46 protein-coding genes (1 of these 46 running past the window's edge) are annotated in these 57,671 nt (G+C 48.4%); 19 read left to right on the top strand and 27 right to left on the bottom strand.

Annotated features, from left to right (window positions below; genetic code table 11):
- The 4 genes from gntK to A6049_RS25515 all read right to left on the bottom strand — a co-directional run.
- Nucleotides 1–590 carry the start of a gluconokinase gene (gene gntK, locus A6049_RS25530; protein ID WP_063567343.1) on the bottom strand. The gene continues 961 nt to the left of window position 1, outside the view, so only the first 590 of its 1,551 coding nucleotides appear in the window; it begins with the start codon at nucleotides 588–590; the stop codon falls past the left edge of the window.
- 129 nt (nucleotides 591–719) lie between these two features.
- Entirely contained in the window at nucleotides 720–1,547 is an 828-nt protein-coding gene (locus A6049_RS25525; RefSeq protein WP_063567342.1) for a carbohydrate ABC transporter permease, read from the bottom strand.
- 19 nt (nucleotides 1,548–1,566) lie between these two features.
- Complete coding sequence (locus A6049_RS25520) at nucleotides 1,567–2,433, bottom strand: carbohydrate ABC transporter permease (RefSeq protein ID WP_063567357.1); 867 nt, start codon at nucleotides 2,431–2,433, stop codon at nucleotides 1,567–1,569.
- A gap of 129 nt (nucleotides 2,434–2,562) precedes the next feature.
- The gene (locus tag A6049_RS25515) at nucleotides 2,563–3,837 is read right to left on the bottom strand and encodes an ABC transporter substrate-binding protein (RefSeq protein WP_063567341.1); all 1,275 of its coding nucleotides are present in this window, start codon (nucleotides 3,835–3,837) and stop codon (nucleotides 2,563–2,565) included.
- Between the two features lie 322 nt (nucleotides 3,838–4,159).
- Between A6049_RS25515 and A6049_RS25510 the strand changes: the two genes are divergently transcribed.
- From A6049_RS25510 to A6049_RS25490, 5 genes are all read left to right on the top strand, one after another.
- Nucleotides 4,160–4,927, top strand: a complete 768-nt coding sequence (locus A6049_RS25510) for a GTP cyclohydrolase II (protein ID WP_063567340.1) — start codon at nucleotides 4,160–4,162, stop codon at nucleotides 4,925–4,927.
- Between the two features lie 260 nt (nucleotides 4,928–5,187).
- On the top strand, nucleotides 5,188–5,766 hold the full coding sequence (locus tag A6049_RS25505) for a glycerol-3-phosphate responsive antiterminator (protein ID WP_063567339.1): 579 nt from the start codon (nucleotides 5,188–5,190) through the stop codon (nucleotides 5,764–5,766).
- 23 nt (nucleotides 5,767–5,789) lie between these two features.
- The gene (gene glpK, locus A6049_RS25500; protein WP_063567338.1) at nucleotides 5,790–7,277 is read left to right on the top strand and encodes a glycerol kinase GlpK; all 1,488 of its coding nucleotides are present in this window, start codon (nucleotides 5,790–5,792) and stop codon (nucleotides 7,275–7,277) included.
- A 393-nt stretch (nucleotides 7,278–7,670) separates the two neighbouring features.
- Entirely contained in the window at nucleotides 7,671–9,329 is a 1,659-nt protein-coding gene (locus tag A6049_RS25495; RefSeq protein WP_063567337.1) for a glycerol-3-phosphate dehydrogenase/oxidase, read from the top strand.
- Nucleotides 9,330–9,397: 68 nt separating this feature from the next.
- A complete protein-coding gene (locus A6049_RS25490) occupies nucleotides 9,398–10,402 on the top strand; it encodes a Gfo/Idh/MocA family protein (RefSeq protein WP_063567336.1) in 1,005 nt (334 codons plus the stop codon).
- A gap of 120 nt (nucleotides 10,403–10,522) precedes the next feature.
- Here the strand turns inward: A6049_RS25490 and A6049_RS25485 are convergent, their stop codons facing one another.
- Nucleotides 10,523–10,810 (bottom strand): winged helix-turn-helix transcriptional regulator, encoded by a 288-nt coding sequence (locus A6049_RS25485; protein WP_062321783.1) that lies wholly within the window; start codon nucleotides 10,808–10,810, stop codon nucleotides 10,523–10,525.
- 424 nt (nucleotides 10,811–11,234) lie between these two features.
- Between A6049_RS25485 and A6049_RS25480 the strand changes: the two genes are divergently transcribed.
- The gene (locus A6049_RS25480; RefSeq protein WP_063567335.1) at nucleotides 11,235–11,621 is read left to right on the top strand and encodes a DoxX family protein; all 387 of its coding nucleotides are present in this window, start codon (nucleotides 11,235–11,237) and stop codon (nucleotides 11,619–11,621) included.
- A gap of 182 nt (nucleotides 11,622–11,803) precedes the next feature.
- Here the strand turns inward: A6049_RS25480 and A6049_RS25475 are convergent, their stop codons facing one another.
- The 3 genes from A6049_RS25475 to A6049_RS25465 form a co-directional block, all read right to left on the bottom strand.
- Nucleotides 11,804–12,322, bottom strand: coding sequence for an AbrB/MazE/SpoVT family DNA-binding domain-containing protein (locus tag A6049_RS25475; protein ID WP_063567334.1), 519 nt, complete (start codon nucleotides 12,320–12,322; stop codon nucleotides 11,804–11,806).
- Between the two features lie 105 nt (nucleotides 12,323–12,427).
- Complete coding sequence (locus A6049_RS25470) at nucleotides 12,428–13,108, bottom strand: CidB/LrgB family autolysis modulator (RefSeq protein WP_063567333.1); 681 nt, start codon at nucleotides 13,106–13,108, stop codon at nucleotides 12,428–12,430.
- Nucleotides 13,105–13,476 carry a CidA/LrgA family protein gene (locus A6049_RS25465; protein WP_063567332.1) on the bottom strand — a complete coding sequence of 124 codons (372 nt, stop codon included), beginning with the start codon at nucleotides 13,474–13,476 and terminating at the stop codon, nucleotides 13,105–13,107. The genes A6049_RS25470 and A6049_RS25465 overlap by 4 nt, the downstream gene beginning before the upstream one ends.
- Nucleotides 13,477–13,641: 165 nt before the next feature.
- On the opposite strand from A6049_RS25465, the gene cidR reads away from it, so the two are divergent.
- Nucleotides 13,642–14,526: a cidABC operon transcriptional activator CidR gene (cidR, locus tag A6049_RS25460; RefSeq protein ID WP_063567331.1), complete on the top strand. Its 885-nt coding sequence runs from the start codon at nucleotides 13,642–13,644 to the stop codon at nucleotides 14,524–14,526.
- A gap of 193 nt (nucleotides 14,527–14,719) precedes the next feature.
- On the opposite strand, the gene gcvPB is transcribed toward cidR, so the two are convergent.
- From gcvPB to A6049_RS25400, 12 genes are all read right to left on the bottom strand, one after another.
- Entirely contained in the window at nucleotides 14,720–16,288 is a 1,569-nt protein-coding gene (gcvPB, locus tag A6049_RS25455) for an aminomethyl-transferring glycine dehydrogenase subunit GcvPB (protein WP_063567330.1), read from the bottom strand.
- A 27-nt stretch (nucleotides 16,289–16,315) separates the two neighbouring features.
- Nucleotides 16,316–17,716, bottom strand: a complete 1,401-nt coding sequence (gene gcvPA, locus A6049_RS25450) for an aminomethyl-transferring glycine dehydrogenase subunit GcvPA (protein WP_063567329.1) — start codon at nucleotides 17,714–17,716, stop codon at nucleotides 16,316–16,318.
- Between the two features lie 48 nt (nucleotides 17,717–17,764).
- Nucleotides 17,765–18,547 carry an SDR family NAD(P)-dependent oxidoreductase gene (locus A6049_RS25445; protein WP_063567328.1) on the bottom strand — a complete coding sequence of 261 codons (783 nt, stop codon included), beginning with the start codon at nucleotides 18,545–18,547 and terminating at the stop codon, nucleotides 17,765–17,767.
- Nucleotides 18,540–21,671, bottom strand: a complete 3,132-nt coding sequence (gene ebgA, locus A6049_RS25440) for a beta-galactosidase subunit alpha (protein WP_095206220.1) — start codon at nucleotides 21,669–21,671, stop codon at nucleotides 18,540–18,542. Before ebgA ends, A6049_RS25445 begins: the two co-directional genes overlap by 8 nt.
- Nucleotides 21,672–21,702: 31 nt before the next feature.
- Entirely contained in the window at nucleotides 21,703–22,515 is an 813-nt protein-coding gene (locus tag A6049_RS25435; RefSeq protein WP_063567327.1) for a carbohydrate ABC transporter permease, read from the bottom strand.
- Nucleotides 22,515–23,501, bottom strand: coding sequence for a carbohydrate ABC transporter permease (locus A6049_RS25430; RefSeq protein ID WP_063567326.1), 987 nt, complete (start codon nucleotides 23,499–23,501; stop codon nucleotides 22,515–22,517). Before A6049_RS25430 ends, A6049_RS25435 begins: the two co-directional genes overlap by 1 nt.
- A 24-nt stretch (nucleotides 23,502–23,525) precedes the next feature.
- Nucleotides 23,526–24,788 carry an ABC transporter substrate-binding protein gene (locus A6049_RS25425; protein WP_063567325.1) on the bottom strand — a complete coding sequence of 421 codons (1,263 nt, stop codon included), beginning with the start codon at nucleotides 24,786–24,788 and terminating at the stop codon, nucleotides 23,526–23,528.
- A 129-nt stretch (nucleotides 24,789–24,917) separates the two neighbouring features.
- Complete coding sequence (locus tag A6049_RS25420; protein WP_063567324.1) at nucleotides 24,918–26,102, bottom strand: response regulator transcription factor; 1,185 nt, start codon at nucleotides 26,100–26,102, stop codon at nucleotides 24,918–24,920.
- Entirely contained in the window at nucleotides 26,080–27,825 is a 1,746-nt protein-coding gene (locus tag A6049_RS25415; RefSeq protein ID WP_063567323.1) for a sensor histidine kinase, read from the bottom strand. The genes A6049_RS25420 and A6049_RS25415 overlap by 23 nt, the downstream gene beginning before the upstream one ends.
- A 193-nt stretch (nucleotides 27,826–28,018) precedes the next feature.
- The gene (locus A6049_RS25410) at nucleotides 28,019–29,725 is read right to left on the bottom strand and encodes an amylo-alpha-1,6-glucosidase (protein WP_063567322.1); all 1,707 of its coding nucleotides are present in this window, start codon (nucleotides 29,723–29,725) and stop codon (nucleotides 28,019–28,021) included.
- Between the two features lie 284 nt (nucleotides 29,726–30,009).
- Nucleotides 30,010–31,938, bottom strand: coding sequence for an LTA synthase family protein (locus A6049_RS25405; protein WP_063567355.1), 1,929 nt, complete (start codon nucleotides 31,936–31,938; stop codon nucleotides 30,010–30,012).
- Nucleotides 31,939–32,306: 368 nt separating this feature from the next.
- Nucleotides 32,307–32,804, bottom strand: a complete 498-nt coding sequence (locus tag A6049_RS25400; protein ID WP_063567321.1) for an antibiotic biosynthesis monooxygenase family protein — start codon at nucleotides 32,802–32,804, stop codon at nucleotides 32,307–32,309.
- Between the two features lie 328 nt (nucleotides 32,805–33,132).
- Here A6049_RS25400 and A6049_RS25395 point away from each other — a divergent pair, with 328 nt between their 5' ends.
- The 3 genes from A6049_RS25395 to A6049_RS25385 all read left to right on the top strand — a co-directional run bounded on the left by A6049_RS25395 (nucleotide 33,133) and on the right by A6049_RS25385 (nucleotide 38,054).
- Entirely contained in the window at nucleotides 33,133–35,454 is a 2,322-nt protein-coding gene (locus A6049_RS25395) for a helicase C-terminal domain-containing protein (RefSeq protein WP_063567320.1), read from the top strand.
- A gap of 354 nt (nucleotides 35,455–35,808) precedes the next feature.
- Nucleotides 35,809–37,287 carry an alpha-amylase gene (locus A6049_RS25390; RefSeq protein ID WP_063567319.1) on the top strand — a complete coding sequence of 493 codons (1,479 nt, stop codon included), beginning with the start codon at nucleotides 35,809–35,811 and terminating at the stop codon, nucleotides 37,285–37,287.
- Between the two features lie 209 nt (nucleotides 37,288–37,496).
- Nucleotides 37,497–38,054 (top strand): hypothetical protein, encoded by a 558-nt coding sequence (locus A6049_RS25385; protein ID WP_145921955.1) that lies wholly within the window; start codon nucleotides 37,497–37,499, stop codon nucleotides 38,052–38,054.
- A 146-nt stretch (nucleotides 38,055–38,200) separates the two neighbouring features.
- On the opposite strand, the gene A6049_RS25380 is transcribed toward A6049_RS25385, so the two are convergent.
- Entirely contained in the window at nucleotides 38,201–38,947 is a 747-nt protein-coding gene (locus A6049_RS25380; protein ID WP_063567317.1) for an MBL fold metallo-hydrolase, read from the bottom strand.
- A 204-nt stretch (nucleotides 38,948–39,151) separates the two neighbouring features.
- Here A6049_RS25380 and uxaC point away from each other — a divergent pair, with 204 nt between their 5' ends.
- The 4 genes from uxaC to A6049_RS25360 all read left to right on the top strand — a co-directional run bounded on the left by uxaC (nucleotide 39,152) and on the right by A6049_RS25360 (nucleotide 44,938).
- The gene (gene uxaC / locus A6049_RS25375; RefSeq protein WP_063567316.1) at nucleotides 39,152–40,594 is read left to right on the top strand and encodes a glucuronate isomerase; all 1,443 of its coding nucleotides are present in this window, start codon (nucleotides 39,152–39,154) and stop codon (nucleotides 40,592–40,594) included.
- Nucleotides 40,595–40,794: 200 nt separating this feature from the next.
- Entirely contained in the window at nucleotides 40,795–41,337 is a 543-nt protein-coding gene (locus A6049_RS25370) for a MarR family winged helix-turn-helix transcriptional regulator (protein WP_063567315.1), read from the top strand.
- Nucleotides 41,334–43,061 carry an ABC transporter ATP-binding protein gene (locus A6049_RS25365; protein WP_063567314.1) on the top strand — a complete coding sequence of 576 codons (1,728 nt, stop codon included), beginning with the start codon at nucleotides 41,334–41,336 and terminating at the stop codon, nucleotides 43,059–43,061. Before A6049_RS25370 ends, A6049_RS25365 begins: the two co-directional genes overlap by 4 nt.
- On the top strand, nucleotides 43,058–44,938 hold the full coding sequence (locus tag A6049_RS25360; protein ID WP_063567313.1) for an ABC transporter ATP-binding protein: 1,881 nt from the start codon (nucleotides 43,058–43,060) through the stop codon (nucleotides 44,936–44,938). The genes A6049_RS25365 and A6049_RS25360 overlap by 4 nt, the downstream gene beginning before the upstream one ends.
- Before the next feature lie 99 nt (nucleotides 44,939–45,037).
- Here A6049_RS25360 and A6049_RS25355 read toward each other — a convergent pair whose 3' ends face one another.
- Nucleotides 45,038–45,628: a hypothetical protein gene (locus A6049_RS25355; protein ID WP_063567312.1), complete on the bottom strand. Its 591-nt coding sequence runs from the start codon at nucleotides 45,626–45,628 to the stop codon at nucleotides 45,038–45,040.
- 288 nt (nucleotides 45,629–45,916) lie between these two features.
- Here A6049_RS25355 and A6049_RS25350 point away from each other — a divergent pair, with 288 nt between their 5' ends.
- Entirely contained in the window at nucleotides 45,917–47,128 is a 1,212-nt protein-coding gene (locus tag A6049_RS25350; RefSeq protein ID WP_161490636.1) for a serpin family protein, read from the top strand.
- A 13-nt stretch (nucleotides 47,129–47,141) separates the two neighbouring features.
- Here A6049_RS25350 and A6049_RS25345 read toward each other — a convergent pair whose 3' ends face one another.
- Nucleotides 47,142–47,723 carry a GNAT family N-acetyltransferase gene (locus tag A6049_RS25345; protein WP_063567310.1) on the bottom strand — a complete coding sequence of 194 codons (582 nt, stop codon included), beginning with the start codon at nucleotides 47,721–47,723 and terminating at the stop codon, nucleotides 47,142–47,144.
- Nucleotides 47,724–47,807: 84 nt separating this feature from the next.
- Nucleotides 47,808–48,431, bottom strand: coding sequence for a TetR/AcrR family transcriptional regulator (locus A6049_RS25340; protein WP_063567309.1), 624 nt, complete (start codon nucleotides 48,429–48,431; stop codon nucleotides 47,808–47,810).
- Between the two features lie 180 nt (nucleotides 48,432–48,611).
- Between A6049_RS25340 and A6049_RS25335 the strand changes: the two genes are divergently transcribed.
- Both A6049_RS25335 and A6049_RS25330 read left to right on the top strand, forming a co-directional pair.
- Nucleotides 48,612–50,843, top strand: coding sequence for an MMPL family transporter (locus A6049_RS25335; RefSeq protein WP_063567308.1), 2,232 nt, complete (start codon nucleotides 48,612–48,614; stop codon nucleotides 50,841–50,843).
- Nucleotides 50,844–51,121: 278 nt separating this feature from the next.
- A complete protein-coding gene (locus A6049_RS25330; protein ID WP_063567354.1) occupies nucleotides 51,122–52,075 on the top strand; it encodes a nucleoside hydrolase in 954 nt (317 codons plus the stop codon).
- 161 nt (nucleotides 52,076–52,236) lie between these two features.
- Here the strand turns inward: A6049_RS25330 and A6049_RS25325 are convergent, their stop codons facing one another.
- From A6049_RS25325 to A6049_RS25315, 3 genes are all read right to left on the bottom strand, one after another.
- Nucleotides 52,237–53,955, bottom strand: a complete 1,719-nt coding sequence (locus A6049_RS25325; RefSeq protein ID WP_063567307.1) for a methyl-accepting chemotaxis protein — start codon at nucleotides 53,953–53,955, stop codon at nucleotides 52,237–52,239.
- A 274-nt stretch (nucleotides 53,956–54,229) separates the two neighbouring features.
- Entirely contained in the window at nucleotides 54,230–54,967 is a 738-nt protein-coding gene (locus A6049_RS25320; protein WP_161490635.1) for a DUF3105 domain-containing protein, read from the bottom strand.
- A gap of 267 nt (nucleotides 54,968–55,234) precedes the next feature.
- Nucleotides 55,235–56,149, bottom strand: coding sequence for a zinc ribbon domain-containing protein (locus A6049_RS25315; protein ID WP_063567305.1), 915 nt, complete (start codon nucleotides 56,147–56,149; stop codon nucleotides 55,235–55,237).
- A 303-nt stretch (nucleotides 56,150–56,452) separates the two neighbouring features.
- Here A6049_RS25315 and efeO point away from each other — a divergent pair, with 303 nt between their 5' ends.
- Together efeO and A6049_RS25305 are read left to right on the top strand one after the other, a co-directional pair.
- A complete protein-coding gene (gene efeO, locus A6049_RS25310) occupies nucleotides 56,453–57,349 on the top strand; it encodes an iron uptake system protein EfeO (RefSeq protein ID WP_063567304.1) in 897 nt (298 codons plus the stop codon).
- Between the two features lie 4 nt (nucleotides 57,350–57,353).
- A partial coding sequence (locus A6049_RS25305; protein WP_205412044.1) for a Dyp-type peroxidase domain-containing protein occupies nucleotides 57,354–57,671 on the top strand: 318 nt, incomplete at its 3' end.

Below are 57,671 nucleotides of genomic sequence, written 5' to 3'. Positions count from 1 at the left end.
GCTTCCTCGTCCCAGTCGAGCTTTTCGAGATTCATCATCCCCGTGGCAGAGGCCATGGAATGGTCAATCACATACTCGGAGAACAATTTATAAAATACGTATTCTTTCATTGAAATAAATTTGTGCGTCTGTTTGAACAGCTCAGGTTGATCTCTGGTTAGCCACATAATTTTGGTCAGAGGTGACATCGGATGAATCGGCGTACCGGTTCTCAAATAGATTTCGTGACCGTTCATTTCGGTTTTGAGTGCTTCCGTCCACTCGGCACTGCGATTGTCTGCCCAAGTCATCGCCCGCATCAGTGGTCTGCCGTGTTCATCAACAGGCAGAATGCTGTGCATGGCTGAACTGAACGATACAAACAGGATTTCATCCGGTTTGATGCCGGCCTTGGAGGTCGCTTGTTTAACCGATTCTACTACGGCTTTGAAAATATCTTCTGCATCCTGCTCTGCAATCGCAGGAGTAGGGGTATACAGCGGGTAATCGGCACCGCCTTGAGCCACAATGGTTCCGTTCTCTTCAAACAGGACGGCCTTGGTGGAGGTGGTGCCGATATCTACGCCGATCATATAGGGTGAAGAAGCCATTTTGTCATCCCTCTTTCTTGAATATATAAGTGAAATGAATGCTGTCTATTCATCCAACTTATATGGCATCTGGTATTTATCTATAGATAAGAATATCAGACTTGAGGGATGGATCAAAATGCGCGATCCCTAATCCTTTACAGCTCCTGCGGCAATATCGGAGATAAACTGGCGGCTGATGAACAGGAACATCACGATCAGCGGAATAACAGCCAGCAATGTACCCGCAATAACCATCGCGTAATCCGTATTGTACAGTCCGTTTAATTGAGACAACGCAATCTGCAGTGTATACTTTCGAGCATCCGTCAGGACGATCAGGGGCCAGAGATAATCATTCCATACGCCAATAAATGTGAACGCACCGAGGAAAGCAAACGCAGGCCGCAGAATGGGCAACGCTACATTCCAATAGAGCCGGAAAAAATTACAGCCATCGATTCGCCCGGCGTCCAGCAGGTCATTCGGTATGGACTCCGTGGCATATTGGCGAATCCAGAAGATGCCGAAGGCGTTCACCATGCCCGGAATAATGAGGGCTTTGAAGGAACCGACCCATCCGAACGTGGCCATGAGCACGAAGGAAGGGACCAGCGACAGCTGGGAAGGTACCATCATGGTGGCGAGCAGCAGGACGAAGAGCCATTTTTTACCCGGAAATTCAAACTTCGCAAACGCAAACCCTGCCAGTGAGTCAAAAAACAGCACCAGTACCGTCACCAAGCCCGATACAAACAACGTATTCATGAATGCGCCCCAGAAGTCGATCTGCTGTAGTACTCGACTAACATTATTCCATAGCTCGCTCCCAAACCAGAGCTGAGGTGGGAACTTATAAATGTCGGACGTCGTCCGGGTGGACATTACAATCAGCCAATAGAACGGGAACATGGAAATGAGCATGCCCCCGATAAGACCGGTATACAACACCAGCGATTTGAGAGATTTGGACGTCATGAGCGCTCCCCCCTTCACTTCAGGATGACTTGCCTTGAACGAGCTTCCAGTTCACAATTGAGAACAGGGCGATAATGAGGAACATACCCCAACCAACCGCAGCACCGTAGCCGAAGTAGTTATTAATGAACGATTCTCGGTAAAGGTACAATACAATGGTCATTCCGGCTGCGCCTGCGCCGCCATCGTTACCCACGAGAATTTGTGGCTCGGTGAATAGCTGCATGCCGCCGATCGTCGATGTGATCACAGTGAATAGAATGACGGGACGCAGCATCGGAATCGTAATTCGGAAAAAAGACTGTATCCCGGATGCGCCGTCAATCTTGGCTGCCTCGTACAATGTCTGCGGGATGCTCTGAAGTCCGGCCAGATAGATGACTGCGTTGTATCCTGTCCAGCGCCAGACCACCATGGAGGAGATTGCCACTTTGATGCCCCATGGCGCGTTCAGCCACTCCACCACTGGAAGTCCGACGGACTGTAACAGATAGTTGAGAAACCCGTAGTTGTTGGCAAATAGGGCACCGAAGATAATGGCGACGGCCACGATGGACGTCACGTTCGGCAGGAAATATCCCACGCGAAACAGCGTACGGAACTTCACAAACGGTGCATGCAGCAGAAACGCAATGATTAGGGCAAAGAACAACATCGGGATGGTCGCGTATATCCAGATCATGAACGTATTGCCCACCGCTTGCCAGAATTCTGCATCGGTCAGCATATATTTAAAGTTGTTTAGTCCGTTATAGGTCATCACACCAATGCCATCCCATTTGTGGAAGGCCAGATATAAGGAAAAACCGATCGGAAACAGTCCAAACACGGCAAACAGAATGTAAAACGGGGAGATCGCCACATAGAGTGCACGTTGTTCCCACATCCGGGACAAGAGTGATTTCTGCCGATCCAAATCCGGACTTACCTTTCCGGGATCCGGAGTGAGGCGAGGTTCGGTTACAGCCATATGAATTCCTCCTTTGCGGATTGCCATCTCATAAGAGTGTTTGAATTAACGCTGTAACTCCCGCTCAACACGGTGAACCGTATCAGGCCAGACCTGCTCCGGGTTGGCATTTTGCTTCGCAATATCATTCAGCCGCCGAGTAATGATGTTGTGCACCGAAGGGTATCGTTCGCCAAAGAAAGCCTCGGGCACATGCTGTGCCGATTCGGCAAATACAGGCCCTGTTGCCTGTCCGCCGAAGAAGGGTTCTTCTTCTTTCATCGCCGGTGTATCGAACACACCAGGTGCCGAAGGAAACAGGTTCAACGTCTTATATTGTTCAAGCTGATTATCCGGGCTTTGCAGCCACTGGATGACTTCGAACGCTTCTTTAGGGTGTTTGCTTGACTTCAAAATGGACAGGAATGATCCACCGTTATTGCCGTCTCCACCAGGAGCGCGAGTGACTCGCCACTTGCCAGATGTATCCGGCGCGGCTTCCTGCAGTACCTGCTTCATCCAGACGGCTCCCACAAAGGAAGCAATCTCACCATTATTCATCGCTGCGTTCCAGCCCGGGGTCCAGCCGTCGGCATTAGCGAGCAGCCCTTTTTGCTTGAAGGATACGGCGGTATCCCAGCTCTGCTTGACGAGTGGAGAATCCATGCCGATAAACGAGCCGTCAGGACGGAAATACCGTTCGGTTCCTTGCGATAACACCTGATTGTAAACGGTTCCAATATTGTCGGTTAGAAATACCTTGCCTCCGAACTTCTCCTTGATCTTTTCTCCTGCAGCAGAATAGGCATCCCAGTTGTTGATCTGACGAGCCACTTCTTCAGGCTCGGAAGGCAATCCGGCCTCTTTAAATAGATCTGCACGGTAGAAGAGGGCTGTCGGTCCCGTATCCATAGGGAAACCGATCATTTGTCCACCCGGTGTAACGCCTTGCTTCCATTTCCAATCCAGATATTGGTCTTCGACGTCACCTGCGCCGAGATCATACAGATTATAGAAACGGTCCTCGCTGGGAAAGAGCTCCATGATCCAATCGTTCAATGCGACAATGTCGGGCTCACCTGAGCGCGCAGCGAGTGTCGTTTTGAGTTTTGCTTTGAAATCACCACCGATTTTCTGAGCGGTCAGTTCAATATTGGGGAACTTTTCCTTGGCCTTGGCAATCAGCTTATCATCGATGGAACGGTTCCAGTACCATAATGTAAGCGCTACCTTTTTATTGCTCGATGAATCGTTCTGTCCCGGCCATATGGAGCATCCGCTCACCAGCATGACACAGACTAGCAGAATGGCTGTCCAGCATGTTCTTTTCCGGCGGATCATGTGATAACCCCCTCATCATTAAGTTCGAGGCATGAAGTGCGATGGACTACAACATAAGTGTATGAGCAGTTTATAAACTCATACCCAATATTCCTGAAATGAAACACAAATTTGTGTCGGTTGCGTATCATAAATTTATTAGTTACTTTAGAAACAAAAGTTACTTGACACAACATAATTTTTATTTTAAACTTGCTTACATAAAGTAACTAATGATGATGACAATAATATAGATACGTATGATATGCAATCCAGTGATCCATTTTCCATCTGGATGCGAATCAATTCATAACCAAGATGGCTTAACAGGAGGAACTTACTAATGATTAATTCACATATTATTCAACTGCTTGCCCCCAAAATCCAGACTTTTCCGAGTGGAAAAGAATTCATTTACCTCGTTGGGCCGATTAAGCTTCCGGTGAACCTTGATGGAGAGACACATACCTTCCAGTGGTACAACTGGATGAAATCGGAGAAAGCTATGGAAAGCGGCGAGCTGATTGAATCTCTCGCTACTGCCGAACTGGCTGAACGTCAGCAATCCAGCGTATTAGTGTACGGTGATTTTGCCGAAGCACAGGAAGCACTGATTCGGATGCACAGCATCTGTCATACAGGCGACATCTTTGGCAGCAAACGTTGTGACTGCGGCTTCCAACTCGAGCAATCGATGAAGATGATTGCTGCCCATGGAGCAGGCGCACTCTTCTATCTGGCGAACCATGAGGGCCGTGGCATCGGTCTGTTCAGCAAAGCGATGGCATACCTGTTGCAAGAGGAAGGTCTGGATACCGTTGACGCCAACCTGCAACTTGGGTTCACAGACGATGCGCGTAATTATGATGATGCCATTGCCGTATTGCGTGCGCTTCGTTCAGCTCCTGTTACATTGATCACCAACAATCCACGCAAGCTTGCTGCTTTGCAGGAAGCGGGACTGAATGTAGGTGGACGTGTGCCACTGTGGGGAGATCGCTCGTCCTTTAACGAAAAATATTTGCAGACCAAAGTGAGCCGTTCTGGTCACTTGGCAGAAAATGATGGATGGGCTGGCGAAGAGACCTTGCTTCCACACGCCCAAGCCTAAAAGGTCGATCCCGATCCCGATCGATCGTTCAATATGATTTTGGCATAAAGCCTGTTTGCCATCCTGTTCAATAGACAGGACAATTTAAGCTGTTTGTGTATGCTCCTTCTGGGGTAAACATGAACAGCTTTTTTGAGTTTAGGGAATGGAATGGCCCCGTCTCACGCCAAGAATTAATCTGACGGTCCTGACCTTTGCTTGCCGTTCATACCATACGAACTATACAATATAGGCATCTGATTTATGCGGGAGGAACGAAGGTGCCATTTGAGGGACAGTATGTGTTACCGGCTGCCAAGAGCATGAAGCAGTTTGAAGCAATGATTGAAGGCCCTTACACCTATGGGGTTATGCTGGATACGCATATTGCGCAGCTTCATAGTCTGCTGGAAGAAGCACGGCGACGTGGTAAAAAAATAGTACTGCATGCCGATCTGGTGCAGGGGCTGAAGAACGATGAATATGCCGCAGAGTATTTATGCCAGCATATTCGTCCGGCAGGACTGATTTCGACGCGAGCCAGTGTAATTCAGAAGGCGAAACAGAAAGGGATTACAGCCATTCAGCGCGTTTTTCTGCTGGATACAAATGCGCTGGAGAAAAGTTATCTTTTGCTGTCCAAGACCCAACCGGACTATATTGAAGTACTGCCCGGTGTTATCCCGCATATTATTGCAGAAGTATCCATACGGACAGGTATACCCATTATTGCAGGTGGGTTGATCCGCTCAACGGAAGAGGTTGAACTGGCGCTGGAAGCTGGAGCTACCGCAGTAACCACTTCCAACGTGGACCTGATTCGGCACTACAAGAAATCGCATACAGAATATAAGCAGTAATCCCACAACAGGAGGTTGTCTGTATGGAAAAATATATATTGGCCCTAGATCAGGGGACGACAAGTTCCCGGGCGATTCTATTTAACCGGAGCGGGGAGATTGTACATATTGCACAGCAGGAATTTCCACAGTACTTTCCCAAGCCGGGCTGGGTGGAGCAGAACGCCAATGAAATTTGGAGCTCCATTCTGGCAGTGATGGCTTCATGTCTGGCCGAAAGTGGAATCAAGCCCGTCCAGATTGCCGGCATCGGCATTACGAACCAGCGAGAAACGGTTGTGGTATGGGACAAAGAAACGGGCCGGCCCATCTATAATGCAGTAGTCTGGCAGTCCAGACAAACGGCTGATATTTGTGATGAGTTGAAGGCGAAGGGTCTGGGTGACCTATTTCATCGCAAAACGGGTCTACTCATTGACCCTTACTTCTCGGGAACCAAGGTAAAGTGGATTCTGGATCATGTGCCTGGTGTCCGGGAGCGTGCAGAGAAGGGTGAACTCCTGTTTGGTACAATTGATAGCTGGCTAATCTGGAAGCTGAGCGGTGGTACTCATGTCACCGATGTATCTAATGCTTCTCGCACCTTAATGTACAACATTTATGATCTGCAATGGGATGATGAATTGCTGCAAATTTTGGACATTCCCAAAGCGATGCTGCCGGAAGTGCGCGGTTCATCCGAGGTGTACGCACACACGGTTGACTACCATTTCTTTGGTCATCGGATTCCGATTGCCGGAGCAGCAGGAGATCAGCAGTCGGCATTATTCGGTCAGGGCTGTTATACAAAGGGAAGCATGAAAAATACGTACGGCACCGGCTGTTTCATGCTTATGAATACTGGAGAACAACCCGTACAGTCCAACCACGGGCTGATTACAACCATTGCATGGGGCATTAATGGTAAAATCGAGTATGCGCTGGAAGGCAGTATTTTTGTTGCCGGTTCGGCGGTACAGTGGCTGCGTGACGGCTTACGGATGCTACGTTCCTCAAAAGACAGTGAGGACTATGCGGCACGTGTACCCTCTACAGATGGCGTTTATATGGTGCCTGCATTTGTAGGTCTGGGCAGCCCTTACTGGGACAGTGAAGTTAAGGGAGCAGTGTTTGGTTTGACGCGAGGAACCACCAAAGAACATTTTATCCGTGCAACCCTGGAAGCACTGGCGTATCAGACCAAGGATGTACTGGCGGCAATGGAATCCGATTCAGGTATTCCGGTGAATGCCTTGCGCGTGGATGGGGGGGCGGCGGCCAATGATTTTCTGATGCAATTCCAGAGTGATATTCTGAATATCCCTGTGGAGCGTCCCAATGTGAACGAAACGACAGCATTAGGTGCGGCTTATCTGGCAGGACTTGCAGTAGGCTATTGGAATAGCGCGGATGAATTGGCGAATCACGAGAATACGGAGCGTGTCTTCCATCCGGTTATGGCTGAAGATGAGCGTACAGGACTGTATGCAGGGTGGCAACGTGCAGTGAAGGCAGCGATGGTTTTCAAATGAGTGGATTATATTTCGAATGGGCATTTGTACTTTTTCGTTAAAGTTCTACAATAAATGATATTTATTGGTGGAAAATGATGCATAACTTACAGGGGTTATTTTCCTGGAGAAGAGAAAACATATACCCACTATAAGGAAAAATAAATGATTAGTGGATCAGCTTGAAATTCCATCCGCAGGCAGAACAACTTTTTGAAATTTTTTTGAATAATGTGTCATTTCAGGCCTTCACGCCGCCGTAATTGTGTGATAGGATTAAGTCACAAGTTAAAAAAATGATGTCTGGAGATCGGGAGAGACCACGTACCGCTCAGCAATTGCTGAAGCGAATGACGTGGTCTTTTTTTTGTGCTTTTGTGGGTATAACAGAGGTAATCAATGGGAGGAATCAGAATGACAACATCGTTCTCGGCGGAAAAGCGTACGGAATATCTGGATCGGATGGCGAATGCACATTTTGACATATTGATTATTGGTGGGGGAATCACGGGAGCCGGGATTGCGCTGGATGCAGCTTCCCGCGGATTAAAGACAGCACTGGTGGAAATGCAGGATTTTGCAGCAGGCACATCCAGTCGTTCGACCAAACTGGTGCATGGCGGTCTACGGTATCTGAAGCAGTTTGAAGTGAAAATGGTGGCTGAGGTGGGAAGGGAGCGAGCGGTGGTGTACGAGAATGGACCGCATGTGACGACACCCGAACCGATGCTGCTCCCCATCTATACGGCGGGCACCTTTGGCCGCTTCAGCACATCCATGGGCCTGATGGTGTATGACCGGCTTGCCGGAGTGAAGCGTAGTGAACGACGTCAGATGTTAAATGCCGGCGCCGTCTCAGACAGTGAGCCTTTGCTGCGCAAGGAAGGACTGCTGGGTGGTGGACGTTATGTGGAATACCGAACGGACGATGCCCGGCTTACCATTGAAGTGATGAAGGAAGCGGTAGAGCGCGGTGCACTGGCCGTGAACTATGTGAAGGCAGCAGCATTCCTGAAGGAGAATGGAGTTATTACCGGCATTCAGGCTGTGGACCAGCTCAGCGGTCAATCTTATGATTTGCGGGCAACCAAGGTGATTAATGCTTCCGGTCCATGGGTGGATGAGCTGCGCAAGATCGATGGGTCTCGCCAGGGCAAAACGTTGCAGATGACCAAAGGTATTCATCTGGTATTCGACGGTACGCGTTTCCCGTTAAGGCAGGCTGTATATTTTGATACACCGGATGGACGAATGGTCTTTGCTGTCCCGCGGGATGGGAAAACCTATGTGGGAACCACAGATACCGTATTCGAAGATGATCCCGCACACCCGTTAATCTCTGAGGCAGACCGGAATTATGTCATCGATGCCGTCAACGGCATGTTCCCGGACGTTCGAATTTGTGCCGAGGATGTGGAGTCCGGTTGGGCAGGTGTGCGTCCGTTGATTCATGAGGAAGGCAAAGGACCTTCCGAAATTTCCCGCAAGGATGAAGTGTGGGTAGCCCCTTCGGGGTTGATCACGATTGCCGGGGGTAAATTAACCGGGTACCGCAAAATGGCCGAGATGGTTGTTGATCTCGCTGCTCGCCAATTGGAGCAGGAGACGGGAAAATCGATAGGACCATGTATAACGAAAGAGATGCCAATCTCTGGAGGCCACGTTGGCGGTTCCGCCGGATTTGGCGCGTATGCAGAACGCAAGATTAAGGACGGCGTAGCACTTGGGCTCGACAGATCTACTGCGGAACGGTTAGCCCGAGTGTATGGTTCCAATGTGGACGCACTGTACGAGCGGATGCCTGATCCGCGGGCAAAGGCAGAGCTGCATGGTATGTCGCAGGAGCTGCTGCTGATGCTGCGTTATGCCATTGACGAAGAGATGGCTGTGACACCTGCAGACTTTTTTGTGAGACGCACCGGAGACCTGTTTTTCCGCATTGACGAAGTCCGTCAGTATAAGGCAGTAGTGATTCAGTTTATGGCTGAACGCCTGGATTGGCGGGAGGAGCAAGCGATACGGTTTGCGAGTGAACTGGATCAGTTGCTCTTGGAAGCATCGGGCAAAATTTAATGCAGGATTTCGCATCTGGGGGTCGAATGGAACATGTAAGCGTGTAACAAGGAGAGGGGTTTACATCTATGACTTTACAGATCGGAATCATTGGAACAGGTTGGTTCAGCAAGGTACATGCAGATATTCTGGCACGAATGGAAGGCGTTCGTGTAGCAGCTGTCTGTGGAACAACGCTGGAAAAGGCGGAGGCTATGGCTTCCGTTTATGATGCTGTTGGCTACGGTGAACTTGAACATATGCTGGATGGTGAAAAGCTGGATGCAGTCTATATCTGTGTTCCTCCGATGTCTCATGGATCGATTGAAGCTGAATTGATTCGTCGGGGTATCCCGTTCCTGGTGGAAAAACCGCTGAGTACGGGCATGGATATTCCTCGTCAGGTGCTGGATCAGGTACAGAAGTCTGGATTGTTGACATCCGTAGGTTATCATTTCCGTTATCAGGAGGCTGCACAGGTACTGAAAGAAGCGGTGAAAGAGCAGACCGTCGGTATGGCGCTTGGGCGCTGGATGGGCGGAATGCCAGGAGTCGCCTGGTGGCGTCGCCAGGAAGGATCCGGGGGACAGTTTGTGGAACAGACGACCCATATCGTGGATTTGCTGCGGTACTGTGCTGGTGAAGTGACAGAGGTATACGCTGCAGCGGCCCAGCGCAGCATGCATGAGAAGCACGAACATGTCACGGTAGCCGATGTGGCGAATGTAACGCTTAAGCTAGAAAGTGGGGCGATCGCGAGCATTGCCAACACTTGCCTGCTGCCAGATGGTGAAGGCGGCGCAGGGCTCCAGTTCTACACGGACGCCGGAGTCTGGGATTGGACGCCTGAACGTCTTCTTCTGCCAAGTGCTGCCCCTCATGCGATGGCAGGTCTGGAGATTCCAGCAGGGCATAACCCGTATGAGCGGGAAAATGAAGCGTTCATTCACGCCCTTCGTACCGGAGATCGTTCACGGATTTTGTCCGATTATGCGGATGCCTGCCGTACACAGGAAATTACAACGGCGGCATTGGTTTCGGCAGATTCGGGATTACCGGTACAACTTCAGCGCTCCAAACATCTCTCTCATTAATCCTTTTATGACGTAAACAGAAATATAACCCCATTTTAAAAAAAAGACGCCTGAATCTGGACTGATCCGAAGATCAGTTCAATTCAGGCGTCTTTGTGTTGTACGTGAATCACAATCTGGCTACTTAGTAGACTGCTGCTGTTTCAACCAGTCTGAGGACCAGTTGTAAATCTGATTGATGACGGGTTCGATGGCTCTGCCTTTGGGCGTCAATTCATACTCTACGCGGGGCGGAATTTCAGGATACATATGCCGGGTTACGATACCTTCCATTTCCATCTCCTTCAGACGTTCGGATAATAACCGACCGCTAATCGCCATTTCTGCTTCCAGCTCTGTGAATCGTTTCGGTCCGGATAACAGTTGGTACATGATGAGCAGTACCCATTTTTTACCGATGATATCCATGGCCTGAGTAATGAGACAGGGACTTGGTGATTTTACTTTTCTCAGCTTCAACGTGTTCACCTCGATTCAAGTATTATTGATTTCTTCGTATATTCGTATATATATAAAAGTGCGTGGCTTTCTGCCGCTCTGACCAAAGTAAGGGACAATGAAGTCAACATGTTACTACAAAATGTACTGTAACATACCTTTTGTATGTATTATACACTATTCGTCAAAAAATTACTTGAATAAATAATGTTATTATTATATACTAACTTCATAAAAGTAAGTTAATGATTATTAATATGTATAATATCAGCACGTACCTTTTTTTGCAGTCAAACTGCCCATTTTAAAAATAGAGTTACGTAGTAACTTTTACAAAGATTGCTTTTTATACAACAGATGGATATGGACATTCATTTTCAGGAGGATTATACATATGAACAAGGGCTTAAAAATTTTGGGATATATTGCGTTGGTTATGCTTGCAGGTGTGTTTGTAATGGCGGGGTTTAACAAGGTTAGTGGAGCAGAGATGATGGTGCAGACTTTCGAAGGTTTCTCTTATCCTACATGGACGATGTATCTCATTGGTGCAGTAGAGCTGCTCAGTGCGGTGGGTCTGTTGATTCCACGAACTCGTATTCTGGCTTCAGGAGTATTGACGTTTATTCTGATTGGGGCTGTGGGAAGTCATCTGATTTACGGACAATATACGGCTGTTCCTTTCCCGGCGGTACTGTTGGTTGCTAACATTGTTGTTCTTATTATGGGTATGCGTAAACTGGAAGCAGAAGAAATGGATATGGATCTCGTGCAGGTCTAAAGAGTTAGACGCTGGAGTAACGAATATTGAAAAAGATGACCACTGTGATTAAGCGGTAGTCGTCTTTTTTATGTTTATCTCAAAAAAAAAAGAAGAACCCACGGATTTCAAAGGGTTCTCTTGCAACGGGACTTCTTGAAACGGAAGGTCTCCTGATTAATAAATAATCGAATAAATTCCTATTATAGTAGTTTTTTAAGTTGGGAGACGCGTCCTTGGCTAATGCCAAGCTTTTCCGCAATTTGCTGTTGAGCCAAACCAGGATTCTGTTCAACAATTTCCTTCATCTGTTGCAGCATGCGTGCCGTCTTCGGCCGCAGGTCCGGGTACTCATGGTTGGCAGCTGTAGTCCCTTCTTCCCATGCGGGAGATGAGACTGTGGCGGATTCGGTAGCAGGACGCTCCACGGGTGCAGGAGCCTGTTTGTTTGGAGGAACGAACCAATCGGGAGTGTCATCCGGGTGTTTTAATTGAATTGCACAAGTCCGGCAGATGAATTGCTCTTTGAAATACATTTCAGTATTCACATCACCGCAAAAAATACACAATGTTGATTTGTACTTTCTCAAAATCAACTCTTTCCCTTCAATGAAAAACTCGAGCGGATCGCCGATATGGATTTCCATCGTATCCCGCATTTCTTTGGGAAGGACAATTCGTCCAAGGCGGTCCAGAGATCTCTTCATTCCGGTTCTTTTCATCGCATCTCCCCCGCAATATTCACAATTAAAACCTGTCCTTATTGTAAGGAAGAAAGGGCTTTAATACAACAATAATATTTCAAGAAATAGGGTTAATTCCATCTATTATGGGAAAATAAGTTTGGATAGCACGGGTGCAACCGCTAATGTGAACAATGCGGCCAGTACCATGGAGATGCTGGAGATGGTTCCTGTCAGTGAACTGAGCTCAAAAGCCTTGGATGTGCCTGTACCATGGGCACCGGTTCCAAGCAGCGTACCACGTGCAATCTCACCATCAATACGCAGCATTTTCACAATGGATGGCCCCATAATCGCCCCCAGCAGACCGGTCATGATGACAAAAACCGCCGTAACCGCCGGAATGCCTCCAATGGTAGCCGATACATTCATGGCAATAGGGGTCGTGATCGATCTTGGAATCAGACTATGAATGAGTCCGGAGTCCAGGCGCAGCCATTTGGCGAGCAGGGCAGAAGAGAGGACCGCCACAACGGAGCCCGTCATAACGCTGAAGACGATCTCGGAAATATGTTTTTTGAGTACATGGAAGAATGTATAGAGCGGAATAGCGAAGGCTACCGTTGCCGGTTGAAGCAGCAAACTTAGCCATTTACCACCACTGCTGTAGGCTGCGTAATCCGTGCCTGTTGCGAGCAGCACACCGACGACAAGAAGCGGCGTAATCAGCAGCGGAGACAGATACACTTTGGGCAGGTTGCGGTACATGCGTTTGGCGACCAAGTATATACCGACGGTTAACAAAAGACAGAGGAATCCAATCATCCGGTGTGACGCTCCTTTCGTTTGGCGATTCGGGTGGCAACAAGGCCTGTGCAGGCCATGACCAGAAATGTACTAAGCAGAACAATAAACAAAATTTGCAGTCCATCTTGCTCCAGCATGGGCATGTAGTTCATAATGCCAACGGCTGACGGGATGAAAAACAGCAGCAGCTCACCGAGCAGCCAGGCAGCTCCAATTTCGATCCAGCGCAGCTTCACGACCCGGGTCTGAAGCAGAATGAATAGCACGATCATACCGAGTATTGAACCTGGTACAGGTAGATGGAGAGCACGGGCCAACTGGTCCATGAGCAGTGAAAAGGCCATCAAGAGCGCAACTTGCAAAATGCCAAGGCCCCATTTCTTCACTTCAATCCCTCCTTGTATAATGAACGTGATGATTTTGAGTTGTTTATGAAAATGAATGGAAGCGTTGTTTGATATAACAAATTTTACATCGCATTCTTTCATGAGTAAAATGCATATTAAGAATGTTTACCATTCCATTTATCTATGAGAGATGGGGATCAGACGATGGATATCCGCCATTTGCAATATTTTCTGGAAGTTGCGCGGCAGCAAAGCTTCACCAAAGCGGCCGAAGTGCTGTTCATTACACAACCGACGATTAGCAAAACCGTCAAAAGCTTGGAAGACGAATTGGGCGTAACTTTGTTGGATCGTTATGGCAAGAAGGTAGCGTTAACGGATGCAGGGCATGTCTTTTTTCGGCAGGCGCTGGAGATTGAAAAGTCATTTCGCAGCTTATCGTCCGAATTGGATGACTTGATGAATCTGAAGAAAGGACACCTGCGGATCGGCTTGCCGCCGATGATAGGTTCGAGCTTTTTTCCGATGATTATCGGTGAATTTCATAAAGCTTACCCACAGGTAACCATTCAGCTCTTCGAAGACGGTGCCAAAAAAGTAGAGGCCGATGTGATTAGTGGTGCACTGGATATTGGTGTCTCCGTTCTGCCTACCGTGGATGAACTCGTGGACCACTTTGTTTTTGTGGAAGAGAAACTGAATCTGATCGTACACCCTTCACACCCACTTGCGGGCAAAGAGTCCATCGCGCTGCGCGAGCTGGAGCATGATGCATTTGTGCTGTTTCGGGAAGATTTTGCGCTGCATGACCGGATTATCGCCGCCTGTCAGCATGCGGGATTCCAGCCTCGGGTGGTGTACGAGAGTTCCCAATGGGACCTGCTCAGTGCAATGGTAGCGGCCAATCTGGGTGTGGCTTTGCTGCCAGAAACGATCTGCCGTGAGGTGGATCATATGCGTGTGCGCATTATACCTGTAATGGAACCTGTGATTCCGTGGCAGCTCGGCATGATTTGGCGGAGGGACCGATATTTATCCTTTGCAACCCGGGAGTGGATCAGTTTCACACAGTCCATGCTGAGTGAATAAGAAAATCGGTGTAAACGGGGAAGAGGAACCGGAGAAATCGTTATCTTAACTCCACTGAAAGCTATAGAATCATATTAAAGCGCCCCTCAACACGGTTGAGGGGCGCTGCTTTTCTGTCTATTTATAAAACGAGTAATATTAATGTTCCTCTATATACACAATAAGAGTAGCTACAGCGTACATGCTAATGCAGTTAGTGAAGCTCTGGCTGTGTTTTTTTCAAATATGCACGCCAAGTAATACACCATTGTTTCGGGTCGTCCAAAGATGATTCGTCATTGCGATGCACCGTACTGTTATGCGGAGCTGATTTGACGATATCTGGCTGAGTATAGGCTTCATTTGAGATATGCTCCAGCGCATGGATATATTCGTCGAGATCCTCCTTGGAATAGGATTCCGTTGGCTCCAGTGTGAACGGCTGTGGAACAATATACGGGTGATGAGAGGTCCAGTAATGCAAGCCCAAATCGCACATTCTTCGCGTAATATCCTCCGTCGTCACTCCAGTCTCATCCGTGAGCTGTTTCCAGCTGTAGCGTACCTGTTCTAAACGGCGTCCTTGGACATACGGGGCACTCGCTCCGCGTATTTGAACAATTTTATGATATAGATAGTTGTTGTTCAGCACCGCCACCTGGGCGACATCTTTCAGACCGTCCGGTCCGAGGCTCATAATCCAGGCGTAGGAGCGGAGTACAGTTTGGGCTACACCGTGAAAACTCCGTACCTTACCAATGCTGACTTCCGTTTGATCTCTCAAAATATAACGTCCGTCATCTTCCTTATCCACCAAAGGGCCGGGCATGAAATTCTTCAATTCTTCCGTCACTCCGAGAGCGCCCGTAGCAGGACCACCGCACATATGGGGCGCAGCAAAGGTTTTGTGAAGATTGAAAAAGCACATATCAAAACCCGCTTCCTTCGCTCGTGTAATTCCGAGCAGGCCATTGGCGTTAGCCTGATCATAGTAGCAGACACCACCAGCTTCGTGCACGACATCCGTAAATTCGCGGATACGATGATTGTAGATGCCTGTGTCCTCTGGATTAGCCACAACAAATCCGGCAGTCCGCTCGGAGACAACGTTCTTCAGCTTCTCAAGGTCCGGGAATCCATTCTCGTCTGGATGCAACGTAATAATCTTATATCCCTTAACCGCAGCTGTAGCGGCTTGCGAAGGATGAGAGAAGATCGTTGTAATAATCTCATCACGTTGCTCACCTTCACCGCGCGAATCATGATAGGCGCGAACGATGGAGGCCATAGCCAGAAGTGCCTGGGTTCCGCTACTCGGCTGAAAGGAGAACGCATCCATACCCGAAATCTCTCGCATTGCCAGATCGAGATTGTGGAATATCTCCAGCATCCCCTGAACAGAATCCACATCTTGTAGCGGATGAAGCTCGGTCATACGTGGATTTCGGATAAGCATTTCGTTAATCCGGGGAATATATTTCATCGTGCAGGTTCCCTGACCAATTTCCACGTTCATATCCGATCCCAGCGTTTCCTGGGATAATCTCAGATAATGCCGCAGTACCTTTGCCTGCCCGATTTCTGGCAAAGCGGGAATAGTGCGCCGCCACATGGATGCCGGTATGTTGTCTTCTGCGGAGCCTACTTCAGCTGCTACAGTCGCTTCCGTTCCCGGCGGCACGACGCCTCGCTCCCCGGGTCGGTGAAGTTCAAAGATAACGGGCTCATCCCATTTAGCTTGGTGAAACTTCCGAACCTTATGATCTCTGCGAATTCGTTTCATGGCGTTCAGTCCTCCTCTATATGATCGTTATGATGTGCTGACAATGGAACAAAGAGTATCGACAAGTCGGTCCAAATCGGCCTGGGTATGCGTTTCCGTTACGCAGTACAGTGCACATTGACCCCATGATGGGTAGGATAATGACAGATCCTTACCTCCGAAAATCCCTGTTTCCATTAATCTCTGGTTAATCTCATTAACGGTTAGACCAATTCCATTAAAATCAACAACAAACTCTTTGAAGAAGGTGCCATTTTCGAAGCGAAGAGACACACCTGGAATTCGTGATATCTGTTTTGCAGCGTAATGCGATTTCTGGATAATGGTGCTGCCAACCTCATGCATTCCGACAGGACCGAGGAGAGCCAGATATACTCCTGCCGTAATGCCCCATAAAGCGGTCTGGGTTCCTACCGATTCCTTGCCTTTCTCCCGAAGAGCGAATGATGTACGTTCATAGGCCACATCTCCGAAGCCATATTCGCCTTCCACTTCGGTTGGCACGATGCCAAATAGCCGGGAAGGGTATTCCATTACGTATTTTTCCTCATCACGTGTTGCGATAAAACCAGCCTGCCCACCGCCAAAGTTCATATGCATACCCAGCGGCTGTAAATCTCCGCAAATGATATCCGCCCCGTAACGGCCTGGAGGCTCCAGAACTCCAAGCGAAATGGGATCAACACCTACAATAGAAACGGCATTTATCTTGTGAGCCAGTTCAGATATCTCAGCCCCCTGATCCTCAATGATTCCGAGATAACCGGGATTTTCAAAATAAATCGCCGCCGTATCGTCACTTAATTTACTGCGCAGATCATCCAGATCCATTTGTCCTGTTACCTGATCGATGTCAACATACTGAATATCCATGACTGGAGTACAGTAATTACGAATAATTGCCGCCTTATCCGGGTCTACGGAACGCGGGAGCAGCACGATTTTGCGCCCTGTAATACGCCCCGCCATCCGAATCGCGGTGGAAGCTGCCTGAGCCCAGTCAAAGGTTGGAACATTTACGACATCCATGTCCACGAGCTCGGCAAGCAGGCTCTGATACTCGAATAGGGCCTGGAATCGACCATGGTCTTCATAAGGTTCTCCGGCATAGGCTGTCACGAATTCAGAACGCTGATTAATCTCGTCGCATACAGCTGGAATGAAGTGCTGCCAGCATCCTGCACCCAGAAAATTAAGATAATCTCCACTGTGCTTGTTCTTTGCTAGTAGTCCGTCAATATGTCGGCGCAATTCATACTCGTTCATGGCTGGCGGAAGGTCCATCTCCCGCTTCAGCTTCAGGCTGTCAGGGATTGCGTCGTGGAGTTGCTCCATAGACGTTAAACCAATCTCTTTCAGCATCGCGTCCCGGACCTCCGGAACGGTATTTGGGATATAGGGATGGGCATATGTTTTGTTATCAGCCACAATTAACGCCTCCGTTCATATGTTGGGAAAATGGTAATTTTTATTGTCCTAAGCGATTCCGCCTCCGTCAACAACGAGAACACTGCCTGTTACCCATGAGGATAAGTCACTCGCCAGGAACAATACGGCATTCGCGATATCACGCGGTGTACCTAGACGCTCCAGCGGTCTGCCTCCTGCAGAGGCAACCAGAAATGCTGACTCATCCTGCTGCAGCTGCTTCGCTTCGTCACGCAGGAGAGGTGTATCCGTATCCCCTGGTGATACACAGTTGACTCGAATGTTCGCTGCTCCATGGTCGATAGCCATGGCACGCGTCAGATTGACAACGCCTGCCTTTGCTGCGCAATAAGCTGCTGCGCGGTCTCCACCTTTCAGTCCCCAACCTGAGCCTGTGTTAATGATGCTGCCTCCGCCGCTAGACTCCATAATGGGAATTACATATTTAGAAAGGAGAAAGACACCTTTGAGTGAGACATCTAGTACAAGATCCCAGTCTCTTTCATCCAACTCGGTAACCGTTTTGCGGCGAATAACCCCTGCGTTATTGAACAGGACATGAATTCCTCCAAGAGCCGATTTGATCTCCGAAGCTGTGCGTTCACAATCTGCGGCAGAGGTCACGTTGCAGCAGTAAAAGCTGGCCTGGCCTCCCTGTTCACGGATACTGGCGACTGCCTCGTTACCCGCAGCCTCATTAATATCAATCAAGACAGCATGTGCCCCGAAGCTCGCTAGAAGCTCAGCGGTGGCCAGCCCAATGCCTGATGCCCCACCAGTAACGACGGCTACCTTGCCAGATAAATTCAAAACGTCCTGTGTATTAAGCATCTTTATCTTCCTCCATTTCATATTGCATCGCTTCTGTACTCATTCGGCGGCTCAGCCTTTCAGGAGAGCTATCCTCCGCCATATACGCCTGAAGCAAGATGCGGAACCGGAACGCTTCCGGTTTAACTGTATTCTCAGGCGACTGTGCTGGGCCGCAGCTGTTACTTCCCAGTCCGTTCTGTCGGTAATCCAGATTCAGAGTAATGAAATCACGAGGTGCCAAATCGCTCATATGCTGCGCCTTCTCCAGATCACCATCCGTGTAACGTCTAGCGCTGAAATCAAGCGTTGGCGCTCCTGCCGCCAGCAGACCGATTCCTGCTCCATTGGCAATCGAAACCCATCTTACATCTGTCCGATTTCCATTCTCTTGGGGATAAATATACGACGTGAACAATCCATCTACACTGCTCTGATATACGCCGAAGCGTCCGGCCTCCCGGCTATCCGAATAGCTCTCTCCCGGCCCACGGCCATACCATTTCACACGATCTATATCACCGGGAACTTTCATCTGAAGACCGATTTTCGGGAGCATAGTAGGTGGTGTTCCTTCCGGCATTCCCTTCACATCTATAATGATTAGTCCGCTTGCAGTAACCGTATAGGACGTTTCACATCGGAAGCCCCAATCGTAGACAGGAGGTGCTATGCGTGAAGTCCAAGTCATACGCACAGATGTTTCATTCAATCGATCCCAGCGGAAGTGATCTATCCGCTCGGTCAGTCGATCGAGGTGTGCCTTGCGCCAATCCGGGAGCACATACATATCGTTATCAATCGGAGCACGCCAGAAATTCAGTCGTGGTCCATGTTGAATGAGTTCCTTTCCGTTCAAGCGAAGCGACGTGACCCCTGCACGTAGACGATTAAAAGAAATACGGAAACTGTCATTCGCAAGGATTAGCTCTCGCCCTTCTTCGGTGACTGACAACTTCTGCTCTACAGACAACTGAGACAGGGAAGATACGGCTGAGGTGGAATGATTCGGCAGTGCAAACTGGGCCCAAGCCACCTCATGCCCCTGTTCCGCCCAAGCGCAGTCTGCTGCCAACGTGAATCCGACATTCAGCCACATCTCTGTACCCGGCTCGAGATGAATCGACTGTTGATCTGTCAAATTAAAATTTGGAATCAATACGTTTGCGCTATCACCCGGACTAATCTGAGGAAGTACGAGTGCACCACTGTTTATGGTTCTTCCATCAGCCGTGACGCTGTAGTGAATCTGCAGATGATCTAATGTCACGAAATCATACCGATTCGTTACGCGAATCTTTCCTGCGTCTATTAATTCGACCCTCACAGGTTCGATGATTTTCTTATATTCAATGAGCCCCGGAGAGGGGGTGCGGTCTGGGCGAACTAGTCCGTCAATAACAAAATTACTGTTATTCGGTACATCTCCGTAATCTCCACCGTAAGCGTAGTCAGCCTTGCCATCGATTGATTTTCTGCTGAGCCCATGATCGATCCATTCCCAGACAAAGCCGCCTTGAAGACGCCGATAAGTATCAAAGGTGTCAAAATACGTCCGTAACCCTCCGGGGCCATTACCCATCGCATGGGCAAATTCGCATAGAATATGCGGCTTCGGATGTTCGGTTAGCTGGCCGAATCCTTCCATTTTCTCCACGGAAGAATACATCGTGCTCACCACATCACATACTTCCGCTTCACGGTCTTCTTCATAATGGATAAGACGTGTGGAATCATTGGCTTTGCACCACTCAGACATCGCACGGAAATTGCAGCCGAAGCCCGATTCATTGCCAAGTGACCAGAAAATCACAGAAGGGTGATTCTTGTCGCGCTCCACCATACGGCGGATGCGGTCAACATAAGCATCCTTCCAAGCGGGGTCATCGCTAAGTCGTGAAATATTGCCCAGCGGCTCAAATCCATGCGTCTCCAGGTCCGTCTCTTCCATAACGTATAACCCATACTCATCACACAGATCATAGAACCGCGGGTCGTTCGGATAATGTGCTGTCCGCACCGCATTGATATTGTGCTGCTTCATCATTTGAATATCTTCGAGCATGGTGGATACCGTGACGGTTCGTCCCGTATCTGGATGATGGTCATGCCGGTTTACTCCTTTGAGAAGGATCGGTACTCCATTCACCAAGAACTGTCCATCCTTGACTTCCACACGGCGGAACCCAACTCGCTGGGCAATCGTTTCTATAACCTGATTCTTCGAATCAACCACTGAAATGATTAGATGATATAAATAAGGAGATTCAGCATTCCATAAAAAAGGCTTTGCCACAGGCAGATTGAACTCGACACTCGAAGGATGGTTTAGATTCTTCTCAGCAGACAGGATCTGCTCGCCAACGTTATTCAGCAGTTGCAACTGTACCGTGCCCTGAACTTCTTCTCCATCCAGATCTAAGCGGACCGACAGTACCGCATTGGTAAACTCTGTATCTAGCTCCGTTACAATTCGATAATCTGTAATACGGGATGCTGAAGGCTCGGAAACCAGATAGACATCCCGGAAAATGCCACTCATCCACCACATATCCTGGTCCTCCAAATAACTACCGTCAGACCACTGGTATACCCGGACCGCCAATCGGTTAATTCCCGCCTGAAGGAAAGGGGTCAGATCGAACTCTGATGTCAGGCGGCTGCCTTGGCTGTAGCCGACAAATGAACCATTCAGCCATACATGAAAGGCGCTATCTACACCGTCGAACTTAAGTGAAACAACTCTTCCGTCCCAATGGTCTGGCAGCGTAAATTCCCTTACGTAGCTACCCGTTGGATTATCATTAGGTACATGAGGAGGATCAACAGGGAATGGGTAGTCGAGATCCGTGTAATGCGGACTTCCGTATCCTTGCAACTGCCAGTGTCCAGGGACACGAATATTATCCCAACCTGAGGTGTCATATTCATTTTGATGAAAATCCTGGGGTGCTAGATCAGGCCCCTCAGCAAATTGGAATTTCCAAATACCATTCAGCGATTTGAACCAAGGAGAGCTTCCTCTGTCATAGCTCAGAGCACTTTCTTTATTGGAATGAGGAATAAAATAGGAGCGACTCTTCGCACGATTTCTCTCCAGCACGCTGAGGTTATCCCAGTCGCGCTCAATGTTCATAACAGTCATGATCGTCATTCCTTTCCTCTATCTGTGTGTCCTAACCTTTAATACCTGTCGTGGCAATTCCGCCGACAATGTAACGCTGAGCGAAGAAGAAAATCGCAAGTGGTGGAATCGAAATTAAGCAGGTGATGGCCATGATGGATTGCATATCAACACCGTACATGCCCTTAAATTGAGATAGGCCTAACGTTAACGTATATTTCGTCTGATCATTTAGGAAAATGAGAGGCCCCAGATAGTCATTCCAACAACTCATGAACTGGAATACGGAGACCAGGATCAGCGAAGGTCCCATTAGCGGCACGATGATTCGTAGCAGAATCGTCATTTTACTAGCGCCGTCAATCGTCGCTGCTTCATCCAGCTCCCGGGGGAGGGTCATAATGAACTGCCGCAACAAAAAGATATAATAGGCAGATCCGAACCACGATGGAATAATCAGCGGTTTGAGTGTGTTAATCCAACCCAAATAGTTAAACTCCATATACTGCGGAATCATCGTTACTTCCCAAGGGATCATCATGGTTGCCAGAACGACAAGAAACAGGAAATCACGCCCCTTGAACTGGAATCTGGCGAAGCCGTAAGCGACGAGCGTACAGGATATCAGCTGTCCAAGGGTGGATAAGACCGTAACGATCAGTGTGTTTTTCAAAAATAAATTAAAGGGCTGAATGTTCCATGCCTCTGCGAAGTTACTGAATTTCCAATCGGACGGAATCCATTTGGGAGGAAACAGATAAAGCTCCTGCGGTGATTTCAGTGCCGTGGTCACCGCCCAGAACAGTGGGGCGATGAACAGCAGTGAGAACCCAATCAGCAACGTGTATGCAACTATTTTTTTCATCAGGACCGCCCCCTTGTACTGGCTTTAAGTTTCTTCTGCGGCTGCTTTTTCATTTCACCTTCATAGAACACCCAGGCTTCCGAAGATTTGAATACCAGAAATGTCAAGGTAAGCACGATCAGAAACATAAACCAGGCGTTGGCAGCAGAGTAACCCATCTTAAAATATTTGAAAGCGTTCTCATACATGTACATCGCATAGAAATAGGTTGATTTCATTGGCCCGCCTCCCGTAAGTAGCAGGGCGAGAGTTAACTGCTGGAATGCTGCAATAATCGATGTGATGAGATTGAACAGAATGGTTGGCGTAATCATCGGAATGGTTACACTCAAGAACTTTCGGATTTTACCTGCACCGTCGATGGAAGCCGATTCGTACAGGTCCTTAGGAATGCCTTTAAGTCCAGCTAGGAAAATAAGCATCATCGATCCTTGTCCCCAGAGGCTGGCAACGACCATTGCAACAAGCGACCAGTTTGTATCATTCAGCCAATCGGGCCCTTGAATACCCAGGACAGACAAGAAGTAGTTCAGAATTCCATAGTCTCCGCTGTATACCCAGGACCAGATCATAGCAAGCGCAACACCTGAAATTACAGAGGGGAGATAAAATGCCGTACGGAAAATGGCGCTTCCTTTAACCCTTTGATTGAGCAGCATGGCAAGTCCGAGTGCGACTATAATATTGAGCGGAACGAAGAGGGCTGCAAATTTCAAAGTTACAAATAAAGATTTCCAAAAAAGCGGATCATTCGAAAACATCTCTACGTAGTTGTCTAGCCCGATAAAAGTTACCTTACCGACGATTGGCCAATCAAAAAATGAAATGACCAATGAGAACAGCAGGGGGCCTAAAGTGAAGAAAACAAATCCAAATATCCAAGGGAAGATAAAGAGGTAGGGTGCAAGCCCACCCCATCTACGTTTTTTCAAGGCCTTAAGGGTAGCTGTCGGTTCTGATGTATTCTGCAGGTAGGTCTGAGCCATCTCCTAACCTTCTTTCTACAAGTGTTATTTCAAAAATCGCTCGCTGTCCTTAACCGCCTGATTCAGCGCTTCTTGGGCATTGCTGCCGTGCATAACTGCTTCCACTGCAGCCGACAGCTGTCGGTTCACTTCATTCCACTTCGGATTGAGTAGAAATGCAGGTGTATTGTCCGAACGCTCAAGCATGGTGTAATAAGGTTTGTAGAGCGGGTCCTGATCCTTCTTGAGTTCGTTTACAACACTTTGTCGTACTGGCAGGTCAGCAACACGCATTTTGATCGATTCATTGGAGACATAGAATTTAACGAATTCCCATGCCAGATCTTTGTGCTTAGAGTCTTTAGCAATAGACAAGGCAGATTCTGCAAGTACACCTTTAACCGGTTTGCCTGGAAAAGCCGGAATTTCGACCGTACCTACATCAACTCCCGCTTGTTTGAATGATTCGAGCGGCCAGATTCCGCTTTCCCACATGGCGATCTTACCGCCTTTAAAGATATCATCACCGCTTTGCTGGCCTTTACCACCTGTAAGCACGGCGGTGCCGTCCTTCACCATATCACCAAACATTTGGATGGCTTCAGCGGTTTCTTTACTGTTCATGTAGCCCTCGATGGTTTTACCATCTGGGGAAATAAAGGAGCCACCGTTGCTCCAGACAAAGCCCTGCAAGTCATACGTATCATTCTCGGCACGTGCACCGAAACCGTACTGCTTCTTAGATGGATCCGTCAGCTTTTTAGCGATATCCTGGAAATCGCTCCATTCCCATCCGTCTTTAGGATAAGGGACACCGGCAGCATCAAAGAGCTTTTTGTTATAATAGACGACACGAGTCGTGAAGCCGGCCGGAATGCCGTATAACTTATCGTCAATTTTTCCATAGTTGAACAATCCTTTGTAAAAATCATCTATCTTCAGGTCTTTATCTTTTTCTGCAAAGTCATCCAGTGGTTCAAGAGATTGATGGTAAGTAGGGAAGTCCCACATGTACATGACGTCTGGCGGGTTGCCCGCTCCAAAGCCTGCGGCAAGCTTCTGGTCAAATCCGTCCGCATAGGCCTCAACCTGCACCTTTGTACCGGGATGTTCTGCTTCAAACTTCTTGGCGATATCCTGCTCAATTTTGAGCGCGTCTCCCGTATCCCAGGTTGCAAAACGAAGCGTCTTCGTCTGATCCGAACCGCCGTTCTCCGGATTGGCTGTTCCAGCGTTACCGCTGCATGCAGACAGTATAGATACCATCAGCGTCGTTGCAAGGACAATGAGTGAAATTCTTTTTTTCATATTGTCAGCTCCCAGTCAGTGAGGTTTATAATAATTGAACCGCTTTCATCGTAACGCGAATGAAAGCGGTTCAAAACGTGTATCTATTCGAATGTTGTTGTGATTTTGTTCGAATTATTGAAGCAGGTGTCAATCTGTTCGAGAGCTGTCGTCTTTTTGTTGGGCACGGTAATGACTCGGTGTCTGACCCGTACAGCGTTTGAACCATTTGCTAAAATATTTGCTGTCTCCTAGTCCTGTTCGCTCCGCAATTTCCTGCATAGTTAGATGTGTATCCCGCAGTAGGCCATATGCAAGGCGCAGTTTCCGTTTATATTGGAAGGCAATGAAGCTATCGCCGACAGCCTTCTTAAAGAGAATGGAGAAATGACTGCGGCTGAGCCCAACCTCTTCCGCCAGTTCGCTGGCTGACCAGTCAGCTGCGGGATTAGCATACAGTAGATTCACGGCTTTCCAGATCGGATCTGGCCAATGATTTACGGATATCCCATACAGCTTCTCTAGCTCAGCTTCTTTATGAAGGTTTTGGAACGCCTGCTTCAGATCATCGCTGTGGAGCAAGGATTCTTTACGAGTCCACTTCAACTGACTGCATTTGCTCTTACTCTCTACCAGCAGGCTTTCTGCAGACCCTCGCAGCGTATCAGGAACGATCCAATAGTAGTATTCTTCTCCATAAGGAATGATCGTACCCTTGCGCATACTGCGGTCATTCTTCTCAGCTTCTTGTAGTAGCTCGGTCCAAGATGCTCCGCATTCTGCCGCTCGAATCAGATATATCAACAGCGGCTGACCGTTAACATGCGATTGACCGCCATGCAGCTTCTCCAGCTCCTCTGGAAATTTACAGCTATGTCCGTTCAGCCATGCAAAGAGCAGTGTTTCCATACGCACTTCATCTTTTGGGGAGGGGGGAGCGGAGACAGACAGTTCCTGCTGGAACTTCTTTAACATGTCTTCAAGTTCTTCGTCCTCAAAAGCGGTTTTCAAAAGATATCCGGAGGCCCCAAGTTGAATTCCCTGCTGTGCGTATTCAAAGTCGCGGTGACAACTGAGCAGAATTATTTTGGTCTTCGCCGCCATCTCCTTTATCTTGCGAGACAGCTCGATGCCATCCATCTCTGGCATTACAATATCTGTTATTACAATTTCAGGCTGATGCTCCAGGAAGGCTTCCCAGGCTTTTTGTCCATTGGGCGCGTCAGCTATAACTTCCATTCCATATTTCTCCCAAGCTACGGTCGAACGTAGGCCTTTCCGTACAATACTCTCATCATCTGCAATCAGCACCTTAATTCTCTTTGCTGTATCCATCCGGACGCTCCTCCTCTTTGGGCCAATGAATGACAATCGCTGTACCTTCACCCTTAGTCGAAAATACCGTAAGCCCGTACTGCGGGCCGAAATGCAGTTTGAATTTCTGGTCTGCGTTCTGGACGCCTAATCCTCCGCGTCCACGACGTTTTGGATCTGGAACAAGCAAACGCTCCCGTTTTTCTTCTGTCATACCTGCTCCATTATCCCGGAGAGTCAGCAGAAGTTCATTTTTTTCCACGGTGACATCGAGCTTGATTACACCTATTCCATCCGTGAAGCCGTGGAAAAATATATTTTCAAACAGCGGCTGTAGAGTCATACGCGGGATCAGATACTGCTTCAGTGAGTCCTCGCAATTCAGCTCATAGCTGAACACATTTCCGTACCTGATCTCCTGAATTTTCAGGAAATGCTCAATCATGCGTAGTTCTCTGCCCACCGTGATCAGTTCCTGCGATATATCCAGATTTCCTTCCAGCACCATCGTTAAGTGATATAACATCTGACGGATATCATCAGCCCCTTCCAGACGGGCCTTCCACTGAATGGAGTTCAACGTATTGAACAGCAGGTGGGGGTTAATTTGATAATGGAAAGCCTTCAGTTCTGCTTCCTTCTTGAGTCTTTCGCTCTGTTCCACTTCTTGTACAAGCGATTGAACGCCACTTACCATCCGGTTAAAACTCATATCAAGGCTACCTAGCTCATCTCTGCCTTCGATCGGCATCCGTGTATCCAACTTACCGAAGCTGACTTTCTGCATCGAATCCTTTAGCGTGCGAATACGAGCTGTAAACCTCGACGAGAACAGATAGGCGAATCCAAAGGCAAGCAGACATGAAATAACGGCCACGACAATGGTATTCGACCGAATAATGCCCGAGGACAGGTAGAAGGCTTTGGCAGGTAATCTCGCTTCTATGGTCCACTGGTTCACGGCAAGCGTCCGAATCCATGTAATATCACTATCCTTCTTCGTAAAATTGGGTGCGCTTTCATATATAATTCTTCCGTCCGAAGCTTTAATGGTCAGATGCGACTTCGTATCTGTCTCAAACAGCTTGAACATATGGATCAGTTCCTGCGCATTCTCCTCTATGAGTATGGTGCTGCCGTTTTGCGTTCCGTTGGAATTATGAATCGGAACAGCGAGTCCAAGGACGGGAAGATTCGAATCGTCCGAGCTGCTCATTGCGTGATTTTGCATATAAAAGCCTAGCCAGTATAGTCCTTTATAAGAAGCCGGTTTTGTCTTCCATTCTGGCATATTTCTCAGCTTGGCAACATCCAAATTGTTCTCTCCATAATAATAGCCTGAGGGCGTAATGATATAGATTCCTGCGGTTTGGTCTGTCCACAGCGATTTCAGTAGGGCTTCAAAGTCATTCTTCTCAATGATTTCGCTATAGCTTACAGGTGCTTGATTCCTTAGATCGGTATGGGCGGGATCAAGCAAATACGAATAGATCGTTTCACTCATTTGTTTCATTCGGCTTAAAGATGAGCTCGTTTGTTGCTCCAACTGCGCTACAGCATTTTCACCATATTTGCCAAACTGAGAATTAATGATTTTGGCCGATTGGTAATAGGACAATGCACCAAGCGAGAGCAGTGGAATCAGAGTCACGATGAGAAAACAGAAGAGCAGCTTGGTCCGTATACTGCGGTAGGAACCAGAGAAAATGCGTTTATTAAGCTGCCTGATCCATTGGATGTTCATAAACGGCTTCCCCTCTCGCTATAACTACATCTACCTGCATTCTAGCATGGACAGGTAGCCTATAGAAGAATCCAATCATTTAATGGTAACGCTTTCAATTTGTTGTTTGCAAATAAAATTTTTCGAGGAAACGGGAAAAGCACCTCCCCGGAAAGCTGTTTAAAACAGCAGCCAGAGACGTGCAATATTGGTTTTAGATTGTGTACTCGTGCCCCAGAACCAGGAACACACTCGATGTCCATGTGAATGCCCTGTCACGTAGGCCTTCACCAGTCAGCGCATCGAAGTTCTCCGCCATACCACTCCGGTTAAGCATATTGCAGAAGCGGCGGGATACTTCCCGAGCCAGTTCCAGGTCACCGGCTGCAGCTACGCCCTCCACGAGCAGCATGGTTGATGGAGCCCAGATCGGTCCACGCCAGTACCCGTCTGGTATATAGTAAGGGCTGCTTATGCTCTCGGTCGCCCAACCATTTTCCGTTAGGAAGCGATTCTCTTCCCGCAACCCTTTTAGAAGAAGATCTCTGATGGGTTCAGGCAGGCGTTTGCCCAGTAGAATCGGAACGAATAACAGCAGACTATCTCCAGCTGAAGGCTCATGTGTACCTGAACGTAAGGAGATAAATCTATCCTCTTTCCAGAAGTGGCTGATCATCTTCTCCAGCGTATCATCCGCCAGTTTTCTCCATTCCGAAGATTCCTTCGTAAGCCCAAGCAACCCAGCAATTTCAGCCAGAAGCTCTGTCTGGATAATCAGAAAGGCAGCTAAATCCGGACTTTCTACGGGAATTCCATTATTAAACGCGGTGCTGTTATCCCAACCGGAATCATTACCGTGGTTATATTGGGGAATCCCATCACCATCATCATCACGATACCTGAACCACCATTTCGTCCACTTGGACAATGGGCTGTACACTTCACGAAGCTGCGCCTCGCGAATATAATCCGTACGTTGCATCATCCAAGCCAGTGTCCATCCGTGAATAGGAGGTTTGTTGCAGTTCCACAGTTCATATTTATCGTTCACAAAGTCAGGAATTAATCCACTCTCATCTTGCCGATCAAAAAAGATCATGAACTGGTCCCACGCAAGCTTTGGATCATGGCGAACAAGCGCCATCGCATTGAAACAGTGGTCCCAGCTCCATATATTCGTCATCCAGTTCTTCGACATATACATAGCTGGACGCGTCAGACAACCCTCCGCCGGAACGAGGCAGGACCAAGTAATGTAAGCCGCAAGCTCCCGCGCATCCTGCCAGCGATCAGGGATCGCAAGACTGCTGTCCAGCCACTGGCTGAATTCAGTCCGAACCGCTTTTACGTCATCATCAAAGGAATCCCATTGTGGGCGAGGCTCCCATACTGTGCGGAACTCCTCAACGGCAAACTCAGCTGTATTCGTGTCTGTATCCGGATTGAACTCTGCGATTACGCGTGAGCTCTTGATTTTATCCCACGGCACTTCCAGCTTCATGTCGCCTACAATTCCAGTCAGCATGAAGCGGCATTCATGGGTGAAGCTATTTACTTCCCAGCTGTTTTTATTGACCTCATATGCATAATCATAAGTTGAGGGGATAAAGGTCAATCTGATCCCGCACCCTTTCGAGCGGAAGCGGACCGTGCAGCTATCCGAAATACAGATTTCGGCAAAGATTGCGGGCTCTGGTGAATTCAGCCGGACAGTTTCTGGAGAAGCTTCTGCTGTGAATGGAATCGTCTGATTCTGCTGATCCAACAGTTCAATACGGAACGCCTCGCCAAATTTATCATCCCCACCCCGCACAGTTCGTAGGTAGAGGCCCTGCTGTCTATTCTTGCCTTCAGGCAGAAGAGAGACGGCAAGGAACGACTCTCTGCGACTGAAGGGTACAAAGTTCAGATCGAATTTCATAATTCTCCTCCTTCAACAAGGAATAATACGCTTTCATTGTAAACCGCTCCTCAAGGAACAGGAACGTCCAGGTGTCTTCACTAAAGAGGGGAATTTGTTGGCAATGGATGATTCGGGTGGTTATAGGTGTCTTTTTGTTAGATGATTGGGGAGAAAGTGTTAGATATAGAGGTTAGAAGGAATGGAAAGAGCCCATGAATCAGGTCGTTTTAGACCTTTCATGGGCTCTTGTCTTTTTTCATGATGAATTAAAAGTGAAAGATAATTTCATTGTGCATGTTGTATCATTTCACTGCATTTCGATTCGGTAACTGACTCAGATAACTGTTGGATAAGTGGAGAAGATCCAAAGCCCGTTCGTACTGTTCTTTCGTAATAAATTCGGAAGAGGTAGATCCCTCTTCGGTTGGTATGGCAGATGCGGGCACGGCCGGTTCATCCTCCAGACTGTTCGGAATCGTCCCCTTCTCCTGATCAAGCTCTGCCGAGACGACATCCTGTCTCCCGGCATCCGCAAGGGAGTAATGAGTACCGTCACCGTACCCCGTCTCAGGAACGAACAGTGAAGCATCGTTCAGTACGGAACCGGAGGGCAGATAATAGCGCTCTGGCAGCAGATTATTTCCATCACGCAGCAAATCCTGCCCAAAATACAGTTGGTTCTGGAGAGAGGCACCGGTCAACCCGGCGATCGTTGGCAGAATATCCACCTGTCCTCCGATCTGTTCCAGTTGAGCAGCCGGCGTGATGCCAGGAGCCGTGACGATAAGTGGAATATTAATCATGTCCGCAGACGTGTACTCCCGACCGTAGATTTCCTGCATGAGCTTCTCGTCAGTCCGATCCAGCGAGTAGATAGGCAGACCCAGATGGTCACCGTAAACGACCAGCACGCTATTTTCCCATAGTCCACGTTCCTTAAGTCCCTCAATAAATTGTCCCACCGCCTGATCGGCATAATGCTGGGATACAAGATAATCCCCGGGCAACGTATTAACGTACCGTTCCGGCAACGTCAGACTTTTCTTATCTTCTGGTAGATGGTAAGGATGGTGTGCAGACATGGATATGATTTGTGCATAGAAAGGTGATCCCGTGTCCTGCATGGCCTCGAGTTTGTCGAGCGTTTTGCTGTACAATACTTCATCTGATGCCGAGAAGGCGATGGAATCCTCTGTTCCGAAATAATTTATGTCATAATACTGATCAAATCCAAGCGCCTTGTATAACTGATCGCGATTCCAGAAGTGCACATCATTTGTATGGAATGTGGCTGTCTGGTAACCGTTCGCGGACATCAGTCTGGGCAGACTTGGCAATTCCTTATTGGCATAGACGGTAGCTGCGGCCCCGTTGGGCGGTGTATAAAACGATGTATTCACGACAAACTCGGCATCCGACGTGTTTCCCTGTCCCACTTGCTGATAAAAGTTGGGGAAATACAGGCTTTGCCCTGCCAACTTATTCAGATTGGGTGTAACTTCCTGTCCGTCCACCTGCAATCCGATCAGGAAGTTCTGGAATGATTCGAGCTGGAGGACAATGACGTTTCGTCCCTTGGCTGCACCCTCCTCCACAACAGCGGGTAGTGCTGTCGTTTGTTTAATCTCGTCGATATGATTCTGATCGATTTGATCAAAGGGCACGGGTTTGTCAGGCCGATCAGCCAGGATGGTGTACGCTTCGTAACCGAGAATCCCCATCTGCTCCGCCTGTGTAATCTCGCTCATACTCGCCCGATTGGGGTATATGTTGAGCATGCACAGCATCATCGACAGAATCAGAATGACTGAGGCAATCCGTCTTCTGGCCCTTCGTTCAAGCGGCACTCTGCCTGGACGTTCGGTCCCGCCGAGCTTGATCCGCCGACGAATCAGAATCCCCGTGATAACCAGAATATCTGCAAAAATAAACAAATAATACGGATCGAGCAAAGAGAACATGCTGCTCTTGACCGAGGTTACCTGATTAACCTGTGCGAGCGCGTGATAATTAACAATAACACCATAATATTTGTAATACATGATCGCTGCGAAGAAGATGCCCGATAGCAACAGATTTAGTCCGAGATAGAGCCACATCCGGCGTTTGGCTGCGAACCATTCAATCAGACAGAAGCAGATCCAGATCAGCGGCAACTCTGTCAGTAGCGGTTTCCAGACGGGGATGTCATCGAAGATCACAATCCAGGCCAGAGAGCTTTTGATCATCATAATAACGGTGAACACTATAAACGGTCCGCTTAGAAACCGGGTGAGTGAATTGCGTGACAAGTTACCGCCTTCCTTCCTTTCCGAAGTTTCATTTAACAAGTATTATGCTATCTCATGGTATGTCGTGTCAAAAGCACCGAACTTCTGGGTTGCTCATTTCTTTCAATTATTGGAAAAAGGAGAGAGGAGCTTGGGATCATTCTTGACCTCACGTATACAAAAAGCCCCTTCCATTGAAGAAGAGGCGGAAGGGGTTATCATTTTAAAGTACAAATAATTAAATGATGCTTGTCCAAAGTGTGATCACAGTATATCTGTAAACTTGCATACAGATTCTGGAGCACAAAAACAAGTTTGCTCCCGTTCGTTTACTCTATGGTGAATGTCGTGACGAATGAAGGTCTTGGAAACATGGTGGGCTTCTGTGCGGTCAGCCCTTCACTCGTGCTGCGGTTGCGGTGAGCATGGTTATAGGCTTGGGACTGCTGCCAGTTCTTGAAATGATCCTCGGACTGCCAAAGTGTAAGTACGACATACGTATCGTCCTTTAAAGGACGAAGCACACGAATGCCGACAAAGCCGGGTTCATCCTCCACTTTGCGCGCACGGTTCTTGAAACGTTCCTCGAAGTCATTCCGTCCATCTTCGGATACGGGTATATTGTTCAGAACGGCATAACCGCCGCCTGTCCAGGAGCCTGCGGCATCGAAGGTTTCATACGCCGCTACGTTGTCATCGGACTCGATGTTCATCAGACGTTCTGTCGATTCAATGGCCAAACGAACCTGTTCCTCGCTGCGCAAAGTCAGATGCGGATATGCAGCAAGTGCATCCGGAATTGGTGAAGGAACCAAATAGATATACATAGAAGATGCCTCCTTATTTACGTACATTCTATATAAGTTTAACTACACTTTTACACGAGAACGTAGAGGACAGAAATAAGCTGGAGAAGCGAAGCGTTCGCCTTTATCCCCGGATGTTTACCTTTGTGAAAATGAATTAAAAAATCTGGGGATAACAGCGATCGGAAGATTGTTCTGTCATCGGAGTGGCAAGTGTAACTTTATCTAGTTCAACTTATACACCCCAACATAGCATATGGGAAAGGACGAGTCCAATCCGCTGATTGGCTGGTTTGAGCACCGCTTTTCGTGATAAAGTATAGTCACTACAAACAGAACGGGTGATCGCATGACAACCGCAATTCGAATATCAGTCAGGCCTTTGGTGGAATATGTGTACCGCAGTGGTAGCATACGTCCAGGGTTCCGCTCGAATGCATCGATGCAGGAGGGAACCCGGATACACCAGCGAGTGCAGAAGGATTACACAGAAGAGGATTTGAAAGAAGTGGTTCTCGAAGTGGAACTGCAGCATGGAGACTTGACCTACGTGGTGGAGGGACGATGTGACGGGCTGATTCGTCTGGATGGTCAGCTGACGGTGGATGAGATCAAATCAACTGCGGGCAATCTGGACGATCTGGGCGATGGGGCCCCCGTACACTGGGCGCAGGCCATGATGTATGCCTATATGTACGCCGTTCAGCATGATGAACCCCGTATGCAGGTACAGCTTACATACGTGCACACCGTGAATAATGAGGAAAGACGGTTTCGGCGGATGCTGGAACGGCAGGAGCTGGAACAGTTTGCAGCAGAGCTGGTCGCTGGTTACGCGCCATACGCAGAGATGATTGTGGCTTATGAAGAGAAGCGCGATATAAGCGTGCGAGAGCTGCCATTCCCTTTTCGCAAATACAGAGAGGGACAGCGCAAGCTGGCAGGAGCCGTATACAAGACCATCCGCGAGGGGCAGGGACTGATGGCGAAAGCGCCAACGGGTATTGGCAAAACGATGTCAGTCCTGTTTCCCACGGTCAAGGCCATTGGTGAAGGAGAAGCCAAACGATTGTTCTATCTGACCGCAAGAACGACGACGCGAGTGGCGGCAGAAGAGGCTTTTGCCCGGATGCAGGCGGAAGGATTGAAGATGCATGTGATCAGTCTGACCGCAAAGGACAAGATCTGTTTCAAGGAAGAGGAAGCCTGTGATACGGGACAGTGTGGCATGTGCGAAGGATATTATGACCGTATTAATGGAGCCGTGCTGGATATGCTGGAACATGAGACGTTAATGACACGCCCGGTTATAGAACAGTACGCACGTAAGCATCGGGTATGTCCGTTTGAATTTTCACTGGATGCTGCGTATGCAGCCGATGCGGTGATCTGCGACTATAACTATATTTTCGATCCGCGTATCTCGCTCAAACGAATGCTGGAGGAGCAGAAGCGCAAGACGGTATTACTGGTCGATGAGGCACATAATCTGGTCGATCGGGGCCGAATGATGTTTTCGGCAGAGCTGGAGAAGGCCGTCTTTCTGGATGTCAAAAGGGAATTCCAAACGCTGGGCAGCAGTGTGACTGCCGCTAAAGCCATCGCGGATCGGACGGGAGCCATCGACAAATACCTGATTACGCTTCGCAAAAATGGTGGGGATGAGGGCAAATTGCTGCAACAGGAGGCGCCAGAGGAACTGATTGAACTGCTGGAGCCTTTTGTCATGGTTGCGGAGCAATGCCTTGTTGAAGGCGGTTCGGCAAATGCCGAGACGGATGAATTGCTGCTGGCAGCCTACTTCACCGCACAGAATTTCCTGCGTATTGCCAAGTTGTACGATGAACGCTTCATTACCTATGCGGAATGTGTACGAAGTGAAGTACGAGTGAAGCTGTTCTGCCTGGATCCATCTGTGCTGCTGCGCCAGACTGCCAAAGGGTTCCGCTCTACCATTCATTTCTCTGCGACATTGTCACCTCTTGGTTATTACCGGGATATGCTAGGTGCGGAGGAAGAGGATTATACCTTGCGTATTGCTTCGCCTTTCCAGCGGGAGCAGCTGGATGTGAGATTGCTGCCATTATCGATTCGCTATCGGGATCGTGAACGTTCCAGACAGCCTATTGCCAATATGCTGCGCCAATTGGTTGCCGAGTGGCCTCATAGCAACCTGCTCGTCTTTTTCCCATCCTATCCTTATATGCGCGAAGTACATGCGACGTATATGGAACAGCCGGGTGAGGCAGAAGTCGTGATGCAGGAGCAGGGCATGAGTGAAGAGGAACGGGAGGCGTTTCTGAACGCGTTCCAGCCACATCCTGAACGAACACGATTGGTATTTGCCGTTATGGGCGGTGTATTTTCCGAAGGTGTGGATCTTCCGGGTGATCGTCTGAACGGAGTGGTGGTGGTGGGGGCCGGACTTCCCCAGATTGGTCTGGAGAACAACGTACTCCGCGATTATTATAGTCGGACAGGGCGCAACGGATTTAATTATGCCTATGTTTTCCCCGGCATGAACAAGGTATTGCAGGCAGGTGGAAGGCTGATACGTACGGAAGAGGACAAGGGCGTACTGGTACTGGTCGACGATCGATTCACCGAGGAACCGTATCGTTCATTGCTGCCAGAGGAATGGCAAGACTACACACGGATTTCACCCCAATAATAATATTTATATGAATTGAACTAAACATTTACACGGGAACGGAGAGGGCAGAAATAACCTGGAGAAGCGAAGCGTTCGCCTTTATCCCCGGATTTTCCCCTTTGAAAAAAGAATACAAAAAATCTGGGGATAACAGCGATCAGAGGGTTGTTCTGTCATCGGAGTGGCAAGTGTAAATATTCTTTAGTTCGATTTATAGCTAAAGAACGATCGCAGACTTTCCGGCTTTCTTTTCTGTCCATGATTGAAGGGTAGGCCGAAAAGGGTATTACTTGGATAGCATACGAACGAACAAGGACGATACAGATGCGTGCCGTGGTCCGCTTCGAAAGCAATCAAGGAGGTCGGTTGGGAATGAAGAGAAATCATACGATGATGCAGTTTTTTGAATGGCACCTGGCCGCAGACGGAAATCACTGGAAACGATTGGCCGAAATGGCGCCAGAACTGAAAGCCAAAGGCATTGACTCCGTGTGGGTGCCTCCGGTGACCAAAGCCGTATCTCCCGAGGATACCGGTTACGGCGTATATGACCTGTACGATCTGGGCGAATTTGACCAGAAAGGCAGCGTGCGCACCAAATACGGTACCAAGCAGGAACTGGTGGATGCGATTGCCGAGTGCCAGAAGAATGGTGTTGCCGTCTATGTGGATCTGGTGATGAACCATAAGGCGGGGGCCGATGAGACGGAAGTTTTCAAGGTGATTGAGGTTGATCCCAATGATCGATTGAAGGAAATCTCCAAACCGTTCGAGATTGAGGGCTGGACCAAATTCACATTTCCGGGCCGCGGGGATCAGTACTCCTCTTTCAAATGGAACGCCGAACACTTCAACGGTACCGACTTTGATGCCAAGGAAGAACGGAGCGGTGTGTTCCGCATTGCGGGGGAGAACAAGAACTGGAATCAAAATGTCGACGATGAGTTCGGCAATTATGATTACCTGATGTTCGCCAATATCGATTACAATCACCCGGATGTCCGGCAGGAAATGCTCCAATGGGGAAAATGGCTCATCGATACGCTGCAATGCAGCGGTTTTCGACTGGATGCGATCAAACATATCAACCACGAATTCATCAAGGAATTCGCTGCTGAGATGATCCGCAAACGCGGGCAGGACTTCTACATTGTAGGTGAGTTCTGGAACTCCAATCTCGATGCATGCCGTGAATTCCTGGATACGGTGGACTATCAGATTGATCTGTTCGATGTGTCCCTGCATTACAAACTTCATGAAGCCTCTCTGGCTGGGCGGGATTTCGATCTTTCCAAGATTTTTGACGATACCCTGGTGCAGACACATCCAACGCATGCTGTAACGTTTGTCGATAACCATGATTCCCAACCGCATGAAGCGCTGGAATCCTGGGTAGGCGATTGGTTCAAGCCGAGCGCATATGCGCTGACGCTGCTGCGTCGTGACGGTTATCCGGTTGTCTTTTACGGTGATTATTACGGCATTGGTGGTCCCGAACCTGTCGAGGGCAAGAAGGACATTCTCGACATTCTGATGTCAGCCCGTTACGACAAAGCTTATGGAGAGCAGGAAGATTACTTCGATCACGCGAACACGATTGGGTGGGTACGCCGCGGGGTGGACGAAATCGAAGGTTCTGGTTGTGCAGTAGTTATCTCGAATGGTGATGATGGTGAGAAAAGAATGTTTGTTGGCGAACACCGTGCTGGCGAAGTCTGGACCGATCTGACGCACAGCTGTGAGGATAGCATTACTATTGAGAAAGACGGATGGGCCACTTTCCATGTATGTGGTGGGGGCGTCTCCGTGTGGGTTCTTCCGGATCAGGGTGAGGAATCTGATGCTCAATAATACGGTGAGGATCATTGATCAGTGAATCTTCATATATAGACAGTTAAACCATCTGAACTGGTGATCATCTGCCAGGCAGGTGGTTTTTTATGTTAGGTGGAGTGAGTTTATTCGTGTTATCCTTATATGGAATAATAAACCAATATAATGATTACTATTAAAATCGGTTCGTGTTCATCTTAGATAGATCATACCGAGGGGGAAATCGGGTGAGGAAATTAGTACACTTGGGGTTGTGGCTGCTTGTAATGGCGGTCTGTCTGGGGGCTTGCAGTTGGGGAACAAACAAAGGGCCAAGGGGAGAACCAAAGCGAACGGATGATTATACGCTGAATACCGAACGAAGAGATTTGACCCAGCGTTTGCTGAAAAATCCAGATTCCTTTCAGGAGCGTTTGCCAGATGATTATAGCTTGACTGCTACTGTTAGAGTTCATCAAGAATCTGATCTGGACCGCATTATATATGAGATTTCTGTTCAAGAGGCCCGGGTACCGATGGTCAATGTAATACAGTCTTTTACACTTGATCCATCCTTGATGAATAGTATTAACGCCACAGAGCTCCTTAACTCCAATACGGGAAATACGCACGAGACGACTCTGGGCCCTGGAAAAGAACCGTTGGGATTAAGTTTACTCAGAGATTATATTTTGAAGCCCAAAGCGGAGATCCATAGCAATAGCATTAAAACGTATCAGGATATATATATATCAAAATTTCCTACGGACCAAATGATCAGCGAACGGAAGATTACATTCATGTGAAAGCCAAACCATCTCCTGAAACTATTGAATATATGAAATCATGGAATGCAGATCAATAAAAAGGCAGCACCCGAAAAGCTCCTTCAAAGGAACCTGAATGGATGCTGCCTCTTTATTTTGGTGATACATATAGTTCGAGTTACGTACTACATTTCCAGTTCAAACGACTCCAGCGTGCCCACTATTCTTAGATCATGTTCTTGGTTGAACTGTGCCCGTTTGTCCGCATCGGCGTATTCATCATGGTAATGCATGAGCACGGTTTTCTGTCTCACTTCGGCAGGCAGTTGTTGCAGATCCTTCAGTGAGGTATGTGATTTGATCACCAGATCATGCATATGACATTCGTGGAAAATGAGCTGTACGTCTGCGGCGGCCTGCTCTACCCGTTCCTGATCGAGCGTGCTATCCGCGCTATAGTAGAAGAAGGGCTTTGCAAGAAGGCCATTGCTGACCATACCCGGCACGTGCTGTGTTCGAAAAGTCTCAAACGTTACGCCCCCTAGCTCAAATGTGCCTCCATCCGGTAAAGGTACGATATCATAATAGTCGCTCATCGTACGCTCCCCATCGGTTGTATAACGCATGCCTGGGGATAAAATGTTCCATAACGGATCAACTAGTTCCTCGTGAATAAACAGGCGTGGCTTGCGGTCGCCCACAATCTGTGAATAATATCCGAGCATCTGTACTCCGTTAATATGATCTTCATGCAGATGGGTAATAAACACATTGTGAATATCCGTCATTGGAAAGCCGTATTCCTTTAATGCTTTTGCATTGGATTCCGGAAAATCAATCACCAGATGTGTATCGCCGAATTCGGCCAGTATACTGTTGTGGTGTTGCTCTACACTGAACATGTCTCCTGTACCGAGAAATGTTATTTTCATCCATTTCATCTCCTTCTATCATCTTCAGATCAGCATCAATTAGATTAAAACCAGTATACCTCGTTCCAGGAAATATGCCTAAATCAACCTTTTGTGATAACGCTATCATTTTATATTGAACTTTGTGGGCAAACAGTGTAGCGTAAAGATTGGGAAGTGAACCCATATGAACGTAAACTCACCTAAAGGGAGCGTGCGAGGCGAATGAAGTCTTTTCTGGATGAACAATTTTTGCTGCACAATGAAACGGCGATCAGGTTATATGAGGACTATGCGAAGGATATGCCGATTATTGACTATCACTGTCACTTGAGTCCACAGGAGATCTACGAGAATAAAACCTTTGGCAATATTACAGAGGCTTGGTTATACGGTGATCACTACAAATGGCGGCTGATGCGCGCAAACGGGATTGAGGAGCAGTACATTACGGGAGGAGAGGGCGTAACCGATTATGATCGTTTTCTGGCGTACGCCAAAACCGTACCGATGATGATTGGTAACCCGCTGTACGCATGGTCTCATTTGGAATTACAGCGTTATTTCGGTGTCTATGAAGTGTTGAATGAGACGAGCGCCCCGGCCATCTGGGAAAAAGTAAATGCGAAGCTGAACAGTGACGGATTCGGTGCACGTAATCTCATTACCAAATCCAATGTTACCGTGGTATGCACGACGGATGATCCATGTGATTCCTTGGAATATCACCTGAAGATTCAGGAGATCGAAGGTTTCGATACCGCTGTACTGCCTTCATTCCGTCCGGATAAAGGATTGGAATTGAACCGTGACACCTTCTCGGAATGGGTAGGCAAGCTGTCGCAGGCAGCCGGAACGGCGATTTCCGATTATGACTCATTCCTCTCGGCCCTAGAGTCCCGGGTAGAGTTCTTCCACTCCGTAGGAGGCCGGGTGTCTGACCATGCACTCGATTATGTACCTTACGGCACGGCCACACGTGAGGAAGCAGCAGCGATTTTTGCCAAGGCTATTGCAGGCGAGAAGGTTAGTCGTGAGGAAGAGGACAAGTACAAGACGGTAACGCTGACTTTCCTCGGCAAGCTGTACGCAGATCGGGGCTGGGTAATGCAGTTCCATATTAATGCGGCCCGCAACAATAACAGCCGTATGTTCGCCCAGCTTGGCCCGGATACCGGTTATGATTCCGTTAATGATACGCCGCTTTCCTCAGCCATGATCGGATTACTCGATGCGCTGGAGCAGCAGCAGGCGCTGCCGAAAACGATCCTGTATTCCTTGAATCCTCGGGACAATGAAGTGCTCGCAGCGATTATCGGCAGCTTCCAGGGCGGCGGCATTCCAGGCAAAATCCAGCTTGGTGCAGCCTGGTGGTTCAACGATACGAAGGACGGCATGCTTGCTCAAATGAAGGCGCTGGCGAATGTAGGTCTAATCAGCCGTTTCGTCGGTATGCTAACCGATTCCCGCAGTTTCCTCTCCTACACACGACATGAGTATTTCCGCCGCCTGGTCTGCAACCTCATCGGTGAATGGGCCGAACAGGGCGAGGTACCACATGATATGGAACTACTTGGACAGATCGTACAGGGCATCGCCTACAACAATGCGAAGGAGTATTTCCCTTTTGCTTCCGCGCTCAAAACTGTTTCTGCTTCACAGTCCTGATTCTTATATTTTGGTTCAAAACCGTGACTTTAAAGTCACGGTTTTTTGGTGTGCATTTGCTATTTGACATTCAACTTTTGCAGGAATATACTTAGTACACCTAATTAATTGATTGGCTATTTAATTGGAATGCTATTTAATAGCTGTCCTATGATGTTGGACGTCTATGGAATGATAATGAAATTAAAGGGGGGACAATAATGACTGGCATAGATCCGGTAGCCCAGAAGCTTTTGTATTCCATAATGCAGTTTAATAAAGGCAAATGGAGGCAACATAAACCACATGGGCGTAATCACAATGAAATTATGGTACTGGGTTGTTTGCTCCACGGCATGCATCCGGGAGAGCGATTGAATTGGCAGGATAATCCTCCTAATTTCAATGACACACTACATTCAAATCATCCAGGACTAAAAGTATCGGAAATTAGTGCTTTGTTGCGTGTGAAATCGCCGACGATTACTCCTGTCATTCGAGGGCTTGAAGACGAAGGGCTGGTTGAACGAACCATGGACCCGGAGGATCGTCGCGCAGTCCGCATCACCATTACCGAAGCAGGTCGTGAAATTATTCGGGCGGCACATCAGGAGCGCATGGAGATATTTAATAAGCTCGTTGAGCATCTGGGTGAGGAAGACAGTCTTCAGTTAGCGGCATTGTTGACCAAGGTGTACACCTTTTTTGATACAAAAGTTTCCCAACAGATGGATGCGTCCACACAAGGAGATGATAAGCCATGATGAAATTGTTTCGCATGCTTAAGCCTTACCGAGTCCCCATTTTCTTCATACTGGGTCTGGTGCTGTTACAGTCGTTAGCTGAACTGTATTTGCCAACCCTGATGGCGGACATCGTTAATGGCGGCATAATAAAAGGAGATGTTCCATACATTTGGCAGATTGGTGGCTGGATGCTGGTGATTGCGATAGCAGGCACGGCTTGTTCCATCACAGCCAGTTACCTTTCATCCCGCACAGCGGGTGGATTTGCCAAACAGCTGCGCAGCAGAGTATTCCGCCATGTGGAGAACTATTCGCTGCAGGAATTTGATAAATTGGGTACAGCTTCACTAATTACCCGAACCACCAATGATATTACGCAGGTACAGAACGTATTAACGATGATGCTGCGCATGATGGTTATGGCTCCGATGATGTGTATCGGTGGTATCTTCATGGCGGTATCCCAGGATGCCAAATTATCGACCATCTTCCTGGTTGTCTTGCCTGTACTGGCTGGAGCCATTGCACTGATTGGTGCGAAAGGTCTACCTTTGTTCAAACAAATTCAGAAAAAACTCGACCGACTCAATCTGGTCCTGCGTGAGCAACTAACTGGGATTCGCGTGGTTCGTTCCTTTAATCGTGGGGAACATGAACGTGCTCGCTTTAATGGAGCCAATACAGATCTGAGAGACGTTTCCATTAAAGTGAATGTGCTCATGGCAACATTAATGCCTGTTATGATGCTGGTTATGAACTTTTCAATGATTGCCATCCTGTATTTCGGTGGACAGCGTATCGACAGCGGGAATATGAATATTGGTTCATTAATTGCCTTTATTCAGTATGCGATGCAAATCATGTTCTCCCTCATTATGGTTTCCATTATCTTTGTCATGATTCCAAGAGCTTCGGCTTCGGCAGAGCGGATCAACGAAGTATTGGATATGCATCCGGATCTCAGCAACCCAGAGCAGCCTCGTGAGATGAAATCGCTGCAAGGCACGATTGAATTCGATAACGTGACATTCCGTTATCCGGGTGCGGAAAATGCTGCGTTGTCAGGCATTTCATTTACGGCACGCCCGGGTGAGACCACAGCGATTATTGGGGGTACGGGCTCAGGTAAATCCACATTGCTCAGTCTCATTCCACGTTTCTATGATGTAACGGAGGGCACTGTACGGGTAAATGGAACAGATGTCCGTGAGCTACGGCAGGAAGATCTGCGGGCCAAAATCGGATTTGTACCACAAAAAGCAATTCTTTTCACCGGAACGATTGCGGAGAATATCCGCCACGGGAAGGATGACGCCACGATGGAGGAGATTGTTCGAGCCGCTCAAACGGCCCAGGCAGAGAACTTCATTACGGAGATGAAAGACGGTTACGACAGCGTCATTGCGCAGGGAGGTAACAATGTATCCGGTGGACAAAAGCAGCGTTTGTCCATTGCACGCGCACTGGTTCGCCGTCCGGAAGTATATATTTTTGACGACAGCTTCTCGGCTCTCGATTTCAAAACCGATGCCAAACTTCGTGCTGCCCTGAAGTCCGAAACGACTGAAGCAGCAGTGCTTATTGTGGCTCAGCGCGTAAGTACGGTTATGGATGCAGATCGCATTCTGGTTATGGATGAGGGACGGATTGTCGGTTCGGGAACACATAAAGAGCTGATGGAGCACAATGAAGTATATCGCGAGATTGTATCCTCCCAGCTGACAGAGGAGGAGATCGCATGAGTGAACGTACAGAACGCAAGTCATCTCGTCCCCCTGGCGGGCCGGGTCATCCCGGAGGCGGAATGGGCATGCGGCCTCCCGTGGAGAAAGCGAAGGATTTCAAAGGTACACTGCGACGCTTGATGCGTTATCTTCAGCCCCACAGCTATCGTTTGCTGGGTGTGCTGGTTGCTGCAATTCTAAGTACCGTGTTCAGCATTATCAGCCCAAAGGTTATGGCAGAAGGTACGGATATTCTCAGCAAAGGCGCTATTGCCATCCTTCAGGGTGTACAGGGGGCCGGCATTGATTTTCCTGCCTTGATGAAAGTATTGTATCTGCTTGGGGGACTCTATCTGTTTAGTGCAGCTTTCATGTACATTCAGCAATATCTGATGGCTGGTGTTGCTCAGCGAGTTGTGTATGACATGCGTGAGCAGATCAGTGCCAAGGTTGGACGTCTGCCGCTGAAATATTTTGACTCCCGTACCCACGGGGAAACATTAAGTCGGGCGACAAACGATGTGGACAACATCAGTAATACGCTCCAGCAAAGTTTGGCGCAGTTCATTACGTCTGTAGTCACCATTGTCGGGGTTATCATCATGATGTTGACCATTAGTCCATGGATGACCCTGATAACCATTTTGACACTGCCATTAAGTGTAGTTGTTGTTATTCTGGTGGCATCCCGTTCGCAAAAACACTTTGCAGGCCAGCAGAAATCACTTGGTGAATTGAATGGCCATGTCGAGGAAATGTACACCGGACATAAGGTGGTCAAAGCCTTTGGACGGGAAGAACATTCGGTAGAGCAGTTCGAAAAAGTGAACGAAGAGCTGTATGAATCCGGTTGGAAAGCCCAGTTTATCTCAGGGATTATTATGCCACTGATGACGTTTGTAGGTAACCTTGGTTATGTGCTGATTTGTGTGGTCGGTGGGATCTTTGTTACACGTGGTGCCATCTCCATCGGGGATATCCTTGCATTCACACAGTACTCCCGTCAGTTCACTCAGCCAATTAACCAGATTGCCAACATCTCGAATATCATTCAGTCCACCATCGCTTCGGCGGAGCGGGTATTTGAATTGCTGGATGAAGAGGAAGAGGTTCCAGAATCTTCAAAACCAGTACAATTGCAGTATCCACAGGGTGCCGTTGCATTCCATGGTGTGAATTTTGGATATAAAGCGGATGAGTTACTCATTCAAAATATGAATATTGATGTAAAACCGGGACAGACAGTGGCCATTGTCGGGCCGACTGGAGCGGGTAAAACAACGCTGATCAACCTCCTGATGCGTTTCTACGAAATTCAGGACGGCCAAATTACAATTGACGGTGTTAATATCGTGGACATGGAGCGCGGCAAGCTGCGCAGCCTGTTTGGGATGGTGCTTCAGGACACATGGCTGTTCAACGGAACGATTCGTGACAACATCGCCTATGGCCGAGAAGGCGCAACGGAAGAAGAAGTCATCAAGGCAGCCGATGCGGCCCATGCTGATCACTTCATTCGTACTTTGCCTGATGGATATGATACGGTGCTGAATGAAGAAGCATCGAACATTTCACAGGGGCAGAAACAATTGCTGACTATTGCGAGAGCAATTCTGGCGAATCCGGCCATTCTGATTCTCGATGAAGCGACGAGCAGTGTCGATACACGGACCGAAGTATTCATCCAGAAAGCGATGAATGATCTGATGAAGGATCGCACCAGCTTTGTCATTGCCCACAGATTGTCCACCATTCGCGGAGCCGACCTGATTCTTGTCATGGATCATGGTAACGTGATTGAGCAGGGTAATCATGAGGAACTGATGGAGAAACAAGGCTTCTATGCTGATCTGTACAACAGTCAGTTTACGGAGCAACAGCCACAGGCGATCTGATCCTAGATGGCGTTAACATAATAGCCGGGTTCACCCTTAGGTGAACCCGGCTATTTGTTTGCTACCGCGGAAAGTCCCACGATATAATTTCTTCTTTCTTTAGTCCTTTTTCGAATCTTCTGGAGCTTTACCTTCGTTGTCCCCGGATGACGTCTTCACCTCCAGCTTTGGATCTTCGTCTGCTTCCTCAAGCGCAGAAGGTGCCGGCTCGCCCGGTAGCAATTCACGCTGCTCGATCATACGTTTCACGACCTCATAACAGTCCTCAACATGTTTGTTGCCGACATACCGCATGGCTGTAAAGCTGAGCGCGGCAGCCAGTCCTTGACCTGCAAAAGGTACAAATTTGGCGACTGATTTGGTAGCTACGCGTACTCCGACCCTTTTTAGCACGACTACTACCAGTTCTTTGGTTACCATACGTCCAATGACTTTACTTCCGATGGACATGACGAATCCGTAGATCATGGATTTGGTCTCAGGGTCCAACCCGTCGAGCTGTTTTTGCGATAATCCGAATTTATTGTTAATGGCAGGCAGTAGCTGCATGAGCATTCCCACATCAGCCAGGACGTCTGTACCTGGAAGAGGAACGAGTGTTGTACCAGCGGAAGCGGTGGCTCTCTTTTTGACCATGGTGCGGCATTCCTTGCGAACTTGCTCTAATTGTTCCAACGTTGCTGGAATCATCGGGAATCCCTCCATTCGTATATGGTATAGATATAACCGTTTTGACTCGTTTTGAATGGTGTTTTCTACAGTAGAAATTGGTGACCTTAGCATTGAGTGTAAAGTAACCTTTTTTCTCAACCGTACGTCTAGTAAAAAAAGGGAATCAGTAAATTGCTATGACGGGTATCTGAGTATTACGGATGAGGGGGGATTACGATGCATGCACGGTTAGGAGTACTACTGTTATTATGCTGTATAAGTGGGCTGATCATGACGAGCTGTTCAGCAAAGGGGGACTCGAACAAGATGCAATTCAATTCGAATCAGGAGCTGTCCGAGTCAGAACGAAAAGCTGCTCTGAAAGAGATCGAACCTGAAACAATCCAATCCATGAACACCATGGGACTGCACATCCTTCAACAGATGGGCGCAAAAGAGAAGACTGATGGGAATAATCTGCTCATCTCTCCTTATAGCATTGCGGCAGCGATTGGCATGGCATATAACGGCAGCGTAGGTGAGACTAGGCGAGAGATGGCAGAGGTCATGGGCTGGTCGGGGCTAGAAATGGAACGAGTAAATGCTTCTCAAGCGGCTTTGCAGCAGTTGTTGACCCATCCGGGAAAAGGAATACAGATCGGTATTGCGAACTCCATGTGGGTGAAGGACCGAATTCCGGTAGAGGAAACGTACCAAACAGCCGTACAGCAAACGTATGAAGCCGAAATCAGGACACTCAATGGACAACCAGCACAAGCAAAGGAAGAGATCAATCAATGGGTGAAGCAGCACACCGAAGGTATGATTCCAAACTTGATGCAGGAGCCACCTGCAAAGGAAACCCTGATGATTCTTGTGAATGCCATTGCATTTGATGGAAACTGGATGGCTGAGTTTGACCCGGAGTACACGACGGATGATGAGTTTAAGCTGGCAAATGGAAAGGCATTATCTGTGCGGATGATGCATCAGACAAAGCAGTTCCAATACTCGGAGAATGAGGATTGGCAGGCGGTGAGGCTGCCTTACGGAGATGGCCAGATGCATCTGCTTGTCGTTTTGCCACGAGAGGGGCGTACGCTGGATGAGGTTCAGCAGCAGTTGCTGGATGACCCAAAACGGCTTGATCGTGGCTCCGAATATAGCCTAGTTGAGCTGTCCTTGCCACGTTTTCGTGCGGAGTATGGCATGAACCTGAAAGAGACGTTGCAGCAGATGGGGATGGAAATGGCCTTTGATCCGTATGCTGCCAATTTCACGGAAATGATGTCTCCCGGGCCGAACTTGCAAGCATTCATTGGTCAGGTACTGCATCGTGCCGTGATGGAAGTGAGCGAGCAAGGGACTGTAGCGGCAGCTTCAACGCTGGTAGAGATGCAGGCTGGAAGTGCTCCACCAACTGATCCAATCAAGATGGAGGTTAATCGTCCATTTATGGTTGCTGTAGTGCATAAATCCACTGGAGCATGGTTATTTGCCGGGAACGTAAACCAACCGGATGAGATTCCCTCCCGGTAGCACGTAGTCTTCGTTATCCAAGTATGCTGACATGCCGCTCTCGGAATTCATTCTCCAGCATGCTCATCTGAATGGAATCGTGATATTGATGATTGTAATACAAGGCATCTCGCCGTAAACCTTCACGTTGAAATCCTAGTTTCTCATATGTACGAATCGCACGTTGATTGAAGGCATACACTTCAAGCTCGATTCGGTGCAGATTGCAGATACCGAAGCCGTAGTCCAGCATAAGCAGCAATGCCTCGCTGCCATATCCTTTTCCTTGATGCTCTGTATGATCAATGGCGATTCGGATGTGCGCACTGCGATTTTTGGTATGCATATCCATCAGGGCAATCTCTCCGATGACCTGGTCATTCTCCTGCAAGGCAATCAGCAGCATCAGGCGTGAGTCATCCTGGGCCGCGTTTTCGATGTAACGTTCTACTTGGGTACGGGTGAAGCTGTTTTGTGTTCCAGTAAGTCTGCGCATCTCGGCGTCAAACAATCCGGGGAAATAGGTATCAATATCAGTCGATTCAAATGGACGCAGATAGATGCGCTTCGTTTCCAACAGACGTGGGATGCGTGCGGATGGTGTTGGTTGGGACATGGTTTACTCCTCCTATGGGTTCAAATCGTCATGCAGGACTGATTGAGCTGGTATCGCGGCATTGGCAAAAGCATGGAGAGATCTTTACGCCTTGTGAGCGGCTCCACCCAAAAATAAAGCTACCAGCTCATGTGCCAGATCGGCAATCGTTGCATGCATGTCGCGCACGCCTTCGCGGTTTGCCAGCATCAGCAAGGACGTAAACGCATGGGCAAGCAGCATCGGATTGGCAGATCGCAAATAACCGTTGTCCATCTCCCGCTTAAAGTGGGTGGCGAGGACTTCATAGATGCGGACCTCGGCTTCACGGATCTGGGCCAGCTGATCTGCATCCAGATAGGTATTGGCTTCACGCATCATGGTCTCGGTATCGACGTGGGATTGTTGCATCCGTCCTTCCGCAACTTTCTCCAACCGCTCTTGCAATGTACCTGGTGCATCCATACGAAGAGCTGTCTGCTGCATGCCCATGGCCATCATACTGGTGATGGCGACGGTGAACAGCTGCGGTTTGCTGGAAAAATGATAATAGATCGATGCCTTGGTCACGCCGCATAGCGAGGCAATTTGCTGGAGAGAGACGGGCTCATACCCGTATTCCATAAATAGCCGCGAGGCGGTCATTAGTATTTTCGACTGGGCTGATGCCTGATCGGCACCGGCTTTGGGCCTGCCCGGCGAGCGGGGAGGGTTCGTTTTTTTGCTCATGGTTGCATACCTCTTTACCTATTCATGTTGGCTGTACAAAAGTGTTCACAAAATTAGTATTTGCAATATTAACCTTCCGGTATATATAATTAAGTCAATTATACTATGACCCGTGGTTCATTTCTATATTTATCACATAAAAACGGCTTCATAGAACCAAAATAGGGAGATGAAGAGACAATGCAAGAAGGTTCGGGCTACGGCCGCTGGGTTGCCGGCAAACGAAGCAAATGGATTACACTGTTGGTATGGATCATCATCGCGGTTGTTCTTGGTGTGGTGTGGCCTGCTGTTGGTGACCGTGAAACCAATAACGCGCAGGATCTGAGTGATTCCAAGCCCTCGGTGCAGGCGGCAGCAGTTGCCCAGAAAGAATTTCCCGGCGGCGAAGGTGTTCCCGCTCTTATCGTATGGCGTCAAGCCGGCGGGCTGACGGATGAACAGATTAAGAACATTCAGGCGTTAACGGAGCGACTGGATCAAGATCCGGTGGAGCAGCAGCAATCTGTGGTGCCACTATATCAGTTGCCGCCAGAGGCTCTGAAAGGTCAGCTTTCGGAAGACGGAAGCACCTTGGTTATGCCGCTCTTTTTCAATCAGGAAGCTGATTCGTCACAGTTGAAAGAGGGCATTGAAGCGCTGGAGCAGAAAACGAAAGATATTTTTGGCTCCGATCCATTTGATGTTGCCATCGATGATGCCAGCGCACTAAGTGCACGGGTTACAGGTCCGGTGGGGATATCGATTGATGCAAGTGGATTATTCTCATCTGCGGATGTATCTCTGCTGATTGCAACAGTTGTGCTGGTACTCGTGCTGTTGCTGTTGATCTACCGTTCGCCCGTACTGGCGATTATCCCGATTATTGCAGTTGGGTTCGCTTATATGGTCACCAGTCCGATTCTCGGATTTATGGCGGATCAGGGCTGGATTACAGTGGACGCGCAGTCCATCTCTATTATGACGGTGCTGTTGTTCGGTGCAGGAACGGACTATTGCCTGTTCATGATCTCCAGATTCCGTCAAGTTCTCTATCATGAGCCGGATAAAAAGAAAGCACTCTTCCAGGCGATTACCGGATCGTCCGGTGCGATTGCCATGAGTGGATTTACAGTTGTTGCAGCACTGCTTGTACTGCTGTTCGCAGAATATGGTGCCTATCACCGTTTTGCCGTACCATTCAGTTTATCCATTTTCATCATGTTTATTGCGAGCCTGACGCTGGTTCCGGCTTTGCTCGCGATCTTCGGTCGGGGTTCATTCTACCCGTTTGTACCGCGTACGCATGATATGGAAGTAGAACGTGCGAAGAAAAAAGGCAAACCAGCGCCTGCTCCGCGTAAAATCAAGGAAAGCTGGATTGGCCGTACAGTAGTAACCAAACCGTGGACAGTACTGGCGATTACACTGGTGTTGTTGGGTGGACTGGCTGCTTTCTCTAGCCAAATTAAATTCACGTATGACTTGCTATCATCCTTCCCGGAGAATGTTGCTTCTCGTGAAGGTTTCAAAGTCATTGGAGAACAGTTCTCGGAAGGTGAACTCGCTCCGGCGAAAGTGATTATCGATACAGAAGGCAGCCAGACAGATCTGAAACAACGCCTGGAATCGCTGGATTACGTAAGCAAGGTAGGTGAAGCGCAACAGGGTGCTGAGAATGCAAACATCACCGCTTACGATGTGGAATTCAATCTGAATCCATACTCTATGGAGGCGATGCAGCATATCCCGGATCTGCGGGCAACGGCTGAACAGGCATTGAAAGATGCTGGAATAACAAGCGTGGACAGCCATGTCTGGATCGACGGTCAGACGGCTGAGCAGTATGATATCGAAGTCACTGGAGAGCGGGATGCCAGCATCATTATTCCAGTGGTGATCGGAATGATCACATTGCTGCTGCTGTTATACCTGCGTTCCGTCGTAGCGACGGCGTATCTGATCGCGACAGTAGTACTATCCTACTTCTCTGCATTGGGCCTGGGTTGGCTCATTATTCACTATGGATTGGGAGCAGACGCCATTCAGGGAGCGATTCCGCTGTATTCCTTCGTATTCCTTGTGGCGCTGGGTGAGGACTACAACATCTTCATGATCTCAAGCATCTGGCAAAAACGCAAAACGATGCCACTTCGCCAAGCGATCAAGGAAGGTGTGGGTGAAACCGGATCTGTTATTACTTCCGCAGGTCTGATTCTCGCAGGTACGTTTGCCGTGCTGGCAACACTGCCTATACAGGTGCTGGTGCAGTTCGGTATTATCACGGCTGCGGGTGTCTTGCTCGATACGTTCCTTGTTCGACCGTTCATGGTGCCAGCCATTACAACGTTGCTGGGCAAATGGGCTTTCTGGCCAGGCAAGTATGTGCCTGTTGCAGAGAAAGCCAAAGAGAAACAAAAACAATCCATGTAATCGATGGATAGATTCAGACAAGGACAGTGGGGCCTCTAGCCCACTGTCCTTGTTTTTTTTCATTTTCCTATTGGAGTGCAGGCTGCTTCGGGCAAATGCTGAGATGGAATGGGGGAACTGTAAAATATCAGCAGAAACAGAACTGGTCGCTATTTTCTTTGTGCGAGGAAGGTTTACGTGGCCAAGGGTTTTGGGACATAATAGAGGTAACGTCAGCCACAGGCAGACGGACGGGATGAACATCAATGGGACAACCAGGGGGAAGGATGAAAACAAGCATGACGAACCAACTTAATGTGTACTTTAACCATGACGGCGGCGTGGATGACCTCGTATCGCTGTTCATGCTTCTGCAAATGGACAATGTAAATGTAACCGGTGTATCGGTTATTCCGGCAGATGGATATCTGGAGCCAGCTACAGATGCCAGCCGTAAAATTATCGATCGCTTCGGCACATATTCCGTAGAGGTAGCGAAATCCAACTCCAGAGGGAAGAATCCGTTTCCTGCGGCGTGGAGATTGCACTCCTTCTATGTAGATGCACTTCCAGTACTGAACGAGTCCGGCAAAATGGAAGCTCCTTTGTCTGCCGTTCCGGCTCACCAGCATCTGATTGAGAAAGTGCGCAACACCGAAGGCAAAACGCTGCTCCTGTTCACAGGACCGCTGACTGACCTCGCGCGTGCACTGGACGAAGCACCAGACATTGAAGAGAAAATTGACAAGCTTGTATGGATGGGTGGAACGTTCGAAAGAGGGAACGTTGAAGAGCCTGAGCATGATGGTACAGCAGAATGGAACGTATTCTGGGACCCGGAAGCGGCTTACCGTGTATGGCAGAGCGGTATCCAGATTGATCTGGTAGCCCTGGAAAGCACAAACAAAGTACCTCTGACACCTGCTGTACGTAACCGTTGGGCTGCAGAGCGCCGCTTTGAAGGCGTTGACTTCCTGGGTAACTGTTACGCAGGATGTCCGCCGCTGGTATACAGTGAAACGAATTCCACGTACTATCTGTGGGATGTGTTGACTACGGCTTCCGTTGGACGTGAGGACATCGTGAAGAAGAAAACGGTGAACTGTATTGTTATTCCGGATGGTCCAAGCCAAGGCCGTACGGTGGAACAAGCAGACGGACGTCCAGTACAACTCGTGTATGATACCGATCCAGAAGCGTTCTTCACATACATGACGGATTTGGGCAAAAAAGCTGCTCCGCAGCGTTATTAATTCAGGCAGCCGCGAGGCCAGCCTCCATTAAAGGTAGAACAATAAAAAGCCGCAGGCAGAGTGAACAGGAATGGGGTAGACCCCATGTTTCCGTTCCCTGCCTTGCGGCTTTTTTGTATTCATCTGGTGGGCTCCCATGGATTGCCCACCTGCAATCCGATTTATATTTTGAATCGGCTTATCAACCCGTTCAATTCACTAGACAACACACGAAGGGATTCCGCGGACGTACTCATCTCATCCATCGATTGAAGCTGCCCGTCAGTTGCAGCCGAAACCTCCTGAATGCTGGAAGAGGACTTGCGCGAGATATGTTCCATATCCTCAACGGAAGCAGATACTTCTTCGGCACTCGCGGAGAGCTGTTCGGAAGCGGCGGACACTTCGTGCAGACGTTCATTCATCGTCTCAATGCCGGAATGAATAGACGTGAATGAACGTCCTGCTTCCTGAACAACAGCAAGACCGGCTTGAACTTCTGAGGTACTGGCCGACATATGCGAAGATAAAACGGCAGTCTGTCTCGTCATTTCTGCGATCAGTTCAGTCACATGCTGGGACGATTGCTCTGATTCTCCCGCAAGCTTCCGAACCTCGGAAGCAACAACGGCGAATCCGCTGCCATGTTCCCCGGCCCGAGCAGCTTCAATGCTTGCATTTAATGCCAGCAGACTGGTCTGAGAAGCGATGCCCTTCATCATGTGGGCTACCGATTCAATTTTGCTGGAGTATTGCGCAAGCTGGGAGGTAGATGCTTCCATCTGGGCGTTGGCCTGATGAATCTTGTCCATGCGGTCGATCGCGGTGTTGATGTTGGTCTGGCCCTGTATCGCGTTATGGGTCGTCTCCTCGGATACATCAGCCACCATGGAAGATGAATTCGCAATATGCTGCATGCTGCGTGTAATTTCCTCCATCGCTACAGTAACTTCCCCCGCGCGTGCAACCTGCTCCGCAGCCCCTTTGGCTGTGTGGTCTGTGTGCTCGGCAATGCGCTGGCTGGCTTCCGCTGTCGCCTGCGAGTGTCTGGATACCCCTTCGGCTGCTTGCAGCAGGGAATCGGAGCTTTTGCGGATGCCTGTCATGACATCTCTTGTATCCGTGACCAGATGTTTGAACTCCGAAGCCAGTTGTCCGACCTCATCCTTCCGTCCAAGCTCGACATCGACGGTCAGATCACCCTTGCCTACCTCAGCAATGATCTTCTTCAGTTTCACCAGAGGACGGGTCAAATAATGAGCAAATCCATAGACCAGCAGCACGCTGAGTAATACGATGGCAAGGGCAGTCCAGATCATGGTCATCCGATTGCGTGTCATCAGCTCGTAGACGGCGGTGGAGTCGAGGTCGGCGCCAACCAGACCAAGCAGTTCCCCATTAGCCCCGTGAATTGGTACATAGGCTGTAATCGTTGCGCCGTACTCATCCTGGGTCAGATCGCCCCGGAAAGGTTCGTTTTGTGCAAAGGCTTGCAGCATTCCCACATAGTGGTTCTCTTCTGGGGACCCGTAGGGAGAGAAATCATCCTCTTCCACATCCGGAGCAGCGCCATCCACCACGTAATAATACGATGCGGCTCCGTTATCTTCACGCTTACCAAGCGTGTATAGATACTTCAATCCATTGGACTGGCGAAGCTGGCTGAGTTGTTCGCGCAATGTATCGTAATACTCGGTTTGATCCTGTCCTGTACTAAGTGGCGCATACAGGGAGGTGTCGATGGATTGCGCTGCTCGTTCGGCAACAGCCTGTGCCTGCATGCCCATCGATTGTTCAACCAGCTGTGCAGATGAGCGATACATGGTAATGCCAAGAACGGCTCCTGCCGCCAGCATCAGACAGGAAAAAAATAAAAAGATACGCATAAACAAACTGTTCATTAGTAGAAATGTTCCCCCTTGATATGTAGGACTATGAATTCTTATATTGAAGTTGGATGAATCGTCTTATTGGGAATGAGTTTCCTACTTTGCTAATGTACATATATGTATTTCATTTCTATTTAAAATATCGGCATCTGCATGATAAAGAATTAGCCCCCGGATCAAGTAGATCCAGGAGCTTATCTTGTTTGAAACGTATAAATGGATATCTCATCTCTTGGACTCCCCATGATTGCAGGAACCATTTGCTGCTGTTACTACAAAGAGGGCATTACATCGTCCCGCCACCCTGGCGGATGGAGGCAGGGATCTTCTCAGGTCCCTGATTAATATATTTATTAATAAAAGTGCCTACTTTGGCATCATCGAATTGGTCCAGCTTCATCGTTTTGGTCCATGCCGTTACGACGACTTCACTACCCTCGGGGATGTCCTTGTTCGGTACAGCGAGAATACCTGATCCAGCTTTGCGGAACTTGGCAAGGTATTTCAGATGCTCCTTCAGCTCATCACTTGCATTCTCACGGTAATAAATGATGATATCCCCATGCTCTAGATTATGTACTAGATATGGATAGCCGGGGAAATCGGTGTAGAATCCAAATTTGATATCATGCGGGTTATGAGGCCCCGATGTCGGGATGGTCATCTCATATTGAATCGGCCCTTCCGTATGATCGGCTCCGTAGTATTTATCGTCAGTCACTTCGATCGCAGCACCGGCATTCAGATCCGCAACGTCATACTTGGTAAATGCGCTCTGCATGAAGAAAAGAACAAACGCAATAATCGACACCCCCAGTAGGGCATGAGCAGCCAGGCGGATGGATCGGGTTTTCTTTTTAATCACAGCTCGTTCATTCTTCTTCATATGTGCCAGTACAGACTTCTGGGTGCGTGCAGACCAGATATAAGCTGCGATGGAGAGCAATAGAAAGGCTGCCCCAATGATAAGCCAAAGATAGGATGTCCCTGCCTCGTACTCCATTTGCATATGATTCATATTCATGTCCATATCAATTCCTCTACCCTTCTTAATAAAATGAATGATCACAACCATACACTACATAATGTAGTGTTGATGGCAATGGTACAGGTTCCATTTAAGCATGGAGTGTTTCTCACCTCATATCCTTACGTAAAAAAGGACATACCTTTCACACTACACATTATAGTGTATGGAACGCAACGAGTGCAATCTGCTGACGTTGAAAACAAAAGAAGACCCTCCTCGCATAAGCAGGGAGAGCCTTCGTAAGAGCTTTTGAACTAGATACTACATACGACCGTATGGAGAAAACATGAAACTAATCAATCCAATGATTGTAGTGCCCAGAAAGCGAGATAGAATAAAAAACAATACAACATTGGCAATCAACACGCTGTACATGCTATCGATGGCTGCCTTCGTACGATTCAGCGGATACTGGAACAGCACCGTGTTAAGAGATACAAAGATAATCAAATACGAGACAACGAGGAAGAAGATAGCGATGGAATACGAGATAACAATAAACAGATTCGCCAGAACGAGCGACGCTACAGCGGGAACTAGTAATGATCCAAACTGGGCAACCAGCGTTTTGGGGCGAAACGTTATTTTCTCAATCTTCAGTATGGCATACATCAATGCGATCGCAACGATCAAGGAAATGGCGGTGAACAATAGCGGTCTGATAAACCCGCCAATGAACAATCCGTCCATATCCATCCGGCCGAATGTAATCAAAAAGTATGTAGAGGATAGGATCGCAATCAGAGCCATCGTGATCCAGCCGTTAAGAGAGTGCTGTTCACCAACGGTTTTCATGGTTTGATAAGGACGAGTGAGCACACTAAGGAAATAGGATAGATACTGTTTGCTTACTTCTTTGGCTTGCTGAACTTTCTCATTTTGTACGATGTTATTCCACTGATTGGTGTTTTTGTCTCCTGAAGATGAAGCGTCCTCTGTGCTGGAAGAGTCGGATACATGTTGTACAGGTCTGGGAGCAGAAGGTGTGTTGGGAGAAATGGGAGCGTGAGAAGGTGTCGCCTGTGTGCTCGACCAACGGGTATATTCAGGTTCGGCAGCAGCGGATTGTTGCTCCTGAGCGGAATCTGCAGTAGGGGAGGAAGGGATTAGATTAGCGCCGCACCTCTCGCAAAAACTGGCATTTCCATTTTCATGATTACATACTGGGCATTTCATGGCATGAGCCTCCAATTTGATAAATTAAAGTAATCTAGACATTTTGTCTCATTTTAACGGCTGATGACGAAGTTTGTCTATGTTTTCAAGGGAATTAATACCCGGTATTTTCCACCTGAGTATATGATTAAACCGGTCCCCTTATTTTCATATTGACATAAGTATGCGCCGGAATTATGATGTCATTACCGAAATTGATAATCATTATCATTAAATGAACGTTAATCCAAGGGTTTGTACTCATCGACATATTAATCGCACGAGTATAGACAAATCAGTCTAACCAATAGGGAGTGTATCGTGTTGAAAAAAATATTGGCATTGCCGGCTGTTGTGCTGGCAACTTCGGTTTTACTCGCCGCTTGCGGCAATAATGAAGCGGCTTCGGACAAGCAGGCAGAAACACCTGTTGCTCAAAGCGAAAACCAAACTTCCACAGAAACCACGGATGTAGCAGATCAGGAAGCGACCGGGAGCGATTATACAACCGCAGTGGATGGCTATCGCGCGTTTGCAATTGAGCAGATCGATGAATTCGTGAAGCAAACGGAGAAGTTCTCGGATGCCGTGAAAGCTGGTGATCTGGAGACTGCCAAATCATTATATGCACCAGCTCGTATGTATTATGAACGCATTGAACCGGTAGCCGAAGCACTTGGCGATCTTGACCCGAATATCGATGCACGTGACGGAGATGTGGAGGCTGCCGACTGGCGCGGATTCCACCGGATTGAGAAATCACTTTGGGAAGACAAGACGACCGAAGGCATGACTGACTTTGCGGATACATTGTTAAGTGATGCGAAGCTCCTGCGTGCTAAAGTCGAGACGATGGATATCGATGCGAGTCTGATGGTAACGGGTGCGGTAGAACTTCTGAATGAGGTTTCCTCCAGCAAGGTAACCGGTGAAGAAGAACGTTATTCCCATACGGATTTGTATGATTTTGCAGCGAATGTAGAGGGAGCACGCGAGATTTATAACCTGCTCAAGGATGATCTGGCTGCCAAAGACAAGGATCTGAATCAGCAAATTGCGGACCGATTCGATGCGCTGGAGAAAGAGCTTGCTCCATTCAAGGATGGAGACGGGTACGTTTCCTATGAGAAGCTGAAGGATGAAGACGTGAAGAAGCTGAGTCAGAACCTGGATGCATTGGCTGAGCCACTGTCGAACATGGGACAAGTACTGGGAGTGTAGAACAATGACTGAGCAGAAAAAGGATTCGCTGAAAAAGCCGTTGTCACGGCGTGAAATGCTGAAGCTGACCGGCGTGGCCGGATTGGGTCTGCTCTTGGGCGGAGGCGGTACCAGCGGACTAATGGCGCTGGGCCGCAAAAGCAGTCCGGCGGTAGTGAAAGAGGCCGCGCCAGACAAGGGCCTGCCCTTCTATGGCAAGCATCAGGCAGGCATCACCACCCCGGCTCAGGATTTCATCTGCTTCGCCGCCTTTGATGTGACGGCGGGAAGTGCGGATGATCTCCGCCGACTGTTCAAGAACTGGACGGCGGCTGCCGCTGCC

The organism is Paenibacillus sp. O199 (genome assembly GCF_001636635.1).
Taxonomy (GTDB): Bacteria; Bacillota; Bacilli; order Paenibacillales; family Paenibacillaceae; genus Paenibacillus; species Paenibacillus marchantiae.
The sequence above is the reverse complement of the archived record's forward strand: the minus strand, read 5'-3'. Positions and strand labels throughout refer to the sequence as shown.

Bases quoted from the DNA above. Each gene is read 5' to 3' on its own strand.
- A6049_RS25525 (WP_063567342.1), bottom strand. From the start codon at position 1,547: ATGACGTCCAAATCTCTCAAATCGCTGGTGTTGTATACCGGTCTTATC.
- A6049_RS25520 (WP_063567357.1), bottom strand. From the start codon at position 2,433: ATGTGGGAACAACGTGCACTCTATGTGGCGATCTCCCCGTTTTACATT.
- A6049_RS25515 (WP_063567341.1), bottom strand. From the start codon at position 3,837: ATGATCCGCCGGAAAAGAACATGCTGGACAGCCATTCTGCTAGTCTGT.
- A6049_RS25510 (WP_063567340.1), top strand. From the start codon at position 4,160: ATGATTAATTCACATATTATTCAACTGCTTGCCCCCAAAATCCAGACT.
- glpK (WP_063567338.1), top strand. From the start codon at position 5,790: ATGGAAAAATATATATTGGCCCTAGATCAGGGGACGACAAGTTCCCGG.
- A6049_RS25495 (WP_063567337.1), top strand. From the start codon at position 7,671: ATGACAACATCGTTCTCGGCGGAAAAGCGTACGGAATATCTGGATCGG.
- A6049_RS25490 (WP_063567336.1), top strand. From the start codon at position 9,398: ATGACTTTACAGATCGGAATCATTGGAACAGGTTGGTTCAGCAAGGTA.
- A6049_RS25485 (WP_062321783.1), bottom strand. From the start codon at position 10,810: ATGGATATCATCGGTAAAAAATGGGTACTGCTCATCATGTACCAACTG.
- A6049_RS25480 (WP_063567335.1), top strand. From the start codon at position 11,235: ATGAACAAGGGCTTAAAAATTTTGGGATATATTGCGTTGGTTATGCTT.
- A6049_RS25475 (WP_063567334.1), bottom strand. From the start codon at position 12,322: ATGAAAAGAACCGGAATGAAGAGATCTCTGGACCGCCTTGGACGAATT.
- A6049_RS25470 (WP_063567333.1), bottom strand. From the start codon at position 13,108: ATGATTGGATTCCTCTGTCTTTTGTTAACCGTCGGTATATACTTGGTC.
- cidR (WP_063567331.1), top strand. From the start codon at position 13,642: ATGGATATCCGCCATTTGCAATATTTTCTGGAAGTTGCGCGGCAGCAA.
- gcvPB (WP_063567330.1), bottom strand. From the start codon at position 16,288: ATGAAACGAATTCGCAGAGATCATAAGGTTCGGAAGTTTCACCAAGCT.
- A6049_RS25445 (WP_063567328.1), bottom strand. From the start codon at position 18,547: ATGCTTAATACACAGGACGTTTTGAATTTATCTGGCAAGGTAGCCGTC.
- ebgA (WP_095206220.1), bottom strand. From the start codon at position 21,671: ATGACTGTTATGAACATTGAGCGCGACTGGGATAACCTCAGCGTGCTG.
- A6049_RS25435 (WP_063567327.1), bottom strand. From the start codon at position 22,515: ATGAAAAAAATAGTTGCATACACGTTGCTGATTGGGTTCTCACTGCTG.
- A6049_RS25430 (WP_063567326.1), bottom strand. From the start codon at position 23,501: ATGGCTCAGACCTACCTGCAGAATACATCAGAACCGACAGCTACCCTT.
- A6049_RS25425 (WP_063567325.1), bottom strand. From the start codon at position 24,788: ATGAAAAAAAGAATTTCACTCATTGTCCTTGCAACGACGCTGATGGTA.
- A6049_RS25420 (WP_063567324.1), bottom strand. From the start codon at position 26,102: ATGGATACAGCAAAGAGAATTAAGGTGCTGATTGCAGATGATGAGAGT.
- A6049_RS25415 (WP_063567323.1), bottom strand. From the start codon at position 27,825: ATGAACATCCAATGGATCAGGCAGCTTAATAAACGCATTTTCTCTGGT.
- A6049_RS25410 (WP_063567322.1), bottom strand. From the start codon at position 29,725: ATGAAATTCGATCTGAACTTTGTACCCTTCAGTCGCAGAGAGTCGTTC.
- A6049_RS25405 (WP_063567355.1), bottom strand. From the start codon at position 31,938: ATGATGATCAAAAGCTCTCTGGCCTGGATTGTGATCTTCGATGACATC.
- A6049_RS25400 (WP_063567321.1), bottom strand. From the start codon at position 32,804: ATGTATATCTATTTGGTTCCTTCACCAATTCCGGATGCACTTGCTGCA.
- A6049_RS25395 (WP_063567320.1), top strand. From the start codon at position 33,133: ATGACAACCGCAATTCGAATATCAGTCAGGCCTTTGGTGGAATATGTG.
- A6049_RS25390 (WP_063567319.1), top strand. From the start codon at position 35,809: ATGAAGAGAAATCATACGATGATGCAGTTTTTTGAATGGCACCTGGCC.
- A6049_RS25380 (WP_063567317.1), bottom strand. From the start codon at position 38,947: ATGAAAATAACATTTCTCGGTACAGGAGACATGTTCAGTGTAGAGCAA.
- uxaC (WP_063567316.1), top strand. From the start codon at position 39,152: ATGAAGTCTTTTCTGGATGAACAATTTTTGCTGCACAATGAAACGGCG.
- A6049_RS25370 (WP_063567315.1), top strand. From the start codon at position 40,795: ATGACTGGCATAGATCCGGTAGCCCAGAAGCTTTTGTATTCCATAATG.
- A6049_RS25365 (WP_063567314.1), top strand. From the start codon at position 41,334: ATGATGAAATTGTTTCGCATGCTTAAGCCTTACCGAGTCCCCATTTTC.
- A6049_RS25360 (WP_063567313.1), top strand. From the start codon at position 43,058: ATGAGTGAACGTACAGAACGCAAGTCATCTCGTCCCCCTGGCGGGCCG.
- A6049_RS25355 (WP_063567312.1), bottom strand. From the start codon at position 45,628: ATGATTCCAGCAACGTTGGAACAATTAGAGCAAGTTCGCAAGGAATGC.
- A6049_RS25350 (WP_161490636.1), top strand. From the start codon at position 45,917: ATGCAATTCAATTCGAATCAGGAGCTGTCCGAGTCAGAACGAAAAGCT.
- A6049_RS25345 (WP_063567310.1), bottom strand. From the start codon at position 47,723: ATGTCCCAACCAACACCATCCGCACGCATCCCACGTCTGTTGGAAACG.
- A6049_RS25340 (WP_063567309.1), bottom strand. From the start codon at position 48,431: ATGAGCAAAAAAACGAACCCTCCCCGCTCGCCGGGCAGGCCCAAAGCC.
- A6049_RS25335 (WP_063567308.1), top strand. From the start codon at position 48,612: ATGCAAGAAGGTTCGGGCTACGGCCGCTGGGTTGCCGGCAAACGAAGC.
- A6049_RS25330 (WP_063567354.1), top strand. From the start codon at position 51,122: ATGACGAACCAACTTAATGTGTACTTTAACCATGACGGCGGCGTGGAT.
- A6049_RS25325 (WP_063567307.1), bottom strand. From the start codon at position 53,955: ATGAACAGTTTGTTTATGCGTATCTTTTTATTTTTTTCCTGTCTGATG.
- A6049_RS25320 (WP_161490635.1), bottom strand. From the start codon at position 54,967: ATGAATATGAATCATATGCAAATGGAGTACGAGGCAGGGACATCCTAT.
- A6049_RS25315 (WP_063567305.1), bottom strand. From the start codon at position 56,149: ATGAAATGCCCAGTATGTAATCATGAAAATGGAAATGCCAGTTTTTGC.